Source organism: Acinetobacter towneri (assembly GCF_017498585.1).
Lineage (GTDB): Bacteria > Pseudomonadota > Gammaproteobacteria > Pseudomonadales > Moraxellaceae > Acinetobacter > Acinetobacter towneri.
Genome location: NZ_CP071766.1, coordinates 344,963 through 402,633, shown reverse-complemented (window position 1 = coordinate 402,633; position 57,671 = coordinate 344,963). Strand labels below are relative to the sequence as shown.

Genomic DNA, 57,671 nt, shown 5'->3' with positions numbered 1-57,671 from the left:
CATTTATATTTAAAATAATCACAACCTGTGATGTTTGAATTTGATCGACCAGTTTAAAGTTTAAGGATATAAACGTGTCAAATGCTTCAAAGTTCGGCAAAGTTGCCGTGTTATTGGGTGGAAAATCTGCTGAGCGTGAGGTTTCTCTAGACAGCGGTCAAGCAGTACTCGAAGCACTGCTACGTTCTGGGGTCAATGCAGAAGCATTTGATCCACAAACACGTAGCGTGACCGAATTGGTCAATTATGATCGTGCCTTTATTGTGTTACACGGGCGCGGTGGTGAAGATGGTCAAATTCAAGGTGTTTTGGAATGGTTGAATATTCCATACACGGGTACGGGCGTGCAAGGTTCAGCCATTGGCATGGACAAAGTGAAGACCAAGCAAATTTGGCAAGGTTCTGACTTGCCAACTGCGCCATATCGTATTGTTAGCAAAGATTCCAATATTGAAGACGTGGTTGCCGAATTGGGTTTACCACTCATCATCAAGCCTGTACATGAAGGTTCAAGTATTGGCATGAGCAAAGTCGAAAAAGTAGAAGACTTTGCCGATGCTGTAGCGAAAGCAACTGCACATGACGCTATTGTTATGGCTGAAAAATGGATTACAGGACGTGAATTTACTATCGTGCTGTTAAATGGTCAGGCTTTACCGATTATTCGTTTAGAACCACCGAAAGATGTGGCGTTCTATGATTATGAAGCCAAATATCAACGTAATGATGTGCAATACGGTATTCCGTGTGGTTTAAGCACTGCCGAAGAGCAACAGTTACAAGCTTTGGCATTACGTGCCTTCCAAGCCGTGGGTGCAAGTGGCTGGGGTCGTATTGATGCCATGCAAGATGAGAACGGCAATTTCTGGCTATTGGAAGTGAATACCGTGCCGGGAATGACCAGCCACTCTTTAGTTCCGAAAGCGGCAAATGCAGTCGGCTATAGTTTTGATGAGCTGTGTGTGGCAATTTTGGCACAAACCCTTACAGGTGAAGCACACTAAATATGGCTCAACTTCCTGCATCCTTGCGCCGTAAACGGGCAGCGATTACCTCGATTCATGACAAACCGCCAACAGCCAAAGAAAAGCTGATTCATTTTGGCGGTTGGGTAATGCTGTGCGTTGCGGTGCTCGTGTTGGCAGTGGGTGCGTACGGGCTATACAAAGTCATGACCGATGCACAAATTGCCAAGCTAGATGTAGTGGGTACACGTTCAGATGCGGAACACCGCCAAGTGATGACGCATGTGAACCCTGTAATGACCAAGAACTATTTCACCTCTGACCTAGAGCAAATCCGCGATACCGCTTTGGAGTTGTCTTGGGTAGATCGAGTGGTGGTTTCACGTGCGTGGCCGAATGCTATTCGTGTGCGGGTTATGCCGCGTCATCCAATTGCACGTTGGGGGACAGGTCGTTTGCTCAGTGACAGCGGTGAAGTCTTTACCGAGGTCACGCCACAAAATAATCAACATTTACCGTTATTACACGGGCCAACGCATCAATCTAAAATGATGATGCGTCGTTATAATGAAATTAACCAATTATTCTTACCCGTCAACGATCGTTTAAAAGAACTATATTTAACAGAACGTATGACGTGGTTTATGCAGTTTGATTCAGGTCTACGTGTTATTGTAGATAAAGATCAAACCATGAGTAAGCTGCAGCGCTTGGGGCATCTTGCACAAAGTGATTTGAAACCTGTATGGTCTAAAATATCCGCCATCGATTTGCGTTATCGCAATGGTTTAGCCATTCAATGGAAAAACTCAATTCCGCCAAAAATTGCAAATGGTCACTTTGTTGTAACGATTGATGACACAAGCATTGCAGAGGGAATAAGAGCAAAGCCATAATATTGGGCTTTAAAAAAATAGAGGCATTAAGCCATAAATTAAACATACTGGTAATGGTAGTGAATAAATGAGTGAAGCTGTTCCCTCGGTTGTTGCGATTGACATTGGGACGCACAAAGTTTCAGTTTTGATTGCTAAGGTCCATGCGCCAGACAATATCCAAGTCATTGGTATGGCCACCGCACGTAATCGAGGCATGAGTAAAGGAAAAATTGTCAGTCTCGATAAAGTGATTACTGCAATTAAAAATGCTGTGCAAGAAGCGGAAGATATGGCGGAATGCCGAGTGCATTCGGCATGGATTTCTATTCCTAGTGCAGAGCTAAAAAGCTTTTATGCTTCAGGTCGCACACCTATTGAAAGTAGTGATCACACCATTACCACCAGTGAAGTGGTACGCGCCTTGGACTTGGCCAAAGCCAGTCACCTCACCTCAGACCATTATTTGGTGAGTGCAGTACCACTCGGTTTCGATTTAGATGATTCGGGTGAATGGGTACAAAACCCAATTCGTATGTCAGCACATAGCATGACGGGGCATTATCAATTGATGATGTTGCCTATTAGCACCATGCAGAATTTAGACCGTGCTTTAAAAGGTGCCAATATTGGTGTCGAAAAAATGGTGGTGTCAAATTTAGCCACTGCAGAAGCCAGTCTGCTTAAAGATGAAAAAGAATACGGTGTGTGTCTGGTAGATATTGGCGCAGGTACGACCAGTATTGCAGTTTATTTAGATGGACGTTTGGCCTTGGCACACACTTTGCAGCGTGGTGGTGAGCATGTCACCCGCGATATTGCAGCGGTGTTACAAACCACAACTGAAGAAGCTGAACGGATTAAGCTATTGTATGGCTGTGTAGATATGAAAGTGGTCAAACCTGATCACATGATTCAGATTCAGGGCATTGATGGGCCGCAAACCATTAGCCGTATTGAACTGGCGGAAATTATTATTGCGCGTTATGAAGAAATTTTTGCACAAATTCGTCAGGAACTCGAAAAGAGCGGTGCCATTCATGGTTTATATCATGGTGTGGTTTTGGCGGGTGATGCCTCACAAATTGAAGGCATGATCAGCTTGGTACGTCGTATGTTGGGTGTTTCGGCACACTTGGGGAATCATCCTTCACAAGTTTATGCCGATGAACCGCATCAGGCCGCCTTACGCCGTTCACAATATGCAACAGCTTCAGGCTTATTGCTTTATAGTCAAAACTATACTCAAGACACGATTGTAGAACATGAAGACCCTGAAACCTTATCGGTTTGGGGGCGTGTCGGACGGGCATGGTCTGGCTTGAACGAAAAGTTAAAATCTATTTTTTAGTTGAGTTTTTTGGGAATATTGTTAGGAAGTTGTACGGATCATCACTGGTACTTGACAAGCCAGAAGTTGAACAGCATTCTTAAAAATAATTTTTATGAAGATCAAGGCAGTATACGGGCTTAAGTGACTGCCAATAACGTATTAGGAAATCTAAAGGTCATGGCCTCATTTGAATTTATAGATGATCAAACCGATAGCAACGGTCAAGCCCGTTTCACTGTGTTTGGTGTGGGTGGTGCAGGTGGTAACGCTGTGCAGCACATGCTTGAGTCGGATATTCAGGGTGTAAAATTTGTTTGTGCCAATACGGACAAACAAGCATTGGATCGCATGAATTCGCAATTCAAAATCCAGCTAGGTGAGCAAAGCACACGTGGTTTAGGCGCGGGCGGTGATCCTCAAGTGGGTCAAACTGCAGCGGAAGAAAGCCGCGAGCTGATTTGTCAGCAACTTGAAGGCACAGACATGGTGTTTGTGACTGCAGGGATGGGCGGTGGTACAGGTACAGGTGCTGCGCCAGTTGTGGCTGAAATTGCCAAAGAAATGGGCATTTTGACTGTTGGTGTGGTGACTACGCCATTTAACTTTGAGGGTAAGCGTCGCTTACTTTCTGCGGAAAAAGGGATTGCGGCATTAGAACAGCATGTAGACTCTTTAATCATTATTCCAAACCAGCGTTTAATGAAAGTTTACCGCGACATTTCAATGAAAGATGCGTATAAAAAAGCCGATGACGTTTTGTTGAACGGTGTACGCAGTATTTTTGATTTGGTGGTACGTCCAGGTCACATCAACCTAGACTTTGCTGACTTGAAAACTGCGATGAGTACGCGCGGTTATGCGATGATGGGTGTTGGTTCAGGTCGTGGTGAAAACCGTGCGCGTCAAGCGGCTGAACAAGCGATTCGTAGCCCATTGCTCGATAGCGTAACCATTGCCAATGCCAAAGGCTTGTTGATTAACGTAACGGGTGGTGATGATGTGACCTTCGGTGAAATCGAAGAGATCATGGACGTGATTCATCAACTTTCAGATACCGAACAAACCCAAGTATTCTACGGTACGGTATTTGATCCTGAAGCGCGTGACGAAATTAGCGTGACTGTTATTGCTACTGGTTTAGCGCGTAACACAGGCGATACACCAGAGCCTGCAAAACGCACCGTGACACAAACCACTTCTGCAGCACCAACAGCGGCAGTAGAAGAAGATGATGTGCCTGCAATTCAGCGTCAGCAGGCAGAAACTGCGCCTGCAATTAGTGCGACAACAACATCAGGCTCTGCGCGTCCAACGCCAATGAGTATTCAAGACTATTTGAAAAATCAGCAGCGTAAATAAGCCAAGATCCTCAATTTCATTGTGTGATCGGGAAAAGGCAGTTTTAAACTGCCTTTTTTGTTTTTTATCAATGGCTAAATATGCTAACGTATAGCGGTTTTAAAATTTAGATGAATTGAGAACATGCTGAAACAACGTACCCTACAACGTGTCGTCAAGGCGAGCGGTATTGGTCTGCACAGTGGTCAAAAAGTATTGATCAACTTTGTGCCGCATCATGCCGATGGGGGAATTGTGTTTCGTCGTATCGATTTAAATCCGCCTGTCGATATTCCAGCCGATGCCATGCTGATTCAAGAAGCATTTATGTGCTCGAATTTGGTTCAGGATAATGCCAAAGTTGGCACTATTGAGCATGTTATGAGTGCAATTGCAGGGTTGGGCATTGATAACTTGATTATTGAAGTGTCTGCCTCTGAAGTGCCCATTATGGACGGCAGTGCAGGGCCTTTTATTTATTTGTTGATGCAGGGTGGTTTAAAAGAACAGGATGCTGCGAAAAAGTTCATCAAAATTTTAAAACCTGTAGAAGCTTTAATTGACGATAAACGTGCGGTGTTCAGTCCGCATGAAGGTTTTCAGCTCAATTTCACCATCGACTTTGATCATCCTGCCTTTAAAAAAGAATATCAGTCTGCCACCATCGATTTTTCTACAGAAACCTTTGTCTATGAAGTCAGTGGCGCACGTACTTTTGGCTTTATGAAAGATTTGGACTATTTAAAAGCCAATAATTTGGCTTTGGGTGCGAGTTTAGATAATGCCATTGGGGTAGATGATACAGGCGTGGTCAATGAAGAAGGTTTGCGCTTCTCGGACGAGTTTGTACGGCATAAAATTTTAGATGCTGTGGGGGATTTGTACTTGCTTGGACATCAAATTATTGCCAAGTTTGATGGTTATAAATCAGGACATGCCTTAAATAATCAGTTATTACGCAATGTTCAGAGCGATCCAAGTAGTTATGAAATTGTAACATTTGATGACATAAATTCTTGCCCGATCACTTTTGTGCATGTGACATAAGTCATTGTCTTTTCTTACTACGTTATAATGTAACAACAATAATATGTGAATTTCATCACAAATTTGAGCACGAGTTTTTGGTGTTTTCTGCAAACAATTATTTTTTATTGCTTGCCAAACGTAACAAAGCTTGGCTAAGCTTAGGGTCGCTCACAAAGTCAGCAGCACCTCGTAACATATCTTGAGTTTCTGGACTAAGTGTTCTTAAAGGCTTTTCGCTTTTTGGGGGCGTTTGAGATTCAACTCTTAAACGAACTTGGATTTTTTGTAAGTCTTTCAGTTCATGCAGTTGTGACAGTTGAGTAATGTATTGCTTTTGCAAATAAGCAAGTTGACTGACCATCGCTTGATTCGTTCCAGTAATGGTTAAGACACCTTGTTGATAACAAACCACCTGCCATTGCTCTGGTTGCGGCAGTAAAGGTTGAATAAGTTTGCCAAGTTTCTGCCATGCAGCAACTTGGGTTGAGAGAAACGTTAGGTTTCCTGTTTTTATGTGTTTTCTTGTTTGTTGAAAGAGATTCACAGGTTCGGACATACATCATTCCTTCATGTTTATGCCCTAATCTTATGCGCTCCTTTCAGTAGATATCAAGGAAGAGATCACAAGGAACTTCAAGTAAGAACAGTTAAGAGGTTTTTTTATGCATTCGCGCCGTATTTTATTAGCGTTTTCACTGGCAGCTTCGGCAGCATCTGTCGCATTTGCTGATTTAGTTGAGTTAGATTCTCAAAATTCATCGACTGATCGTATTGAGCAATTAACCCGCACCTTGTCACAAGGTTCTTATACAGAAACACAAGACATTGATGTTCCTGCACAAACGCAGATGACCGTTAAGCTTCGTGAAAAGACTACAGAATTAAACAATGCGTCTTTAGCAAAAAAATACGGTACCAATACCAGCACCCGTTTTACTTCTTCAAATCCTTATGCTTGGTTAGTGTCACATCCATTACCAAATGCACGTATTAGCTCGAACTATGGCGGTCGTGTCATGAGTGGTCGTGCTGAAAACCATTCAGGCTTAGACCTTGCTGCACCAAGCGGTACTCCAATTTATGCGACTGGCCCAGGTATTGTGACCAAGTCAGGCTGGGGCACAGGTTATGGTCAATATGTAGAAATTAACCACGGTAATGGTTATATCACGCGCTACGCACACGCTTCACGTTTAATTGCACGTGTGGGTGACCGTGTAGATGCAGGCGAACATATTGCCAACGTGGGTTGTACAGGTCGTTGTACAGGTCCTCACTTACATTATGAAGTAGTGAAAGATGGTCAACGTAAGAACCCTTCTACCTATTTAGCAATGTTGCCGTAATGTTTTGGCTAGAAATTCATGCTCTAGCCACACTCACTGTAAACTACACGCGAACTACAAATTAAAACATGAAATTAAAGCGGCAAAGGTCGCTTTTCTTTATACTCACGTTTTAGCTTTTAGCAAAATCTAGTGAGACATTTCAGACATCAACTTATCACCTAAAAAAATAATAACACGCAGTATCTGCTTTATTGTATAAAAAACCGCCTAAATTGGCGGTTTTTTGTTATTTGCTGTAAGAATGTGTCAATGACTATTTATTTTCTAAATAGTATGCAGGATATGCATTTAAGATTAGCCATATCTACTAAAGTCTAAATTATGATACATATAAAGCATACGATTAGGCTTAGGAATAGTGAATTATGGCGTTTTACGGTGATACGGACTCACAAGAAACCCAAGAATGGCAAGACGCCTTTGATGCTGTGTTACAACATATGGGTACTGAACGGGCAGCATTTTTACTCGAAAAACTGTACCAACGTGCAATTGCAAAGCATGTACCCATTCAGCGATTAAATACTCCTTACCTCAATACCATTTCAGTGGAAGAACAACCTGCCATGCCGGGCGATCAGGATATGGAGCGTCGTATTCGCGCCCTGATTCGCTGGAATGCGTTGGCAATGGTATTGCGTGCCAATAAAACAGGTGATGATTTAGGTGGTCACCTTGCAAGTTTCGCATCTTCAGCAACATTGTATGATGTTGGTTTTAACCATTTCTTCCGTGCCAATAGTGATCATTTTGGCGGTGATATGATCTACTACCAAGGTCACTGTGCACCCGGTATTTATGCCCGTTCATTTTTAGAAGGGCGTTTAACCGAAGATCAATTGAATAATTTCCGCCGTGAAGTGGGCGGTAACGGTTTACCTAGCTATCCACATCCTTATTTAATGCCTGACTATTGGCAGTTCCCAACGGTGTCGATGGGTCTGGGTCCAATCATGTCAATTTATCAGGCACATATTCAAAAATACTTAATGAACCGCGGTTTAATTAAAGAAGAAGACCGTAAAGTCTGGGCATATCTAGGCGATGGTGAAATGGATGAGCCAGAAAGTTTGGGTGCAATTTCACTGGCAGGTCGTGAAAAGCTAGATAACCTGATTTGGGTGGTGAACTGTAACTTACAGCGTTTAGATGGCCCTGTACGCGGTAACGGTAAAATCATTCAAGAACTTGAGTCGTTATTCCGTGGCGCAGGTTGGCGCGTGATTAAAGTGGTCTGGGGGCGTCATTGGGATGCTTTATTAGACAAAGACGACACAGGTGCATTAAGAGCCATTATGGAAGAAGCGGTGGATGGTGATTATCAGCGCTTGCAAGTGAAAGGTGGTGCATACGCTCGTGAGAAATTCTTTGGTAAATATCCTGAAGCCAAAGAATTGGTCAAAGATTTAAGCGATGAAGATATTGATAACCTGAACCGTGGTGGTCACGATCCGTACAAAGTATTTGCGGCGTATGCTGAAGCATGTAAGGTCAAAGGTCAGCCAACGGTCATTTTAGCCAAAACTGTCAAAGGTTATGGTTTGTCTGATGAAATTGAAGCGGTGAACAAAACCCACCAAATCAAAAAAATGCAGTTGGATTCTTTAAAATATGTACGTGACCGCTTCAACTTGCCATTTAGCGATGAGCAACTTGAAGAAGTGCCGTTCTATCGTCCAAGTGAAAATTCGCCTGAATTGAAATATATGAAAGCGCGTCGCGAAGCGTTGGGTGGTTATTTGCCTGCGCGTCGTAAAGACAGCGAAGCTTTACAAATTCCTGAATTATCAGTTTTCGATTCAGTCTTGGCAGGTTCAGGTGGCAAAGAACAATCGACCACTATGGTGATGGTGCGTTTGATTTCTGCCCTGCTCAAAGAAAAAGCCATTAAAGACCGTGTGGTACCCATTGTACCCGATGAAGCACGTACTTTCGGTTTAGAAGGCATGTTCCGTCAACTGGGTATTTATGCCGCACATGGGCAAAAATACACCCCTGAAGACCAAGAACAATTGATGCATTATCGTGAAGCCAAAGACGGTCACATGCTGCAAGAAGGCATTAACGAAGCAGGTGCAATGAGTGCTTGGGCAGCTTTGGGTACCAGTTATTCGACCAATAACTTACCAATGATCCCAATGTATATGTATTACTCCATGTTTGGTTTCCAACGTATTGGGGATATTGCATGGGCGGCAGGTGATGCACAGGCGCAAGGTTTCTTGTTGGGTGCCACTGCAGGACGTACCACACTCAATGGTGAAGGCTTGCAACACCAAGATGGTCACTCGCATATTTTAGCCAATACTATTCCAAACTGTGTGTCCTATGACCCATGCTTTGGTTATGAGCTTGCCGTGATTGTGCATGATGGTTTGCAACGCATGTATGTCAATCAGGAGCGCGTGTTCTATTACCTCACCGTAATGAATGAAAACTACGAGCATCCTGAAATGCCACAAGGTGTGGAAGAAGGCATTAAGCGCGGCATGTATTTACTGCAGGAAGATGAAAAAGCCACGGTTCAATTGCTAGGTTCAGGTGTGATTTTGCGTGAAGTCATCAAAGCGGCGAAAATCTTGCGTGAAGAGTATCAAATCCACTCGAATGTCTACAGTGTGACCAGTTTTAATGAATTGGCGCGTGATGGTATGGCGTGTGAAGAATACAACCGTTTGCATCCATTGGCTGAAGAAAGCAAAGAGCCGTGGATCTCACAACAGTTACGTGGCAAAGATGGCATTGTCGTGTCTGCTACCGATCACATGCGCGCCTATAGCGAGCAAATTCGCGGTTACTTGCCAGACAATCGTCCATTTGTTGCCTTAGGTACCGATGGTTATGGTCGTTCCGATACCCGCGGTAACTTGCGTAGCTACTTTGGGGTCGATGCTGCACACATTGTGGTAGCCACCTTGAAAAAACTGGCTGATGAAGGCGAAGTCGATGCGCGTTTGGTCAAAGATGCAATCTCGACATTTGAGTTAGATACAGATCGTCCTGTCGCGTGGGCACCGCAAGCGGTTCCTGAAGTACAAGCGGTTGCTGACTACAAAGAGGAGCACTGATCATGCAAATTCAAACGCCTGATATTGGTGTCGATAAAGCCACTGTTGCAGATATTCTTGTCAAAGTTGGCGACACGATTGCAGTTGATGACAGCATTGTCCTATTGGAATCAGACAAAGCCTCTGTTGAAGTACCCAGCACCGTTGCAGGGGTGGTGAAAAGTATTTTGGTACAACAAGGCGATGAAGTGACTGAAGGTGCGGTGCTGATTGAGTTGGAAACTGAAGCTCAAACGGCAGCTGCTACAGAAGTTGCTGCACCGCAAGCCCAAGTAGATGCTGCACCGAAGCAAGATGCTGAACCAGTGGTCGCTGCAGCGCCAAGCTCGGCGACATCAACCACAGCACAAGAAGTAGATGTACAAGTACCTGACATTGGCGTGGAAAAAGCCGTTGTTGGGGAAATTTTAGTACAAGTCGGCGATGCGATTGATGTTGATCAAAGCATTATTGTGGTGGAGTCGGACAAAGCCACAGTAGAAGTGCCGAGTACGGTGTCGGGTACAGTTACCGCTATCCAAATCAATACGGGTGATACCGTAAAAGAAGGTGTGGTGATTCTGAAAGTGAAAACCGCCGCTGCTGCAGTCACACAGGTGGAAACACCTCAAGTGGCATCAGCAGAAGCGGCTGCTGTACCAGTGAACGCAGCAACTGCATCTGCACCACAAACTGCAGCATCAGCTCAGGTTGAAGTCGCAGTGCCTGATTTAGGGGTCGATAAAGCCACAGTGGCAGAAATTTTGGTACAAGTAGGCGATACAGTCGCCGCTGACCAAAGTTTGATTGTGGTGGAATCAGACAAAGCCACGGTTGAGGTGCCAAGTACTACCGCAGGTGTGATTCAAGCCATCCACGTGGAATTAGGACAAAGTGTTGCGCAGGGCAATGCCTTAGTGACGATAGTAACTGCAGGCGCAGCTGCACCAGCAGCAGTTGCGGCAGCGCAAGTTGCCTCTGCACCAAGTGCATCGCCAGCAGTCAGTGCTGCATCTACAGCACAAACCACAACGGTTGCAGCAAGTGCACATACGAATGTAGACAAATTGAGCAAGGCGCAAAATGAAGCCAATGCAAAAGTGTATGCAGGCCCTGCTGTGCGTAAACTGGCGCGTGAGTTAGGTGTTGTTTTAGCAGATGTAAACGCCACTGGCCCACATGCGCGTGTACTCAAAGAAGACTTGAAGGCTTATGTTAAAGCGCGTCTTACTGCGCCGCAGACGGCTCCTGTCGCTGCTACAACACAGCAAGTTACAGGTTTGCCAAAGTTGCCTGATTTTAGTGCATTTGGTGGCGTGGAAGAAAAAGGTTTGACGCGCTTACAACAAGTGTCAATTCCGCAATTGTCCCTGAACAATTACATTCCACAAGTCACGCAATTTGATTTGGCCGATATTACTGAGCTAGAAGCGTGGCGCAGTGAATTGAAAGCTAACTTCAAAAAAGAAGGTGTTAGCTTGACCATTTTGGCGTTCATTGCCAAAGCAGTAGCGCATTTGCTGAAAGATGAGCCATATTTCGCTGCGCATCTGGCAGACGATCAAAAGTCTGTGCTGCTGCGTAAAGAAATCCACATGGGCATTGCGGTGGCAACCCCCGATGGTTTAACCGTGCCTGTACTACGTAATCCAGATCAGAAATCGATTAAACAAATTGCGATTGAACTGGGTGAGTTGAGTCAAAAAGCGCGTGATAAAAAGTTGTCGCCTAAAGATTTACAAGGTGCAAACTTTACCATCACCAGTTTAGGTTCGATTGGCGGTACGGCATTTACGCCGTTGGTGAACTGGCCGCAGGTTGCGATTTTGGGTATTTCACCAGCGACCATGCAGCCTGTCTGGAATGGTGAAGGCTTTGATCCGCGCTTGATGTTGCCATTGTCATTGTCGTATGACCATCGTGTCATCAATGGTGCCGATGCAGCACGTTTTACCCATAAACTGACTCAGTTGTTGGCTGATATTCGGAGTTTACTGCTCTAAATCAAGTCAAAAAAACCAATTAAAACCCTGCTAAGGCAGGGTTTTTTTGTGACTTGTTTTTATTCGTTTTGATGTCAGCACAACATTTGCTTAAGCACACTATTCCGTTTAGAATAGGCTTACTTCATTGGGGAGTAGCCGCTTTTTACTTTCTGGGTTTCAACAACATCAAGTAAAAAGGTGATGGTCAACATATTTGTTCCACAGAACATGGTCATCATAGCAAAGAACCAAGTCTGCTTTTTCAAGCTTTCTTTTGTTGGCAAGACCTTTGATTTATCACTCTGCAGATTTTGGCTAGCAGGAGGGATAGGTCATTGGTATGTGTGCTAGCCAGAGAAAAACATCATGTATGAATTCCTCATCTCGACTGCCATAGTCGCTTTAGCTGAAATGGGTGATAAAACCCAGTTACTGGCGTTATTACTCGCAGCCCGCTTTCGTAAACCTGCCCCTATTTTAGTTGCCATTTTATTGGCAACACTGATTAACCATGGTCTTTCTGCAGTGTTAGGGCAGTGGATTACCACCGTCCTCAGCCCAGAAGTCTTGTTGTGGATTTTATCTTTAGGCTTTATTGCAATGGCTATCTGGATGCTGATTCCCGACCAGTTGGATGATGAAACCGAAAGCATCAACAAATGGCAAAAATATGGTGTGTTTGGTGCAACCTTTGTGCTGTTCTTTTTGGCAGAAATTGGCGACAAAACTCAAATTGCCACGGTGGCTTTAGCCGCACGTTATGACAGTATTTTCTGGGTCATGCTGGGTACGACATTAGGCATGATGCTCGCCAATGCGCCTGCGGTATTTATTGGTAATAAACTGGCGACCCGCTTGCCAATTGCTTTAATTCATAAAATTGGCGCACTGATTTTCTTAATTATTGGTGTATCGACCTTGGCACAGCATTATTTCTTCTAGAGAATCAGTGGATGTGTATAAATCCTGAGCAAAATGCTTGGGATTTATTTTTGTAAGTTGTGATGCAATTCACTGATATTTCAGATAATCCAAGCTATTTTATTTATTGTAACTTTCCATAAATAGCTATATGTTATTCAGTCATAGAAAACGTATTTTTAAAAATGAAAAAATCGGGGTTTGGTTATGGCATTTGACCGTACAACATCGCAGGTCTTGTTTGACAATGGGACACACAAATGTATTAGTTTTACCAGTTTGGTCAAAGGTGAAGGTGTTCAGGCTAACCAATTTCTGATCCTTGATAATAACCGTGCTGCAGTGCTAGACCCAGGTGGTGACCTGACCTATGTACCACTGACCATGGAATTAAACAAATATACCCGTTTGACCAATCTTGACTATGTCATGGCATCGCACCAAGACCCAGACATCATCACTTCAATGCCACGTTGGTTGGTCTATACCGAAGCAAAAATCGTAGCATCAAAATTGTGGGCGCGTTTCTTGCCGCACTTAAGCTCATCTTTTATGAGTGATCGTATGAAAGGCAACTGGCTAGATCGTTTGGTGGAACTGCCAGATGAAGGTCAGGCAATTCCTTTGGGCGAGTCTAAAATTATTGCTGTGCCTGCGCACTTCTTGCACTCTGTTGGTAATTTCCAGTTTTATGATCCTATCGCCAAAATTTTATTTTCTGGTGATATGGGTGCGTCAATGGTGGAAGATGCTTCAATTCCATTGACTGATTTTGCTGCGCATATTCCTGCGATGAAAGGCTTCCATCAGCGCTATATGTGTTCCAATAAAGTGATTCGCCTCTGGGTGAATATGGTACGCACCATGGACGTTGAAATGATTGTGCCGCAACACGGTACGCCATTTGTGGGCAAAGAACAGGTGAATCAATTCTTAGACTGGATTGAAACACTGGAATGTGGCGTCGATTTGATGGACGAACACGTTTTTAGCTGCCCTGAATAAGCGACAAAAAAAGCTGAAAAAACTGTAAAAAAAACTTGAGTGCAAAAACAACTTTTTTTAAGATTTTCGCCCAAAAACGATTTTTTTGATGACGAGAACTTAACGAATGTTGTCTCAAGTACCTACAGCAGATGCCTGCTTAAGCTGCGGCGCGTGTTGCGCTTATTTCCGTGTTTCATTTTATTGGGCTGAAGGCATGAATATGCCTGAGCACTACACGGAACCAGTAACAGCAGTCTATTCATGCATGTGTGGTACCAATCAGAGTCAGCCGCGTTGTGTCGCTTTAGAAGGTGAAGTTGGACAGCAAGTGAGCTGCGGGATTTATGAATTACGCAGCAGCTCTTGTAAAGAAGTGCAAATTGCCGATGATCAATGCAATAAAGCACGTCGTGCGCATAACATGATTCCATTTGTGCAAGTCGATCCAGCCATTTCTGTGAATGATGATGACTTCGATCAAGTGGTTTAATGGTGCTTTAAGTTGTTGATCGCAATCCAGATTGAAAAAGCAAAGCTGCGGCTTTGCTTTTTTTTACGGCTAATTTTGGATAAATAGCCAATCATGGTTCACATTGAAGCGGCTTTATCTGCCTGAAAAATGAAACATCGCAAGTTTTAAACCTGCACGGCTAAAAAGCAAACTAAGGATGAAAACTTCAATTTTTAGATGAAAATTACCGATTTTTTCATGTCGCATCCCCCAGAAGGGCAGAATAAAAAATATTTCTTAGAGAACAAATGAAATTTGTGCCCAGATTTGTTTATAATGGCTCACGGAAATTACCAGTGAGACTGTTATGCTGACCATCGTTCAAGAAGCGTTAACCTTCGATGATGTCTTATTACTCCCTGCCTATTCTACTGTTCTCCCAAAAGATGTCTCCTTAAAGACACGTTTTACGCGCGGCATTGACCTGAATATTCCTTTGGTTTCAGCAGCAATGGATACGGTGACTGAATCTCGTATGGCAATTGCGATGGCGCAAAACGGTGGTATTGGTATTTTGCATAAAAACATGGACATCGTTGCGCAAGCAGCCGAAGTGCGCCGTGTGAAAAAATTTGAAGCGGGTATGGTGAAAGACCCGATTACCGTAACGCCAGAAACTACAGTACGTGAATTGATTGCGCTGACTCAAGCCAATAATATTAGCGGTGTGCCTGTGGTGAAAGATGGCAAAGTAGTGGGTATTGTGACAGGACGTGACACACGTTTTGAAACAAACCTTGAACAACCTGTCAGCAACATCATGACTGGCCAAGATCGTTTAGTGACTGTACGCGAAGACGAATCTAAAGAAAATATTCAAGCTTTATTGCAACAACACCGCATTGAAAAAGTGTTGGTTGTTAATGAAAATCAAGAGCTTAAGGGCTTAATTACGGTGACCGATTTCCGTAAAGCAGAATTGTATCCAAACAGCTGTAAAGATGACTTAGGTCGTTTACGTGTGGGTGCTGCAGTGGGTACAGGCGCAGAAACACCAAGCCGTGTAGAAGCATTGGTTGAAGCAGGTGTCGATGCGATTGTGGTTGATACTGCACACGGTCACTCTGCAGGCGTAATTGAGCGTGTACGTTGGGTAAAAGCCAACTATCCACAAGTTCAAGTGATTGGCGGTAACATTGCAACTGGCGATGCTGCTTTGGCATTGTTAGATGCAGGTGCAGATGCAGTGAAAGTGGGGATTGGCCCGGGTTCAATCTGTACCACACGTATTGTGGCAGGTATTGGTATGCCGCAAATCTCTGCAATTGACGCTGTTGCCAATGCATTGAAAGAACAGATTCCATTAATTGCCGATGGTGGTATTCGCTTCTCTGGTGATATGGCCAAAGCAATTGGTTCAGGTGCAAGTACCATTATGGTCGGTTCATTGCTTGCAGGTACTGAAGAAGCACCGGGCGAAGTTGAATTCTTCCAAGGTCGTTACTACAAAGCATACCGTGGTATGGGTTCATTGGGTGCAATGGCAGGTGCAACAGGTTCTGCAGACCGTTATTTCCAAGACTCGAAAGCAGGTGCAGAAAAACTTGTACCAGAAGGTATTGAAGGTCGTGTACCGTACAAAGGCCCAATGGGCAACATCGTGCATCAAATGATGGGTGGTTTACGTTCATCTATGGGTTATACAGGTTCTTCAACTATTGAAGATCTACGCCAAAATGCTAAATTCGTGAAAATTACTGCAGCAGGTATGCAGGAATCTCACGTGCATGATGTGACGATTACTAAAGAAGCGCCGAACTATCGCGTTGGTTAATATGAACTATCGCGTTGGTTGATATTTAGTAGCATTTTCAAATAAAAGCCGTCATCAATGTGACGGCTTTTTCATTTTTGGTGTAAAGTAACTCGCAGTAAAAAAGTGATGATAAAGATCACCCCTAAGAAGTGAGAACAATATGAGTTATTTTGGTACAGACGGCATTCGAGGGAAGTTTGGAGAGTTACCAATTACACCTGATTTTGCATTAAAACTAGGTTTTGCAGCAGGTAAAGTTTTAAAAAAACACACCAAAAAAAATAAACCTATTGTGGTATTAGGTAAAGATACACGTCTTTCAGGCTATATTTTAGAAGCAGCATTACAAGCGGGTTTAAATGCCGCAGGTGTCTATGTGCATTTGCTCGGCCCATTGCCGACGCCCGCTATTGCGCACTTAACCCGCGCTTTGCATGCCAGTTTAGGCATTGTGATTTCAGCATCGCATAATCCGTATTTTGATAACGGGATTAAATTTTTCTCGGGCGAAGGGAAAAAGCTGCCAGATGCCTTGCAAGAAGAAATTAACCAAGAATTGCAGCAAGAATTAAAAATTGATGATACGGCCAACTTGGGTAAAAGCGTTCGTGTTAAAGATGCCAATGGGCGTTACATCGAGTTTTGTAAATCGACCTTTCCATATCATTTAGATTTAAATGACCTCACCATTGTGGTCGATTGCGCCAATGGTGCTGCCTACAATGTTGGCCCTGCGGTATTCCGTGAATTAGGTGCGAAAGTGATTGCCATTCACAATGAGCCAAATGGTTTAAACATCAACGAAAATTGCGGCTCAACCCATCCTGAAAGTTTGCAAAAAGCAGTGCTTGAGCATCAGGCGGATTTGGGTGTTGCATTTGATGGTGATGCAGACCGTGTGATTTTGGTGGATAGTCAAGGCAAGCAAATTGATGGTGACCACATTTTATATATTCTTGCCACACAAGGCTCGAAAAAACCTGCAGGTATTGTTGGGACGTTAATGAGCAATATGGCGCTGGAATTGGCGTTAGAAAAAGCCCAAGTACCATTACTCCGTGCCAATGTCGGTGACCGTTACGTGCTACAAGGTCTGGAAGAAAATGGCTGGGTTATTGGTGGTGAGCCATCGGGGCATATTTTGACTTTGGACAAGAGCACCACAGGTGATGCAATTATTGCTGCCTTGCAAGTGTTAACGGTGATGGTCGAACAAAATAAAGCCCTACATGAATTGGTGGCAGATTTTAAACTGTTGCCAAATGTGCTGGAAAACGTGCGCTTAGCAAATATGTTTGATCCGTATACCGTTCCTGCCTTGGTGGAAGAGTTTGACCGTGCTACGGAACAGCTGAAAGGTCGTGGACGCTTATTGATTCGTAAATCGGGCACTGAACCTGTGATTCGTGTCATGGTGGAAGGTGATGATTTGGCTGAAGTGAAGGCAATGGCGAAAGATTTAGCAGATGCTGTACGTCGTCATGCCGTCTAAAAGGGGGGTAAATCGTGAGTGATTTAATTAAAGATTTAAGTGAGCTGCGTTTAAGTTACCAAAAAGGTGAATTGCTAGAAGCACAGGTCAGTGCCAATCCGCATATTCAGTTTTTGAATTGGTTTAACCATGCCTTAGAAGCCAAGCTGCATGAACCGTATGCGATGTCATTGGCGACTGCCAATGCGCAAGGTCGTCCGCATGTGCGTACTGTGTTGCTGCGTGGAGCCACCGAAGCAGGCTATGACTTTTATACCAATTATGACAGTCAAAAAGGGTTGGATTTAGCGGCCAATCCTTATGCTGAATTGTTATTTTACTGGCCTGAACTGGAACGTCAGATTCGTGTCAGTGGCTATGTCGAAAAAATTGATGAGCAAGAATCGACTGCGTATTATCACAAACGCCCGCGTGATAATCAGATCGCTGCGCATATTAGCACTCCGCAAAGTGGTGTGATTGCCAGTCGTGAAGAACTACAGGCGCGTTTCCAAGACTTGCATGCCCAAGTGGGTGATCAATCTGAATTGCAAAAACCCGTATTTTGGGGTGGCTACCGCTTGCAGCCTGATTATTACGAATTTTGGCAAGGCCGTCCGAACCGTTTGCATGACCGCTTAGCTTATGAAAAAATTGAAGGTGACTGGAAACTACAACGCTTGATGCCTTAAATGACTGGAAATTATGTCAAAAATTCTAATAAAGCAAAGACCTTTACTTACACGCCCTGAAAACTTTCAGGGCGTCTCTACATTTGTTGCCCAAATTTTAGCGCGCCGTGGCGTTGCGTCTGAGCAGGAGCTGGAACTTAAACTGAAGCACTTGCTTGCTCCAAGCATGAAAGGTCTACCAGAAGCAATTCAGCTGATGGATCAGGCGATTGATCAGCAGAAAAAAATTGTAATTGTGGGCGATTACGATGCCGATGGCGCGACCAGTACCACACTTATGATTTTGGCATTGCGCGAAATGGGCGCACACGTGCAGTATTTAGTACCTGACCGTTTTAAATATGGTTATGGCTTAACCCCCGCCATTGCCGATTTGGCTTTTGAGCGTTATGCACCTGATTTATTAATTACGGTAGATAACGGAATTTCCAGTCATGCAGGTGTGGAGCGTGCGCAAGCTTTGGGGATGCAGGTCATCATCACCGATCACCACCTCACTACAAAAGCCACTCCAAATGCAGAGGCTGTGGTGAATCCGAATCAATTGGGTTGTGATTTCCCAAGTAAAGCTTTGGCAGGTGTGGGCGTGGCATTTTATGTGTTGGCGAACTTATCCAGTCAGCGTAAAAAACAGGGCAAATCTGCTGCAAATTTAACGCAATATTTAGATTTGGTGGCCTTGGGCACCTATGCCGATGTCGCTAGTCTGGATTATAACAACCGTATTTTGGTGGATGCAGGCTTAAAACGGATACAGCAGAATTTATGTCGTCCTGGGATTAGCGCATTGCTGGATTTGGCAGGACGTGAACCCGCACAGCTTAAAGCGCAGGATTTGGGTTTTGTCTTGGGGCCACGCATTAATGCTGCAGGGCGCATGGAAACCATGGACATTGGAATCGAGTGTTTACTGTCGGCGGATATGCAAAGTGCCTATGCTTTGGCGCGTCAGTTAAATAGTTTGAATCAGGAACGCCGTCAGGTTGAAGGGCAAATTAAACAAGATGCGCTGGCAGAGTTGGAAAAGTTGCAGTTAGATCAAAGCGATTTACCGCATGCTTTGATTATGTTTGAAGAACATTGGCATCAAGGCGTGATTGGAATTGTCGCAGGACGTTTAAAAGAGCAGTTCCATCGCCCTGCGATTGTATTTGCTGCCGATGAAGATGGTGAGCATATTAAAGGCTCTGCCCGTTCAATTGAGGGGATTCACATACGTGACACTATAGAATTGGTTGCAGAACAATATCCACATTTGGTTAGTCATTTTGGTGGACATGCGGCTGCGGCAGGTTTGACCATAAAAAAGGTGCACTTTGCAGAATTTAAACAGGTCTTTGAACAGATCATTGCGCAAATGGATGCGGATTTATTTCATGCTGTGCTATGGACAGATGGTGAATTGCCGCAAGAAGCTTTTGATTTACACACGGTAGATTTATTACAGCATTTGGCGCCGTGGGGACAAAAGTTTCCGCAGCCTGTGTTTGAGGGACGGTTTAAAGTGGTTGATTTTAGATGGTTGAAGGACGCTCATTTAAAATTGCGTTTGGCATTGGACAATGGACAAGTGGTTGATGCGATTGCGTTTGGTGCTAAAGATAAATTTGAATTTAACCCGATGCGGGATGATGTGCGTTTGGTTTATGAGTTAGAGCGCAATGTGTTTAATGGCAATGTGAGTTTGCAGTTGCAGATTGTGCATTTGGAGCAGTAATCCAAATAAAAAAATCCGCTCAAATTTGAGCGGATTTTTTTGCTTTTAATGTAAGGGATTAGAAGCGATAAGCAGCACGAAGACCGAAGACATTTGCATTTTCTTCAAAGTCAATAGAGCCTTCTAGGCTGACTTGTTGATTGAAGAATTTTTTAGCACGAATTTGGAAGGTATCATCTTCACCGTCATCGGTATAACCGAGGCCAATGCTAAATGTTTTGTCGAGATATAGATCAGTACCTAGAGTGAACATTTCATCATCAGCAAAAACAACACCACCCTCAAAGTTCATGTCATATGCACCGACTTGAGTAACGTATTTAGCACGTAAAGTTGCATCGGTATTATCAGCTTCATCGTTATCAAAGCCTACGATACCCGCTGCAATGAGTAAACCTGAAACTGGAAGGTAACCTACCTCAGCTGTATAACTTGTTGTGTCAAAATCCTCAGAACCATCTTCTTCAATTGTTGTCTGACCAATACCAGCACTTAAATAAAAATCCGTATTTGGAACAAAATATTCCACACCGATACCAAAAGAAGTACTCTCAGCTACATCAAAATCAATATAACTAATTGCAGCATTAACGTTGCTTGCACGATTTAAAAAGGCAGCTTCATTTAATGGTGAGTTCTTCACTTGAACTGGATTAAAGTAAAAAGTCCCATCAAGCGCAAAACCTGTAGACGTATCTGCATTTTCATAATCAGGATCAATCACTAAAAGTGATCCACCAATTTCAGCTTGATACGCATGAGCAGTACTTAAACCAGCTAGAAGAGCAGTTGCAAGCGCAAGTTTTTAAACATTATTGAGATTCCCTCTGTTGTAGAAATATGACTGTTTTGTTACAGTTGTTGCTGATTGTACGGAAAATAAACATACAGTCAATGCACTATTTCTACCTAACTGCTTTATTTTAGTGCACAAAAAAGCACCCTTCCGAAGAAGAATGCTATTTGAGTGAGGAATTAGACTTAAGTTTAGAAGCGATATTTCGCAGCGACACCAAAGCGGTTATAGTCATTGTTGCCGACTTCACCAAAGCCTACACGACCTTCTAGGCTCACTTGTGGGGTAAAGAATTTACGTGCATTGATACCAAACTCATTGCTATCGCGAAGATCATTGTCGTAGTAATCGACACCAATGCTTAGGGTTTTATCAATGAAGTAATCTGCAGCAAGATTGTATTCATCGAGATCACCAAAAGCAGCACCTGCTTCAAGGTTGATGTCTTTACCATTCGAAAGTGTCGTTACGTATTTGGCACGTAAGGTCGGATCTACGCCATCTTCATTATCATTGTCATAACCTTTTAAACCTGCAGCAATTAATAAACCAGGTGCTGGCAGATAACCTACTTCTGCACCATATACAGTGGTATCAAAATCGCCACCTCTGTCAAATTTAATGTCATCACGTCCGACATTACCGCTCAAGTAAAAGTCCGAATTAGGTACAAAGTACTCTGCACCTACACCATATTGATGACGTTCATCATTACCGAGTTCGTCATATTGGTATTTGGCATTTACGTTGCTAGCACGATCAAGGAACGCTGCTTCTGCCAAAGGTGCATTACGGGTTTGTACAGGGTTAAAGTAATAAGTACCATCTACACCGAATGAACCGCTTGAACTGCCGTTGTCTGGATCAATCAGTCCTGCTGATGCACCAATTTCAGCTTGGTATGCGTTCGCAGTACCAGTGATAGCCAAAGCTGAAAGTAGGGCTGATGCGATTGCTAATTTTTTCATGGAAATTACCCCTCTGAAATTATGGTTAACAGTTAAACTTTTTGTTACAACTTTCAGTCTAGGCTAAAAATGATCAGCGTCAATCACAGGAAGGTTACAGCTTTGTTACAAGCGTAAATTTGTGTAATATTTTTGGTTTAAGTGATTGAAATAAAAATGAAATAATTAAATGTTTTGTTTTATTAAAACTATGTAGATTTTGTGAATTTTACTAAAATTGATCACTAAATCATCAAACTTGTTTCATCCTTGCTTTATTTTGGCGGGTTGAAGCAATTGTGATACACAACTTTTAAGCTTGTATTCAGTTGAATGTGTCAGGCAAAAAATCAGGGAGATAGATCAGCCATTTAGATAAACATCAGTGTTAATCGAGCATGCTGTTTTTTTAGATTGGATATCATCAGGCTTTCGTTTTAAAAAGTTTAAAGCGATCTTTATTTTTAACCACATTTAGCATTCAACCGATAAAAGCTGAAAAGTTATGCTGGAATTTACAGCAGGGTAGAAATGCCAGAACAGGTCTGTGCTACAATTATTGGCTATTGAGCTTCATTGTTAATTGAGAGAATTTACGTGGAAATTAATCCTTATCTAAACCAATTAAAAGACTTGAACGAACGTGGTCAAACACTACGGGGGTATCTTTGACTACGATCTGAAAAAAGAGCGTTTAGAAGAGGTTCTCCGCGAGTTAGAAGATCCTGCAATTTGGAATGATCAAAGTCGTGCGCAAGCTATGGCCAAAGAAAAGGGCGAGCTTGAAAACGTGATTCATGTCCTAGAAGGTTTGGCGACCCAGTTAGAAGATGCCCAAGCCATGCTAGACTTAGCCGTTGAAGCCGATGATGAAGATTTATTGGTGGATGTACAGTCTGAATTGACTTCTGCAGAAGAAGAACTGGCGAAGCTTGAATTCCGCCGTATGTTCAGTAATCCAATGGATCCAAACCCATGCTATGTCGAAATTCAGGCGGGTTCGGGTGGTACAGAAGCGCAAGACTGGGCATCGATGCTGTTGCGTATGTATATGCGCTGGATTGAACGTCACGGCTTTAAAGCAGAATTGATGGAAGAATCGGATGGTGATGTGGCAGGGATTAAATCTGCGACCATTCGCGTTGAAGGCGAATATGCCTATGGTTGGTTGCGTACCGAATCGGGTGTGCATCGTTTAGTGCGTAAATCGCCATTTGACTCAGGTAACCGTCGTCATACGTCATTTTCTGCAGTGTTCGTTTCACCAGAAGTGGATGACAATATTGAAATTGATATTAACCCTGCCGATGTTCGTACCGATACTTACCGTGCTTCAGGTGCGGGTGGTCAGCACATTAACAAAACTGACTCTGCGGTACGTTTAACCCACGCACCTACAGGTATTGTGGTGGCATGTCAGAACCAGCGTTCGCAACACGCCAACCGTGACCATGCGTGGAAACAGTTACGTGCTAAGTTGTATGAACTGGAAATGAGTAAACGTAATGAGGCGGCTCAAGCTTTAGAAGACTCGAAGTCTGATATTGGTTGGGGCAGCCAAATTCGCTCTTATGTATTGGATGATTCACGTATTAAAGACTTGCGTACAGGCGTGGAAACTTCAAATACAGGTGCGGTTTTAGATGGTGATTTAGACAAGTTTATTGAAGCCAGTTTAAAGCAGGGTCTATAAGTTACGGTCTGTAAGATCCTAATGAGCCTGCCCAATTCAGTGAAGTTGCTTAAAAAATTATATAAATCGTAAAAAAACGATATTAATATCGAAAAAATACGATATATTAAAAGCAGCTGCTGAATTGGGCTTATATTTACGAATATGTGTCTGAATGATGGATGTCGATTTAATCTTTAAAGCCTTAGCCAATCCTACCCGTCGGCAAATTTTAGAATGGTTAAAAGCACCAGAACAATTTTTGTCGGTAGATGAGTGTGGCGACTTTAAGCGTGGCGTATGTGCAGGACACATTGAGCGTTTGGGCAACGTGTCGCAATCGACCATGTCAAACCATTTATCGGTACTGCAACAGGCAGGTCTTATTCGTGCAGAAAAATATGGACAATGGTCGTATTTTTCTCGTAATGAAGCACTCATTCAGCAATATGTCGAATATTTAAAACACTCACTTTAACTGTGAGATTAGAGGCAAAAATGGCTGAATTAGACTCTCCTTTAGTTTTGGGTGATCTGCATCTAAAAAACCGTGTGGTGATGGCACCTTTAACCCGTAGCCGCGCCAGCGATGACCGTGTTCCAACGCCAATGATGGCAGAATATTATGCACAGCGTGCCAGTGCAGGTTTGATTCTTTCAGAAGCAACGGTAATTTCTGAAGAAGCCAATGGTTATTTAAATACCCCAGGATTGTTTACCGATGCTCAAGTGCAGGGTTGGAAACTCGTTACCGATGCCGTGCATGCCAAAGGTGGTTTGATTGTGGCGCAACTGTGGCATGTAGGTCGTGTTTCACATCCAGATTTACTCAATGGTGCAACACCAGTATCGGCAAGTGCGGTACAACAAGCAGGTTATGTCAGTTTGTTGCGTCCTAAACGTGAATATGTGTTGCCACGTGCCTTAGAAATTGCAGAAATCCACACCATTACCGAGCAATATAAACAAGCCGCCATCCGTGCCAAAGAAGCAGGATTTGATGGGGTAGAGTTGCATGCAGCCAATGGTTATTTGATTGATCAATTCCTGCAAAGCAAAACCAACCAACGTGACGATGAATACGGTGGTTCGGTTGAAAATCGTGCGCGTTTCTTGTTAGAAGTGATGGACGCCTTAATTGAAGTCTGGGGCGCAGGTCGAGTCGGTGTGCATTTAGCACCACGTGGCGATGAGCACGACATGGGAGATGATGATCCACGTGAAACCTTTGGCTATGTCATGCAGCAATTGGGGCAGCGTAAAATCGCCTTTTTCTTTACCCGCGAATATTTAGCCGAAGACAGCATTTCCCAAGAAATGAAAGTACGTTCAGGCGGTGTGCCATATATCGCGAACATGCGTTTAAGTCGTGCTGATGCCGTGGAATTATTGGCTTCGGGCAAGGCCGATGCGGTGTCATTTGGTAAGGCGTATATTGCCAATCCAGACTTGTATGAGCGTTTATTGGCAGATGTACCTTTAAACGAACTCAAGCTGGAAAACATGATTGGTACAGCCGTTGCAGAAGGCTATATCGATTATCCAACTTTGGCGGAAACACAACACGCTGTAGAATAAAAGCCAGTATAGCGCCACATGCAATTAACATGCGCGTGTGGCTCTGTTATATTTTGCCGATAATCTTTCTTTGGGGCGCATCTTTTGGCTACTCCATTTTGGTATAACGCAGCCTTGGCGCTGTTAAAACCGATTTATCAGTCACGTATTCGTAAACGTGCCGAATATCCTGAGCAATTACAACAAGAACTGCTTGAGCGTTTTGGCCCATTTCAGCCTGCTAAAAATTTACATGCCATTTGGTTTCATGTGGTGTCGGTGGGGGAAACTAATGCCGCACAACCTTTAATTGAACATTATTTAAAAGTGGGACATCCCGTTTTAGTCACCAATACCACCAAAACGGGGCAGGCACGCGCCAAATCATTATTTTTAAAAGCACCGTATTTAGATTTATTTCAAGCCGTGTATTTACCTGCCGATCAGGTGCATTTAATTCGTGAGTTTTATCAGAAATATCAGCCTAAATTATTGGCACTGGTCGAAACAGAATTGTGGCCTAATTTGATTGATCAGGCGCAGCATTTTCAAGTCCCGTGTTTGTTGATTAATGCGCGGCTTTCGGAAAAATCGGCCAAAGGCTATGCCAAAGTTAAAGGATTAACTCGCGGCATGTTGCAAAATTTGCAGCAACTTTTGGCGCAAGACTCTGCCACACAGCAGCGTTTTATCGCATTGGGGATGCCTGCCGAGCGTACAAACGTGGTGGGTAATATTAAATTTGATATTACTGCGCCAGAAGATTTTGTAGAGCAAGCCGCGCAGTTGCAACAGACATGGCAATTGGCACATCGCAAAATTATCACCCTTGCCAGTACCCATGCGCCTGAAGAACAGCAATTATTGACTGCTTTGAAACCTTATTTCGCACAGCATCCTGAACTGTTATGTATTGTTGTGCCGCGCCATCCAGAGCGTTTTGATGAAGTGGCTGTGCAGGTGAAAAAACTGCAACTCAATATGCAGCGCCGTAGTTTGGCTGAAGCGATTCAACCCGAAACACAAGTGTATTTAGCCGATAGCATGGGTGAAATGTGGTTGTGGTACGCCTTAAGTCAGGCCTGTTATGTCGGTGGTTCGCTGAATGAACCTGGCGGTGGGCATAATATTTTAGAGCCTTTGGCCTTAAATGTCGCCACGGTATTGGGCAAAAATTATTTTAACTTTCAAAGTATTGTGGATGAGTTTGTTGCAGCAGAAGCCGTGTATGTGGTCGAAGATGCTGAACAAGCTGTAAATACGTTAACGCAATTGTTGTTTGAACCTGCGTTGCGTGCTCAGCTGAATCAAAATGCTCAAGTGATTATGTATAAAAATCGTGGCTCTTTGACTGAGCATATTCACGTGATGAATCAGTATCTTTAAATATGAATATCGTTTTGCTTGACCCTCGGCAGACCACAAATGAAGTGTGGTCTATTAGCGCCCAGCGCCAAGTGCAGCATTTACACACGCATGTCGGTGTACAAGTCGGTGACAGCTTAAAAGTCGGGATTCGCGGTGGCAAGCGTTATTTGACCGAAGTGGTGGACGTTAGTGAGCAGCGGATTCAAGTCAAAGCCCTGTATGAAGAAGCTGTACCGAAAAAACTGCCTGTGACCCTGATTGTGGCTTTACCACGCCCTAAAGTATTACGTCGTTTAATTATGGATAGCGTGACGCTAGGTGTGGAAAAAATTATTTTACTGCACAGCTATCGAGTCGATAAAAGCTATTGGCAAACGCCTTTTTTACAGCAGTTGGATCAATATGTGACGTTGGGTTTGGAGCAAGCAGGCGATACCATTGCACCAGAGATCCAACTTTATAAACGCTTTAAACCCTTTGTGGAAGATGTTTTACCCAGTTTGATTTCTGCCGATTGTCCTGCTTATGTGGCGCATCCTTATACCGATCAAGTTATGCCACATGCCATTCAACATCCATGCAGTATTGTGATTGGCCCAGAAGGTGGATTTATTCCCTACGAAATTGATTTACTCGAAAAAAACGGCTGCCAAGCGCGACATTTGGGCAACCGTATTATTCGTACCGAAACTGTGATTGCTTATGTTTTAGGGCGTTTGTTTAGCGCGGGCTGAATCATCTTCATTGACTGCTGCATCACCACGATAAACTTTCACTTCCTGCACAGGATAAGGAATCGAAATGTGATGTTCGGCAAACGCGGCAATCACCCGTTCCTGCACTTCACTGATGGATGCTGAGGTGGTGGTTTCGGTGGTATTTACCCACCAACGCACATTTAAATTAATCGAAAAATCAGCCAAAGCAGTGACATTGACGCTAAATGCAGGCTGGCTCAAGATTTTGATGTCACGGTCTAAAATGGCCAAAATAATATCTTTGGCTTTTTGTACGTCATCTTCATAACCAATACCGACCACAAACTCGCAACGACGACGGGTATAAGCCGTATTGACCGTTACGGCACTGGTATACACCGTAGCATTTGGAATCACGATTCGACGCCCATCGGGAGAGCGCAGGAAGGTGGCACGAATCTGAATATCTTCTACCGTACCTTCCATATTATTCACGATGATGTCATCACCAATTTTAAATGGTTCTCCAATCAAAATGAGCACACCCGATAATAAATTCTGGAAAATATCTTTAAAAGCAAAACCAATTGCCACGGAGCCTAGACCTAAAGCACTCATCAGTTGGCTTGGGGTAAAGCCTGGAATTGCAATCACCATCGCAATTAGAAAACCAAAGAAAATAATTGCAGAGCTACCGACCCGATTCAGCACCAAAACCAAATTTTGTCGGGTATAGGAACGATTGTTCAGGGTCTTGCGAATAAACCATTTAAACAGTCGGGCAAGCAGCCAAAACAGAATCAGCACCACGGCTGCAATCATCAAATACGGCACACGTTCCCAAAATCCTTCCATAATTTTGTCGATGGTGGAGTAGGCGTCATTGTACTTGGCCGTATGATTGATCACGGTTTGCGTGGTTTTTTCAGTGGCTTCCTGCAACAGCTGACTGGTGTTTTCAGAAACTTCACTGAGTGAGGGTTTGGATTCTGCCACGATAATTCCGAATTCAAAATGAAGCGACTATTTTGCCTGAAAAACTCAATTTGGTTAATGAGCAATGCTTACTTGCCAGTATTTTAGACAACTTGGATAGAAGTGATGAGCGTACTATTTTGTAGCATTTAAACTGCGAGTTGTATGTGGTTTTATCTGTAAGACAGGGTCGCAGGTATGAATGATTGGCTGCGTAAAAAAATGTTAATACTCACGGTTATTAGACGATATTTTCTTTAAAAATAATGCAATGCGCAGTACAGTGGAATGTAAACCTGAAAGTATGAATGCAAGAATATGGCATTCGTTCAACGCTTTGGCATGCTATTGTTTGTATAAAATTTATGCGACTAAAGCCGAATGGTGAGCCATAAAAAAGAAAGTTCATACTGTGAATATGCAGAAATAATAATCAATAACGTGGCATACATCTCGTGATGAGATGCAAGAACATCAAGGAAGTAGCAGATGAAAGACGTATATCCTGTTCCAGATGAATTTAAAAAGACTGCCCGCACCACTGAGGCAGAATATTTTCAACGCTATCAACAATCTATAGATGACCCTGATACTTATTGGGCAGAGCAAGCCCAACGCTTAGATTGGATTAAACCTTTTACTCAAGTCAAAAATACCAACTTTGACCCCGAGCATTTTAAAATTGAATGGTTTGCCGATGGGCAACTGAATGTCAGTGCCAATTGCTTAGACCGTCATTTAAAAGAACATCCGCATAAACCTGCAATTATTTGGGAAGGAGATCATCCTTCTCGACATAAAGTGGTTTCTTTTGCTTCTTTGCATGATGAAACCTGCCGTTTTGCCAACGTACTGAAAAAGAACGGGGTGCAAAAAGGGGATCGGGTGGTGCTGTACATGCCAATGGTTTCCGAAGCTGCGATTGCCATGCTGGCCTGTGCACGAATTGGTGCAGTGCATTGTGTGGTTTTTGGTGGTTTTTCTCCCGATGCTTTGGCTAGCCGAATTGAAGACTGTCAGGCCAAGCTGATTGTTACTGCAGACTCGACCATGCGTGGTGGCAAGCCAATTTATTTAAAAGCCAATGTTGATGCTGCCTTAAACGTAGCAGGTACCGACTGTGTGCAAAATGTGATTGTGGTGCATCGTACAGGGAATCCGATTGAGATGCTGCCTGAACGCGACTTGTGGTATCACATGGAAATTATGTCGGTCAATGACATCTGCCCACCCGAGCCGATGAATGCCGAAGACCCATTATTCATTTTATATACTTCGGGTTCGACTGGAAAACCCAAAGGCGTTTTGCATACCACAGGCGGTTATTTGACCTATGTGAACAGCACGTTTCGAGAAGTCTTTGACCTGAAACAGGATGATGTGTTTTGGTGTACCGCAGATGTAGGCTGGATTACAGGGCATTCTTATGTCTTATACGGGCCATTGTCGAATGGCACATCTACCGTGATGTTTGAAGGTGTACCGAACTATCCAAGTTGGGCGCGCACAGGGCATATTGTCGATAAACACAACATCACCATTTTATATACCGCGCCGACTGCCATTCGCGCCATGATGCGAGAGGGAGATCGTTTTGTACGTGAAAGTGACCGCAGCAGCTTGCGTTTACTTGGTTCAGTCGGTGAGCCAATTAATCCTGAAGCATGGAACTGGTATTACAACGTAGTAGGTGAAGGACGTTGCCCAATTGTAGATACATGGTGGCAAACCGAAACTGGGGGCATATTAATTTCAGCATTGCCGGGTGCAACGCCACTGAAACCCGGTTCGGCAACCCGCCCATTATTTGGCGTGCAACCTGCTATTGTCGATGCCGAAGGTAATGAACTGGAAGGCGCGACCGAAGGCAATTTAATTATGAAAGATTCATGGCCAGGGCAAATGCGCGGTATTTGGGGCGACCCTGCACGTTTTATTGAAGCGTATTTTTCGACCTATCCGGGTGCGTATTTTACAGGAGATGGTGCACGCCGTGATGAAGATGGCTATTACTGGATTACAGGGCGTGTGGATGATGTCTTGAATATTTCGGGGCACCGTTTAGGTACTGCGGAAATTGAAAGTGCCCTAGTAGCGCATGAAGCTGTGGCTGAAGCGGCAGTGGTGGGTATGCCCCATGAGATTAAAGGACAGGGGATTTGCACCTTTGTAACTTTGCAAGTTGGTACACCCGAGTCAGAGGAATTGCGTGAAGAATTAGTCAATTGGGTTCGCAAAATTTTGGGGCCTGTGGCAACGCCTGATGCGCTGCATTGGGCACCTGCTTTACCTAAAACCCGCTCAGGTAAAATCATGCGCCGTATTTTGCGGAAAATTGCAGCGAATGAATTGGATAGTTTAGGAGATACTTCGACTTTGGCTGAGCCGCAAGTGGTGGAGCATTTGATTGCAACGGTGTATGGGGAGAGGTAGGTTAAGGTTACTGTCACTGTACACAAAGAAGTTAGATGAGGTTTGTTTTTTTATTTTTTTCGATGAAGTAAGGTGATTGTTTATATCATCTTACTTTATGCGACAACTCGTGTCGTCTTGCTTGGTAATTTGCTTGGGTGATTAAAAAATAACTGTAGAATAAATAACCATCATACAGATGATGTGGAATGGCATGAATATTCTAGGGTTACAGGCCAAGTATCGGCGTTTATATCATGAAAACTCAATTTGGAAATTATTAAGAGCAGATAACGCACCACATATTTTAGCGTTCATTGTTGACTTATTTGCAGAACAAAATGAAGTCCCTTATGGCCGTGCAAGAAATGTCTTGGATGAGTTGATTAAATCTAGTCGTGAGCAGGGTATTTGGCAGACAGAAAATAATGCAGCGCATTATTTAAATCATTGGATTCATTCAGGCTGGCTCAGAGAAATAGATGGCAAGCTGAGTAAAACGGATATTAGCGAAACCGTATTACGTTTTTGTCAGGGCTTGGATGAGCGAGCAACCCATACCACAGCATCACATTTAAGAATTGTGCAGGATGCGGTTCGTGATTTTGTGGTCGCATTGAGTGAAAATATTGAAGAACGAGTGGAGTTGCTCGAACAAAAAAAATTAGTGATTCAAAATGAAATAGATGCTTTGTTGGCGGGTGTTGTTACACAATTAGAAGAATCAGAACAAAAAGAAAGAATACGAGAAATTTATCAACTTGCTTCCATTCTTACAGGCGATTTTAGACGGGTCGAAGATGAGATTCGTCTACGAGATAAAGAGTTGCGTCTAGATATGATTAGTGGTGCTTATTCACGTGGAGAAGTATTGCTGAGCTTAATGGAAAAAGAGCAGTTGCTTGCCCAAAGTGATGCAGGCAGTGCTTTTGATGGGTTTTGTCAATTACTTCAGGATCAAGATCGTTCTACTGAGTTTAGAGAGCAGTTACGCAGTATTTTGAATCATCCTATTGCACAACAATTAAGCGAATCTCAACGTAAATATTTAGGTCAGTTAATGCGTGAGTTAGGACGCGAAAGTAGCCGAGTTTTCCAAGTCCGACGTCGTACAGAAGAAGGTTTGAGAGCTTATATTGAAAGTGGTGCAGCATTGGAAAACCGTTTGATTGATCAGTTTCTGTCGGAATTAGAAAAAAATGCAGTGGCGTTGTTGCAATCAGAGTGTGATTTAAAAACAGAAGTACAAGTAGATTTAGCCGTGGGTTCCATTCAGCTGAATTCGCCTGAAAGTCTTGCTTTAAAAAGTCCCACAGAACATATGGATACGCGTAAGGTCGAAGAGCAACAAAACAAGACTGAACCTAGTGATCAGATGCTGAAGTACTTAGACAGTGTACGGGTTCGTGCTGTTGCTGAAAAAGTATATCAAACGCTCGCACAGAAAGGGGTGATGAGTATTGCCCATTTAACACAGGAACATCCTGTACAAGCGGGACTTGAAGAGCTTGTTGCTTACTTGCGTATAGCAAAAGCCATTAAAGCACCACAAATGCAGCATACCGAGCAAGTTGAACTTAAGGATCGTTCAGGTGTGCATTTGCAGGCCAGTATTCCAGTGTATTACTTGAGTACAGATTTATTTCCCAAAAATATAGATGAGTTGGCGCTTTAAGGAGATCGAGATGCAATCAGAAAATAAGATACAACAGCATGACAATTTCTTTGAAATGGTACGCAGACCATCTTCAAATTCAGAAAAAAATATAGATATACACGCTAATCAGCCTGTAGAAAATTTGTCTCCTACAGCTCGAGCAGAGGTACAACATGCAGATAATCAAACAGAGATGGAGCATGCTCAGGATCGTGATACAGATGCGCTTATGCCACATGTAGCCCGACGGGTATTGGTCTATCTCATGCGTCAAGGGGTTATTCTTGCAGCAGAAAACTTAAAACTTTTTGATTTATTGTGCCGATATGAAGCGGAAATTCGTAGACATTTGGCAGAGGTTTATATCCAGTTGGTTTTGGATGCCAAGCAAGGGGTGGCTTATATCATCAATCTCAAAAGTATTCAGGATGAACAGGAAGATGAGAACCAGCCTTTGGATGATTTTCCTGTACTGATACGAAAACGAACTTTGACTGTATATGACACCTTAATTTTACTTATTTTGCGGAAGTATTATCAGGAGCGGGAAACTGCGGGTGAGCAAAAAATTATTATTGATGTTGAGCGAATCCAGAGCAGTTTAATTCCATTTATTCCTTTAACGAATCATGACAGCAAAGATCGTAAAAAGCTAAATGCAGCATTAGAAAAATTTATTGAGAAAAAAGTATTAACGGGACTGCGTGGTGAAGAAGGGCGTTATGAAATTACGCCAATTATCCGCTATGTCGTGAATGCCGAGTTTTTACAAAGTTTATTATCTGAATATCAACAATTAGCAGCAAAGGCCAAGTTGCAGCAATCCGAACAAGAATATGGAGAATCATCATGCAAGAAATGACCCTCTCAACTTTATTTGCACAAGGCCAAATTCGCTTGTCAGAAATTTCAGTATTTAACTGGGGCTCCTTCCATAACTTGCATACCGCACGTATTGATCCTGAAGGGACACTTATTACGGGAGATAATGGTGCAGGTAAATCTACCTTTATTGATGGTTTAATGGCATTGTTACAACCTGCAAGTAAAGCTAGTTTTAACGTAGCAGCTGCGCAGGGCGATCGCTCAGACCGTACATTACTCTCTTATATGCGTGGTAGTTTTGGTTCAGAACATGATGGGGCTGGAACGCGAGTAAAAAATAAGCGTGAAAAAGCAGTGACAACAGCATTAAGAGCGCTATATACCGCTGATGACGGTTCGATGATTACTTTAATTGGATTGTTTTGGGTTGGACAAGGTCAACATTCGCTGAGTGAAGTGAATCGTTTATATATGATTGCAAGTCGTAATGTGCAACTGACTGAAGTGTTAGAAAAATTTGCAGACGGTAATACTCGCCAGCTAAAACAACATTTTAATCCTAAAACAGATGCACGCGTGCATTATTTTGATAGCAAATTTGAAGACTATCAGGAGATGTATCGTAAATATTTATTTATGGATAATAAAAATGCACCTGCGTTGTTATCACGTGCTTTAGGCTTAAAGAAAATTGATGATTTGACTAAATTAATTCGCGAGTTGGTTTTAGAACCAAGCCAGGTTCGTGCTTTGGCACAGACTGCAGTAAATGAGTTTGCTGACTTAGAGGCAAACTATAAGCATTTGGTAGATGCGCGTGAACAAGTCCTACATTTACAGAAATTACCTGAGTTAGCTGTTCAAATAACAGCGTTAACTCTGCAACTGAATAATCTACAGCTCGAAAAACAAGCTTTTCCTGCATATTTAGGTGAATTGTATGTTCAGTTTTGGACTGAAAAAATACATCAGCTGGAGCAAGAGATACAGCGATTACATACGCAGTTTAAGCAATTAGAACAACAAGAACATGATGCGGAAAAACGACAAGAGCGCTGCCATGAAGACTATTTACAAGTAGGCGGTAATCGGATTGAAAACTTACAAAAAGAGCTAGAACTGATACAGAGTCAGTTAAAGCAATTAACCATAGAGGCATCGCGCTATCAGGAAGATGCTCAGCAATTACAATTGCAAGATGATTTAACCGAGCAAAATTTAATTGATAACCAAAAAATAGCCCATGAGCAGCTTCTAAATATTGGGCAAGAGAAAACCCAACGACAAGATGAGTTTGCTCAAGTCAGTAGCAAATACGCACAAACGCAACAGCAACTGAAAGAAACTTAAAGCGATATTCAGGAAATAGAAACCAGACCTAATAGTAATATTCATGATGTACATTTATTGCGTTTAAGAGATGAGCTTAGACAGCACTTAGATTTTGATGAACATGAATTAATGTTTATTGGTGAGCTCATTGATGTAAAAGAGGCTGAAAAAATCTGGCAAGGCGCAATTGAACGAGCATTAGGTGGTTTAAAAACAACGTTATTGGTGCCGAAAGATCGTTATTCGATGGTCACTCAATGGGTGAATGCGCGTCATAATAAAACCCATGTGCGTTTACAGGTGATCCATCTTGATGCTACAGAAAGTGTGTATTTTAAAGAAAATGGTTTTCTGCGGAAATTGGTTTGGCGAGAGCATCCATATCGTGATTGGTTAAAACAACATCTGCTTCGCTTTGATCTGCAATGTGTGGCAGATACAACAATCATGAATACAACGCCTTTTTCTATGACACAACAGGGCTTAATTCATCGTGAGCAAGGTCGTTTTGAGAAAAAAGATCAACAGCGGATTGATGATCGAAAAATTTGGTGTTTGGGATTTTCTAATACTTCACGTTTAAATTTATTAAAGCATGAAGCGAAACAACTTGAGGTACAGTTGGAACAGTATGCCTTGAGTGTTGCACAATCGCGTAAGGTGTTAGATCAGGTAACACAGCATAAGAGTTTGTGGGAGCGAATGTTACGTTACCAATGGGATATGATAAATATTCCTTATTGGACAGAGCGCCAGCAACAGACCAGCAATGACTTGCAACATTTACAGCGGGCAGATACCAATATTGAACAAGCTCGACAACGTTGGGAGCTTGCAAAAGAGGAATTAAAACAACTACAGGAACAGAAAGGACAGTTACAACACACTTGGGGGAAACTCAAACAGAAATTCAGTGATGCAGAAAAACAACAACAACAAGCGCAAAAGGCAGCAAACCAAGGTGTCCCAGAACAAGCCAGAGAACTGTTGCTACAGCGTATAGGAGAAACACCTCGGTTGGAGGATGCTTATCTTACTGCTGTGGAAAAAGAGCTAGAGCGTTTAATTGAACATACCAGCAACCAAAATACCTCAGCAAAAAATAGCGCAACGTACATTATTGGTCAGTTTCGTGGCAAGGATAAATGGTCACATATTGCATTACAACGTGAATGGGCAGTTGGTTTGGCCGCATTGGATGATTGCGTTGCCTATTTTCATGAACTAGAAAAGGAAGGTTTGCCTGCCTTAGTTGAACAGTTTGAACAGCGTCTGCAAAAACATACCATGCAGTCTTTGAGTGTGATTCAGAATCGCCTTGAGGCAGATAGAGAAGAAATTACTGACCGTATTGCCATAATTAATCAGGTTTTACGGCGTACAGAATTTAAGTCTGGCAGCTATCTAAGACTAGGATACAAAAAGGAAAAGTATCCACACGTCATAGATTTTGAGCAAAAACTAAAATGGGTCGTATCTAGTATTAATAGTATTGAATATGAACAACGTTTTAAAAAGTTAGCTGAATTAATTTCTATTTTAGAAAAAGCGAGTAACTCGGTTACAGCGCATACTTTTGAAAGCCAGCGTTTACTTGATCCTCGTCATCAAATGTCTTTCTATGCAGAAGAAGTCGATTTGGCTACAGAAGAAATACGAGATGTTTTGGAGTCATCGAGTGGTAAATCTGGCGGAGAAAAAGAATCATTTGCTGGAACCATTGTGGCAGCGAGTTTGGCTTATGTATTAACACCAGACGGCTATGATTATCCAATCTACAGTACAGTGTTTTTAGATGAAGCTTTTTCAAACACAGCTGAAGCGGTTAGTCGTCGAGTACTCAAAGTATTTAAGGCGTTGAAAATTCATGTCAATTTAATCACACCTTATAAAAACTTGAATTTAGCGCGTGAGTCAGCACGTTCTTTATTAATTGCCGAGCGTGATATTGAGAAACATGAAAGTCATTTATGTGAAATTACTTGGCAGGAAATTGATGAAAAAATGGCGCAAAAACAACAGCAACTGTATAGAGAGGCACAACAGTTTGGGGTGCAGTTAGATGCCTAAAATTGAGAAGTGGGGATTACTTCCAAATACCGTTTTGGGTATTTTGCATAAAAAAGAATGGGAAAATCGTCGAAATTTAAAGCAGCGGTTGTTAAATCAACGTCCTTTTCCAATCGAAATTTCACTGAAAGTGCCCACAGACCAACAAGCTAGAGATAATTTGGGTCATTTTCATGCTTTTTTTAAAGCGTGGACAGATTTTGCTTATCCTGAACTGGTTGAATGGCAAGAACGGCAGTATCGACAACTTTCAGAACAACGTGTTCCAGTAAAGTTACGAATTTTTTCTTTACAGCAGCTTACTGAGCTTTTAGGAACAGAGCAACAACTTGAAAACTGGTTGGATAAAATATCCAGCTTTTTGAAGCAGTCTTTTGTGCATGATCGTCATCAGCACCGTTTATTTCAAACTTTAATTCATCATTTAGAGCAGATAGAACGCTATAGCCAACAAGAATGGCAATGGTTGATTCAGCTGATTGAACAGCTGAAACCGAATATGGGGGCAGGGCTTTATTTAAGGGCCTTGCCATTAAGCGCTGTAAACACGAAGTTTCTTGAGCAGAACTTATTGCTGACGGAGGCAATTTGCAATGTACTTTATGATGATGAGATCGTACTGGCTGGAGGGTTGTTGGCATGGCTAGATTGCTTAGATAGCCCCAAAGGTTGGTTGACGATCAAACCCGTCTGCCCAAATGTGCAGGAAAAATTGGGAGGACTCCCCGTTTTTCAATTGTCCACAGAGGTGCTAGATCAATTTGAGTTACCTGCGGAACGAATAATTGTAGTTGAAAATATTCAGTCAGGTTTAGCGTGCCCTTACTTGGAAAATAGTATTGTGGTTTGTGGTGGGGGTAAAAATATTACATGGATGAAGGCCAAGTGGTTACAGTATAAACAGGTTTTTTATTGGGGAGATATCGACTCTGAAGGTTTAAATATTTTAAGTATGGTTCGGCAAAAAATTCCACACGTGATTGCTTTAATGATGGATGAAGCCACAGTTTTACAGTTCCAAAATCATATGGTGGATGAACCAGACTCTATTTTTAGTGAGCCACAATATCTCACTGCTGACGAGTTAAAATTATTTCATGATTTGCGTGCACAGACATTTAAAAATAGGCGTTTAGAGCAAGAGCGCATTTCGGTTGATTGGGTGCATCGTTATTTAGAGTTACTTTGAAAATTAATTTGATTGATAATAAGGGGTGAACCGTACCGGGTTTGTCGGAGACCAACTTTCTTGAGAGAATGTTCCAATGACAAAACCAAAATATACCCCTGAAATCAGAGAAAGAGCGGTTCAATTATTGATTGAATCTGAAAAAGATTATCCTTCTACTTGGGCTGCAATCACAGCTATTGCACCTAAGATTGGTTGTACTCCTGAAACATTGCGTGTTTGGTATTTAAAGCATATGGATCAACTAAATCCTGCCAAAGTACAACAGATATCTGACCAAGAAAAAATGAAGCAAATGGAACGTGAAATTAAAGAATTAAAACGTGCCAATGAAATTCTACGTAAAGCAGCCGCTTTTTTCGCCCAGGCGGAGCTCGACCGCCCACACAAATAATGGTGGATTTTATCCAGAACAATAAAGATCGATATGGTGTTGAAGCGATTTGTAGAATTTTACCGATTGCAGCTTCGACCTATTATCGGGCTTTAGATCTCGCTGACAATCCAGAACATCGAGCGAAACGTGCTCTGCATGATTTACATCATGCAGAGCAAATCAAACGTATTTGGAAAGAAAGTTTAGGTCGATATGGTGTGCGTAAGGTCTGGCAACAATTGAAACGTGAAGGTTATGTTATCGCACGTTGTACAGTTGCTCGATTGATGCAGAAGCTAGGTATACAAGGTGTTTGGCGTGGTAAGAATAAACAAACCACCCGTAGCCGAGATGATCAAAAACGAGCAGATGACTTAGTAAAACGCAATTTTAATGCAGATCATCCTGACCCTTGCGAAGCAGTGCTTCTCAGGTCGCTGACTTCACGTATATTCAAACTCATTCAGGCTGGGTCTATACCGCCTTTATTATTGATGTGTTCTCGCGAGCAATTGTTGGATGGAAAGTATCAACACGTATGAATACAGATATGGTGCTCGATGCACTGGAGCAAGCATTGCATGATCGAGGCATGCCAAAGAACGTGATTCATCATAGTGACAGAGGCGTGCAATATCTTTCCATTCGTTATACCAATCGTTTAGAAGCAGCAAATTTACGAGCATCAGTCGGTACGACCGGTGATTCATACGATAATGCTTTGGCTGAAACGGTGAATGGCTTATACAAAACAGAGGTGATTGAATATTTAAAAGCGGATTGGCAAGGTTTAGCGGATGTACAACTTGCGACACTAAACTGGGTAGATTGGTTCAATAAAGAGCGTGTACACAGTGCACTGGGTTATGTATCACCTTTTGAGTTTGAAGCAATGTACTATGATAAGATTAACCCGTTAGGTCAGGTGGCCTAACTTAAATAAAAAAGTCTCCGACAAACCCGGTACGGTTCATCCACAATTTAACTATAAATACTGTGCAAATAAAGATAGAACTCAGCCAAAAAAGCAGGCGGTATTTAATCGGCCTGGTTATGAAGGTTATGTGGACACCAAAAAACAATATAAATCGCAAGATTTATCGCAACTTTTGCCTTGGTCTAATAATGAACTGGTGGTTGATGCCAGACTTAGATTCAATGCCAATACCTGCGACTTTACAAAATATGATGATGAACAAATTCAAAAGTTTAATCAGGACTTTTTTGCTTCAGAAGGTGAACAACTCTTTTCTAATATTCAGGTGAATGCAGCTTTGCTAACGGAACAGTTATATAAAGATACATGTCTAAGAGATATGCAAAATCAGGAAGTATATAGCTTTGATGTTGAGGATGATGAATTATCTATTTATCAGCATTTTCCAGATTCCGTAGAACTGAATATTCAGACTGGAAAATATGAGCAAGCTGTTAAAAGTGTCACTTTTAATATTGAACCAGCTCCTGATAATGCTTGGTTGAGTTTATCACCTGCGCAACTCAAGGAGCTAACATTAGAGTATGGGCTTGCAGTGCAAGAGGGATGTAAGTTGTCTTTGTCTGTTTATAATGACCAAAGCCCGCAGTGGATATACCATCTTGGGTTCGGGGTTTATCACTGATCTGTTATTGATTAAATTTTATATGTATTTCCAGATTGCTTTTGATTAAATCGGATGGTTTATATTCAATTCAATAAATGAATATTATGCTCAATCCTATTTTGGATCATTTGGAGAGTTTCAGATCTAATTTGTTCAGGTAATAGATCATGAGCAATCTTCGTAAATCGGCTGGCAACTTCGCAAATTGAGTTAATCATTTCATCAACCTCTTGAATAGAAAGCTCTGCTTCCTGAATGCCCAGTTTGACAATGGCAGACCGAGTAATATCCAGTGCTTCACCCATAATATCCATTTGATGATATCCACCTGGGCCTTCACAGAAAGTAACGTCGTAGGCTGGGGCGAGTTTCCATTGTCCATTTTGAGACATTAAAAACGAAAAGTTTTTGCAATGATCATCTCGATTATTGAACACCACATTGAAAACAGCGCGCTTGAATGCAATCGCTTTTTCGCGAATATCATTGGTACAAAAGTGTGTAGCACGAAGAAAGTTGCTGTAGTCTAAACTCCCAGGTGATTTAAAATCAGCCCCTGTAAAGGCAGCTAAACTTTGCATAGGGATGCGCATGCCATCGCAGCGGTCAAATCTTTTTGAGGCAAATGCAGTTAGGCCATTCGGAAGAGTGAAGTATTGGGTGTCTGGGGTGTCAATATGACAATGACGCAAACATTCTGCATAAACAGTTTCAATTGCACAAACTTCAGGATGCTCTTGCTGAGCGGGAAATTTGATCAGCCAAGCTTCATGTTGATGTGAGTGAACTGTTGAGAATTCATTAGTGACAGGATCACGATAAACAAGTGCTTTTGGCCTTGCACCTTGTGGAGACCCGCCCATAATTAATAAATGCTGTAAAAATTCGGCACCTTCTCCTTTGAGAACTTCCTGAACTTCTTGAGCGAGTCTTAGCAATGGAATATTTTCAGCTAATGTTAACTCGGATGCTGAAGGTTCAAAGGATAATGCCCCCATTGCATGTGTACTAATATACGTGAGGCGTTCTAAAGGCCCAACTCGTGCTGGATTAAGTCCATTTTTTTTAAATAAGCGATCCATCAGGAGCATGCCCCAGCCATCGGGTAAGGCATCGTATATAGGGCCTGGTAATCCCATTTGATGTGCAGGAAAGTTCTTTCTTAATGGGTCACCTTTTAGCGGAAGTAGGTAAGATGAAAGCTCTAAACCTTTACTAATTGCTTCTGCGCTGTATTCAAAAGCAATCAATGGTCGACCTGTGATTGCAGTTGAGGAAACTAGTGTGCCCCAAAGCCAATATTCGCCCCATCCATTGTAGTAAACATCAAGTTTTTTGAGCATGGATTCATTTCCTTTTGATACGTTGGCGAGCCGTATTACTCTCATAGCGGAGCATGTCATCTACACTATTTAAATGTGGTTTGAAAAGTTCCTCTAATTCTTTTAATCGGCCGAGCACCATGGCAACACGTACTAAATTTTCAAATGAAACATTTCGACCAGCTTCTAGATTAGATACAGTATTCACACCAATACCCGCACGCGCAGCAACATCTGCCTGAGTCATTTCCAGATAAAGACGTTCTTTACGAAGCCTCTCACATAATAAAGCAACAACTTCTTCAGGTTTTTTGAATATTAAATCCATAATATTGTGTTTTACATTGTGATATCACCATTAAAACACAAAAAAATGGATTTATGAAATTATGCCAGTTGGTCGATAATGAGATGCTTGATTGGCTGATGAGATTCTATTGGATTAAAGAAATCTAATGATTTTAATGCATTTATTTTTTGCAACTACCTACGAATATGTCGTATTTGGGGCCCGAAACTGTGAAATAAAAGATAATAAAGAAAGTATGATTGGGGATAACATAATATAAAATCAATAAAAAAGCCCCCATCTTTCGATGAGGGTTTTTTTGAATTTGGAGCGGGAAACGAGACTCGAACTCGCGACCCCAACCTTGGCAAGGTTGTGCTCTACCAACTGAGCTATTCCCGCATGCGGTGTATAATACATGATGCAAAAATAGGGTCAATCATTTTTTGCATGTCATTGTACTGACTGAATAAATAAACAACATTTTTGGAAAATAGTGCGGTTAAATGACTTAGGTTGTTTGTTTTATAAAAGTTTTCATTGTCTGCAAAAATATTAATATCACTTACAATGCGCTGCAGCTATGCGAAAAATAAAAGCATCAGACATAAAAAATCCGCAGTACTGAACTTCTAAAAATGAAGCCGACTGCGGATTTTTAGGTGATTTAAAATAATTTTATTAAATTTAAATCATTGAATAATGTTAAAAAAATTATTCAACTGTTACACTTTTCGCCAAGTTTCTAGGTTGATCGACATCAGTACCGCGCAAAACTGCCACATGATAAGACAACAACTGCACAGGAATGCTATACACAATTGGCGCAAGCAATGAACTGACTTGTGGAACATACACGACATGCTGACGCTCTTTGTCTGCAGGAATCCCGCTATGCTCATCTGCAAAGACAAATAATTCACCACCACGTGCCTGTACTTCTTCCATATTGGATTTCAGTTTATCCAGCATGTCATCTTGCGGTGCTAAAATCACCACAGGCATGTCATTGTCTACCAATGCCAATGGGCCGTGCTTTAATTCACCCGCAGCATAACCTTCTGCGTGAATATATGAAATTTCTTTCAGTTTCAAAGCACCTTCCAAGGCAATTGGGAATTGTGTGCCACGACCCAAGAACAAGCAGTGATTTTTCTCTACAAACAATTCAGACAAACGTAAAATTGCCGTATCATTTTGCAAAGTATCTAAAATTACTTTTGGTGTGTGCCACAAGTCTGCAATAATTTCCGCTGTTTCTGTCGCTGCAATTGCATTTTTCACCTGACCAATTTTGAGCACCAACAGCATTAATGCTGCCAACTGTGTCGTAAAGGCTTTGGTCGATGCCACACCAATTTCAGGACCCGCAAGCGTTAACAAACTATGGTTGGTTTCACGTACCATTGACGACGTTGCCACGTTACAAATGGTCATGGTTGTGATATCTAAACCTTTTGCAGCAGCACGTTTTTGTGTATCACGTAACGCAGCTAAAGTATCTGCAGTTTCGCCAGATTGTGAAATGCACACATACAACGTGTTATTCACAATGACTGGGGTACGATAACGGTATTCGCTGGCAATTTCCACATGACATGGCAAGTTAATCAGCTGTTCAAACCAATATTTTGCAATCATCCCTGCATGGTAGCTGGTACCGCAGGCAATAATCTGTACCTGTTGGATGTTGGCAAAATCAAGTTCAGCATCTTTCAGGAAATCTTCACGTAAAGCGTTGCCATTTAATGCTTGTGAAATGGTTTGTTGAATTGCTTCAGGCTGCTCATAAATTTCTTTGAGCATGTAGTGTTTATATTCACCTTTCGATGCATTGCTTACAGTTGCATCCAACTCTTTTACAGGGCGTTCGACCGTTTGACCGTTTACAAAAACTTCAATGCTGTCGCGAGTTAAGCGTGCGATATCACCTTCTTCCAAATACATAAAACGGTTGGTGATCGGCAATAACGCCAATTGGTCTGAACTGATAAAGTTTTCGCCAATACCGACACCAATCACCAAAGGAGAACCTTCACGTACCGTGATCAATTCATCTGGATAATCGGTATGGATAATTCCCAGAGCATAAGCACCTTTCAGTTGAGGCACGACTTGCTGTACCGCAACCAATAAATTCGGTGCAGTTTTAAGAGCATGGTTGACCAAGTGCGCAACCACTTCAGTATCCGTTTGAGAGCTGAACATATAGCCTAAAGCTTCTAGCTCATCTTTCAGTTCTTGATAATTTTCGATAATACCGTTGTGTACGACAGCAACATTGCCAGAAATATGCGGATGTGCATTGTTTTCTGTCGGTTTGCCATGTGTTGCCCAACGTGTATGGGCAATACCGAGTGAACCTGTGACTTGAGAATCTAGTACTGCTTGCTCAAGATTTGCTACTTTACCGACACGACGCTCACGCAAGACCTGACCTTGACTAATCAATGCCAAACCTGCGGAATCATAACCGCGATATTCTAAACGCTTTAAACCTTCAATGAGGATATTGGTAATACTACGTTCTGCAACGCCACCGACAATACCGCACATAGGAACTTCCTCTTATTTTTTCAATTTCTGTGGACGTTGATAATTTTCTTTAGTGAACTGTTTAGAACGTTCCACAGCTAAACACTGTTCTGCAACATCACGGGTAATGGTCGAGCCTGCGCCTACCGTTGCACCATTGGCAATGGTGACAGGTGCAACCAATGAACTATTTGAACCAATAAAGACTTGGTCACCAATAATGGTTTTAAATTTATTGGCACCATCATAATTGCAAGTAATCGTACCTGCACCAATATTGCTGCCTGCACCCACTTCGGCATCACCTAAGTAGGTAAAGTGGTTGGCTTTGGAGCCTAAACCAATTTGACTGTTTTTCACTTCAACAAAGTTGCCAATATGCACTTCATTGGCCAATACCGCGCCCGGACGTAAACGTGAGAATGGACCAATTTGCGCAGCTTCACCTACAACCGCTTGGTCAAATACGCTATACGGCTGAACTTTAGTGCCCGCAGCAATTTTGGTGTTTTTGAGGATACAACCTGCACCAATTTCTACGCCATCACCCAGTTCGCAATCGCCTTCAATAATTACGTTAATATCAATGCGAACGTCTTTACCTGCAGTGAGATTACCACGTAAATCAAAACGGGTTGGGTCAATTAAATGCACACCTTGTTGCATGAGTTGCTTGGCTTGGAAGTTCTGGAACTCGCGTTCTAATGCAGCCAATTGCACACGGTCATTCACGCCTTCTACTTCAAAAGCCAGTTGAGGTTCTACCGATGCAACTTCTAAGCCATCGGCAATTGCCATCGCCACAATATCGGTCAGGTAATATTCACCCTGCGCATTGTTATTGCTCAGTTTTGGCAGCCATTCATGTAATTTGGCATTGCTGACGCAGTAAATACCCGTGTTAATTTCCTGAATTTGACGCTGGGCTTCAGACGCATCTTTATGTTCAACAATCGCTTGAATTTTACCGTTTTCACGTACAATACGACCATAACCCGTGGCATCAGCAAGGGTAAGTGTCACCAAGCCAATTTGGGTTTCACGTGAAACATCGAGTAGCTTTTGTAAAGTTTGCTCTGTAATACAAGGTACATCTCCCGATAAAATCAGTGATACACCTTCACGTGGTAAAACAGGCAAAGTCACTTTGACTGCGTGACCTGTGCCCAACTGTTCAGCTTGTTCGACCCACTGTACCTGTTCATGCGCAAACGCATTTTGCACCAAAGCACCGCCATGACCGTAAATGGTAATTATATGATCTGCTTGTAATTTTTTTGCGGTATTAATCACGTGACCCAAGAGTGGGCGTCCTGCAAGAGGTTGTAATACTTTTGGTAAATTTGAACGCATGCGCGTGCCTTTACCTGCTGCAAGAATAATCACGGTGGTAGACATGTTGAATCCTAGTGATGGCTAAACCAAAGTAAAAGATAAATAAATATAAATACATAATGCGGCCCAAAGACCCGCAATAATATCGTCCAGCATGATGCCAAAACCACCTTCGACCTGACGATCAATGACACGTATTGGCCAAGGTTTCCACACATCAAATAGTCGGAATAGGGCAAAACCCACAATTACCCAGACCCAGCTGATTTGATTGATAAAAATCAGGGGTAAAAAGGTAATCGATTGTCCTGCAAATTCATCCCAAACAATACGACCATCATCATGTACGCCCATAACCTGTGCAGTACGTCCACAGATATATATGCCAACGAGGGACATGATGGCAATGGCAAAAAGGCTTGGAATGAAACCAAGCGCGAACCAAATGGGAATGAACAGTAGGGCAAAGGCCGAACCAAAGGTACCGGGAGCTTTGGGTAGTAGACCTGAACCGAAGCCAACACCACAGCATACAATCAGTCGGTCAGTCCAAGACATGGCTTTGAAATTAATCGCGGGTTTTTGCAAAGTGTTGGTATCCATGAAAATGAAGTGAACGATCTACGCCATTCTGTTCAAAGCTTAAGCGGTTTTGATTGTTAATTTTGCCAATAATATGAATAGGGGTATTCAGCGGTTTTTGCAAAAGCTGCTGATAATTTTGTGGGCTTATTGTAAAGCATAACTCATAGTCATCGCCACCTGCCAAGGCATATTGCCACTGCTTTTGTTGTGGTAATTCGGTTAATGCAGCATCTATAGGCAGTTGGCTGAGTTCAATACAAGCACCGACCTGAGAGGCTTTGAGAATATGCCCTAAATCTTGTGCCAAGCCATCTGAAACATCAATCATGCTTGAAGCCAGACCTTTGAGTTGTTGTCCAAGTTGACAACGTGGTGTTGGGTAGTCGAGACGTTGTTTTAAAGGATGATCGAGATGATCTAAACCAAAAGCGGCATCACCGACTTGTCCGCTGACGCAAATATAATCACCGACTTGCGCGCCTGAACGTGGAATGGCATGTCCTTGTTCAATCCAGCCTAAGGCGGTAACGGAAATGGTGAGATGCGGGCTTTGTGTGGTATCTCCACCAATTAAACTTACCCCAAATTGATCGCAACAATCATGTAAACCCTGACTAAACCCTTTGAGCCAGTCGTGATCAATTTGGGGTAGGCTCAATGCCAATAATATACTGTGTGGGGTGGCACCCATGGCGGCAATGTCAGATAAATTGACCGCAACCGATTTCCAACCAATCGCATGTGGGTTGGTATCGAGGGGGAAATGTCGTCCAGCGACTAAAGTGTCGGCACAAATGACCAATTGTTGTTGCGGCGGAGGGGTGAGCAGAGCTGAGTCATCACCGACACCTAAATCGACTGCATCGGGACGCGGTCTGTTGAAATAGGTCTCAATAATGGAAAACTCAGCCATACAACAATCGACTCAATACTTTGAATTAGTTGCTTTGTTGCTTTTCTGCTGCACGTAAGCTGTTGGCAAGACGGTCTAATACACCATTGATGTATTTGTGGCTGTCTGCACCACCAAAGTGTTTTGCCAATTCAATCGCTTCATCCAATACCACACGGTATGGAATTTCCAGATGTTGTTCTAACTCATAAGCACCTAAACGTAAGGTGGCGAGTTCAACACCATCGAGGGCTTGAATGTCACGATCAAGAACAGGCACCAGTAATGCATCCAATGCTTCATGATTGGCAACCACTTGAGTCAACAATTCATGATAATAGCCGAGATCCACTTTGTGCATGGCATTTTCCACACGGGTACGTGCTTCAATTTCATGTACTGGATTGTGGCTCATCTGCCATTCATAAATACCTTGCACAGCAAAACGACGTGCTTTACGTTTTGCTGCATAAGTTGCTTGAAGTGTTTGCGACATAGCGTTAAATAGCCTTTAACAAGTTAACCATTTCAATTGCAGTTAAGGCAGCTTCACTTCCTTTATTACCTGCTTTTGTTCCAGAGCGTTCAATTGCTTGTTCAATACTATCCGTAGTCAATACACCGTTAATCACAGGTAAGCCAGTATCTAAACCAACCACACCTAAGCCTTTGGCACATTCACCTGCAACAAAGTCAAAGTGTGGAGTGCTACCGCGAATCACTGCGCCGAGTGCAATAATGGCATCATAACCATTCGATGCAGCTAATTTTTTAGCCACAACAGGAAGTTCCCAAGCGCCTGGTGCATGAACAACGGTGATATTATCCTCTGATACGCCATGACGTTTCAATGTGTCAATTGCGCCATCAAGCAAATGCTCAACCACAAAACTATTAAAACGACCGACTAAAATCGCATAACGGCCTTCGCTAGCGAGATGTAATAAACCTTCAATACGGCGAATTGCCATAGCAACCTCGATTATTTCTCTGATGTTGGATCTGCGGTGATATATTCCACCACTTCTAAGTTAAAGCCTGATAAAGCATTGAAACGTAATGGTGAGCTGAGTAGCTTCATTTTTTCAACGCCTAAATCACGTAAAATTTGTGCACCCACGCCAATGGTTTGGTATTGCTGTGACAATGCAGCATTGGCTTTGCCTTGTTTCGGGGATTTAAGGCTGTCTAGGGCAGGGCCCAAGTCTTGCAATTGAGCTTGACCAATCCAGACCAAAACACCACGTTCACTGTTGGCAATTTCTTTTAAAGCACGGTCTAAATTCCAAGTTGCCGAACCATCTGCTTTTTTCAGCTTCAGCAAATCACGGGTTGGATTAAAACCATGCACACGTACTGTGGTAACGCCTTCTTTCGGCTCGCCTTTGACCAATGCCAAGTGAATGTCTGGGTTCCCCAGTTCACGGTAGCGATATAAGTCAAAAGTACCATATTCGGTGTCGATGCTTTGCTGATCCAAACGCTCTACAGTTTGTTCATTGGTCATGCGATAGTGGATTAAATCGGCAATAGTACCAATTTTTAACCCGTGCTTTTCAGCAAAAATTTCTAAATCTGGACGACGCGCCATCGTGCCGTCTTCATTGATGATTTCACAAATTACCGATGCAGGCTCTAAACCTGCCAAACGGGCAAGATCACAACCTGCTTCGGTATGTCCTGCACGGTGCAATACACCACCTGGCTGTGCCATGAGTGGGAAAATATGCCCAGGCTGAACAATATCGGCAGGCTTGGCATGTGCAGCGACAGCGGTTTGAATGGTATGCGCACGTTCTGCGGCAGAAATACCCGTGGTAATGCCTTCAGCAGCTTCAATCGACAAAGTAAAGTTCGTACCGTGTTGTGCACCATTGGCATCAACCATTAACGGTAGGTTTAATTGCTGGCAACGGTCACGACTTAAGGTTAAGCAAACAAGACCACGCGCGTGTGTGATCATGAAGTTGATATCTTCAGGGCGAACGTGGGTTGCGGCAATGACTAAATCACCTTCATTTTCACGATCTTCATCATCCATGAGGATGACCATTTTTCCTGCACGGATATCTGCTACAAGCTCTTCGACAGTATTGAGCGGCATCAACCTTTACCTTCTTATTTGTCTGAAACGACATTGAATGAGAGAGATGCATAGTCTAACGGTTTTTTACCTGTTTTGCCTATGCTTATCATTTTCATTGCGTGACTTATGGTTATACACAGTGTCATCAGGCTTGGAAAGAGGCGGAAATAAGGATTTACTGCGTTGCTGTAGATTGTTTAGGCCATTAAGATGAAATGCAAAATCTGTGAAAAATAAAACTGTAGAGGGCATAGGATATTATCGCCCTCATTCTCGCCTTCATTTGAACCCAATTGGGTTTTGGGAGAAGGCAAGAATCAGGGATGAGATGATTCATTAAATTCAGGTATAAGCGAATTTCTGTTTAGCGCTCACGCAAGGCTTCTTTGGCTTTGTTGAATGGTTTGATCAGATAATCCAACACCGTTTTTTCACCCGTTTTAATATCGACTGTTGCGACCATGCCCGGGGTAATATCAAACGCTTGTCCTGCTTTGTTGCTGAGTTTGTCTGAATCGGTACGGATATAAACCCTTATCTTGGGATATTTTCTATTTCATATTACATCTTGTTTTGAGCGTTTTGGTTGTAAAATAAAACTGATTAAAAAATCCACAAAATGATCAACCTTTTTGACTGAGCGCTGAAAACATAAAAAATAAACACTTTTCTGTGATTAATTGCACAATAAATGCAAAAAAGTCATGTCTTGCATATCCTTAATTGTCTTTGTGTGGTTAGAATATAACAACTGTGCCCAAGATCTCTCACGTCCGTTATGAATATATTAATCGTTGATGATCATCCGCTGTTTCGCCATGCCTTAATTCAGGCGGTTCGTTATAGCTTACCGCAAGCTCAAATTCATGAAACTGCTGCAGTCAATGAATTGTACGAGCGTTTGGAAAATGGACCTGAGCCTGATCTTGTTTTATTGGACTTGAATTTACCAGGGGCATCGGGCTTTTCTGCATTGGTGCATGTGCGTGCGCAATATCCATCTATCCCAATTATTGTGGTGTCCGCTCACGAAGAAGCATCGATTATTCAACGTTCAATTGCGCATGGGGCGATGGGTTATATCCCAAAATCGGCACATCCGAGCCATATTGGTGAAGCAATTCGTCAAGTTTTAGAAGGTGAGATTTGGTTGCCGCCAAATTTGGCTGCGAATGTTAACTTTGACCCTCGCGCTGCAGATGAAACGGCTTTGGCTGAACGTATTCAGTCTTTAACACCACAGCAATTCCGTGTATTGATGATGGTGGCAGAAGGTTTGTTGAATAAACAAATTGCCTATGAATTAGATGTTTCTGAAGCGACGATTAAAGCGCATGTGACCGCAATTTTCCGTAAATTGGGTGTGCAAAATCGTACTCAGGCGGTATTGGCAATCAATGCTTTAAATATTGAAGAAAAGAAAATGTAAGATGTGACTGATCTGTAAAAGATGAGTTTAAAACCGCTATGTTGATCTGGAAGATTGAGCAGTGGTTTTTTATTGGGTGTTTGGTTGATAATGACCTTTTTAGAAAGCTAATTCACTTTAGGATGTGACATTTGGCGTTCAGGTTGTTGATGTGCTTAAAAACCTAAAAGGAATATTGTCTTATGTCTTTAGCTGTATGGCCTGAAACATATTCAGGCTGTCATGTCGATAAAACCGATAAAAATCGACATGAGAGAGTTGTCATGTCGATGACATAAACATATTTAGGTTGTCATGTTGATAAAATGAGTAAAAATCAACATGAGCTGAATAGCATATCAGTTTAATGATAGGCGACATGCCTCTTTTGAGATTCTTAGGCTTTGATTGTATCTGTACCCATAAATCCAATCGTGTGAAGTTGTCCTCAGCGAGAAAACCCGCCACTAATAAGAAATACATAGAAGGACGAATATATTTTAATAGTAATAGATGAATGGTGATTTGAATAAATCATACCTAAGTGAGTAGGGGGCTTCCCCCTATATGGGTTCAACTTTTAGAATTCACGATAACCAAGCCCGCCAGCCGTGATATGTGCTAGATTTCGATCATAGGTAATTATTTGGCTTTCTTTTCCGATGGTTTTATTTTTCTGACTTGAGCATCTGTAAGCATTGCAATGATTCCACAGAATTGGGGGTATAGTTTTGGGGGTAATTTATTATACCCCTAGTTATAACCCCAACTAGATCAAGCTTGCAATAGATAAAGTGGATTGCATTAAACATAAAAAAGGCCTAAACCCTTTAGATTCAAGCCCTTAAAACTACGGGATAATACCGTAAACAACTAATTTGGCGGTGAAAGAGGGATTCGAACCCTCGATACGCTATTAACGTATACACACTTTCCAGGCGTGCTCCTTCAGCCACTCGGACACTTCACCATAGGCGGTGGATAATAACCAAAAAATAGTACAAAGCCAAGTTGAAAAATTTGATTTAGAGAAAAACTTTCAGCGTAGTGCTATGATTCTCAAAAATACCGTCTAAATCGAAGACACCTATGCAAAGTACTGCAAAAAAAGCAGCCTTACCCGTCATTACCTTGGCTGCACTCGGAGTTGTATTTGGGGATATCGGAACCAGTCCTCTGTATGCCTTCAGACAAACTTTTTTAACGGCGCATCTTGCAATTACCCAAGCCAGTGTATTGGGAATTTTATCCCTAATTTTCTGGTGCATGATGCTCACCATCAGCTTCAAATACGTCACCATTATTATGCGTGCCGATAACAATGGCGAAGGCGGGATCATGTCATTATTGGCATTGAACCTGCGCACCACCCGTATTGCCGAAGACAAAAAAATCTTCCTGATCGCACTTGGCTTTATTGGTGCATCCCTGTTCTTTGGCGATGGCATTATCACCCCCGCCATTTCAGTATTGTCTGCCATTGAAGGACTAAGTATTGCCACGCCTATCTTTAATCAATGGCTCGTACCGCTCTCCATTGGTATTTTGGCAGGACTGTTCATTGTGCAGCGTCATGGTACAGGCACTATGGGCAAATTTTTTGGCCCACTGACTTTGCTGTGGTTTTTAGCCATTGGCGGTGCAGGGCTGCTCAGTATCATCCAAACCCCATTTGTATTGGCCATGGTCAGTCCACACTGGGCGTTTAACTTTGTAGTAGAGCAACCCTTTGTTGCATTTCTCACCATGGGTGCGGTGATTTTAACCATGACGGGTGGCGAAGCACTCTATGCCGATATGGGGCATTTTGGGCGGATGCCTATTCGCCTCGCGTGGTTTTTGATTGTCTTACCTTGCTTGTTATTGAATTACGCAGGACAAGGGGCATTATTGCTACGTAACCCTGCAGCGATTGAAAATCCGTTCTATATGTTGGTGCCTGAATGGGGCTTATACCCGATGATTGGTTTAGCCACAGCTGCAGCGGTGATCGCTTCTCAAGCGGTGATCACAGGGGTATTTTCAATGGTCAATCAGGCCATTCAATTGCGTTATTTACCACGCCTGACTGTACGTCACACGTCCGATGTTGAACGTGGTCAAATCTATTTGCCATTCATTAACTGGGCCTTATTTATTTCGGTGCTTATCTTAATTTTATTATTTGAAAATAGTGCCAGACTTGCCAGTGCTTATGGCGTGGCAGTGACCATGACCATGCTGTGTGGCACGATTTTAATTTCAGTGCTGGCCTATGGTTTTTGGCGTTGGCCGATGTGGAAAGTTGCCCTTTTTGCAGTGCCATTTTTAACCCTAGATTTAATTTTTGTGGCTTCGACCTCGCTCAAAATTGTGTCAGGGGGATGGGTGCCAATTTTAATTGGCGCCATCATGTATACCATTTTAATGACGTGGAAAGATGGTCGTGCATTGGTTTTCAATCGTTTGGAAAAAGATGCCTTGCCGATAGACCTATTCATTCACAGTATTAGTATGGGCAATGAAACCAAATTTGTCCCTGGCGATGCGATTTTCTTGACAGGTACGCCTAACATTGTGCCACATGCCATGTTGCATAATATTAAGCACAACAAGGTCTTACATGAACGCAATATCATGGTAACGGTCATCACGCGTGATATTCCATTTGTGGCGCAGCAAGATCGGATTCAAGTCGAAAAACTGGATGATCGTTTTTATCGGATTGCCATGTATTACGGTTTTAAAGATCAGCCAAATATTCCAAATGCCTTGAAACAAGCCTATGAACAGCTTGAGTTTGAATTCGATATGATGCAAATGAGCTTCTTTATTTCGCGTGATCGAATTGTGCATACGGTGGGCGATGGCATGTCACCGTGGCGTGAAAAACTGTTTATTTCAATGCAGCGCAATACCAGTCCTGTGAGTGATTTCTATCAAATTCCAACCAACCGTGTGGTGGAATTGGGTAGTCAAATCGAAATTTAAAAACTGCTCAATAGATTTTAAAAAACCAGCATTATAAAGTGCTGGTTTTTTATTTTTAGCTCAAGATTGGTCTTAAACAGATCTTATTGTTCCGTATCACTTGGTTGTAGATGGCTTAAATCTATATCGTTTACATCTGCGCCCTGTGCCGCAGGTGCTGTGGTTTCAAGCCGTTCAGTCGTGGGCAGATTGACTGCTGCTTGTTCAGATGCAGCAGGGTTTTGTGGTGCAGCATTTAGCGCTTCTGCGGTGACATCCACATCATCGCCAGCATTTACAGGTAAATCGGCTGAAGATGACAATAATGGCGCAGAGGTGGCTTGTATGTGTTGTTCGCTCACTTGCTCTGCCTGCGCTGCGTGTTGCAGTTCGGATTCAGTCCCGACAGGCATCGTCATCGGTACATTGTCTTGAGCCAGATTGGCTTTTTCGGCTGAAATTTGGTTTGCAGGCTGTTGCGCTATATTTTCTGCTGGACTTGTTAAGTTTGTATCTGTACTCGGTACAATGCGTATCTGACCATTGGCGATTAATTCTTGTAGTGAGCCTGCTTGCCCATTAATCGTGGTGCTTATTTTGACTTTAGATAAACTTTCTAAAGTATCACCTGCTTGAATGGGTGGTTCGGCAAAGGCAGAAATGCTGATACTGCTACCAACCAAAGCACAAGCAAAAAGATGAAAACGCATGTATTTCTCCATCAAAAATCGCAAAAATAAAGTTAAAACCAATTTAAATCGTCAATGACATCCAGCTAGAGCAGCGCAATGCGCTTGGGTGTCGCTGAGCGATGTCTTTAAGGTGTATTTAGCTTGGCAGATTCGCTAAAACCGATGCAATCAAATCTACCAAACTTGATCTAGACTGATGTCAAAAGTGCTTAAAACTCAGGCTGTGTATGGCTTTTGTGGTGTTATGGCGCGGGTTTTGTTTAATTGTTAGACGAACAAGAGGTGCTTCATATACAAGCTGTGAGTGGATTGTTAAGCTCGGGCAAACTCTGCGGATTTAGAGCGAAGTCACAGTAACGGTTATGGCAAGAAAACGGCGCAATTCCAACAACATTTGGACTCAAATTTTCAATCAAAACAGCTTGAAAGTGCTACTCGGTGTAGTGGCAACAGGGAGTTTTGTGATTGCTTTTGGTCAAGAAAAAATTAGCCAGTGGACTTCACTGGTGCCGAGTTCAGGAAATAGTGCTTGCCTAACCCAGTTCTATCGAGAAACGCCGCCCTATTTACTGAAAAATAGCCTGCAAAAAGACAGCTATCCGCTGTGTTTTAATGACTTTAATGTGATGTATTCAGGGGTATCCAAAACCCCGTTATGGGTGGCAGAAGCCTTAACACCAGCGCGTTTGAGTCAGCGGATTCCACGTGAAGATAACTTTCACGAAGAACCGCGCGTCAAAGCCGAGCATCGTGCGACTTTGCTGGATTATCGTGGTTCGGGTTATGACCGTGGACACATGGCACCGAATGCCGACATGACCAACTTGGCAGCCCAGTTTGACAGTTTTTCTTTGGCAAATATGGTGCCGCAAGCCCCTAAAAATAATCAGCAGGTCTGGCGTGAACTTGAAGAAGCCACCCGAGCGGTGGTGACTAAGCAAAAGCAAGATGTGTATGTGATTACGGGGCCAAGTTTTAATGCCAAGCGTCTAAAAACCATTGGGCAGGGCGTTATTGTGCCGACTGCGGTGTATAAAGCTGTGTATATGCCCAAAACAGGCGCGATAGGGGCTTATTACGCGCCCAATAACGACTCGTTACAGGTGCAAGTGGTGAGTGTCTGCTATTTAGAAGAACAGTTGGGCATTAATTTATTCCCACAATTAAGTGAAGAACAAAAGCGCAATACCTATAAATTGCCTTTGACTGCAAATGCTGTAAAAGCCAATACACCGATTGCCTACTCACATTGGGATGCAGAAAGCCAGTGCGCAGAAGATGTATCTGCTGAGCAATTACAAGCCTTGCAAACCGAATTTAAACGCTCAGGCAGTAGTCCTGCATCGGGTGCTAGCATTGATGCAGATACCCAAGATGCAATTGTGAAGCAATTGATTGAAGCTTTATTGCAATATATTTTACAGTTGTTGAAATCTTAAACTGGGTTAAGATGATGGATATTGCATCCTTCATGCTAAGGTGAATTCAATGTTTAAACCGTTTCAAAATGGGACTGAATCACATGCGATTCATGACTTAACCTTAGAAAATGATTTAGATTGCATCAATGTGTATGGCAATTTGCAAATCAGCAAAGATCAGGCGGGTTTACAGGCAGCCAAAGCACTACAGGCTTTTTTGAATGAAGTTGTTGCAACTTTGGAGCAGACTCCGAATCTGCCTGAAAAGTTAGATCGTCCCGAAGCGGGTGAAATTGAAAATCCATTTTTATAATGGATGCCATCTCAAGATATTAAATCTACTTTAATCTGCTCATCTAAGCCATTAAAAAGCCCGCTCAAACGCTTGAACGGGCTTTGTTGTTTTGTGTGTTTTTAGATAAATCCCAGACATCTTGAAAAGCTGTGGATTTAAAGTTTTGAAGATCAGTCTTCAGCTTTTGCCATAGCGCGATACAGCACCGCACCAATCACCGCACCTACAATCGGTGCAACCCAGAAAGCCCAAAGCTGGCTGAGTGCTGCAGTTTCAGCAAAGAACGCCACACCTGTACTACGTGCAGGGTTCACGGAAGTATTGGTTACAGGAATACTGATCAGATGGATTAAGGTCAGTGCCAAACCAATTGCAATTGGAGCAAAACCTGCAGGTGCACGTTTGGCGGTTGCACCCATAATCACCATCAAAAAGCCAGCAGTGAGTACCACTTCAATCAATAATACTGAACTGAGGGCATATTTTCCTGGAGATAAATCACCATAACCGTTGGTCGCGAAACCGCCTGTGCCTGCAAAACCTGCCTGACCCTGTACAATCAGATACAACACCAGTGCGGCCAGAGTCGCACCAATAATTTGTGAAATAATATACGGTGCGAGTTCTTTGGCTTCAAAACGTCCACCTGCCCACAAACCAATACTGACTGCAGGGTTAAATTGACCACCTGAAATGTGCCCAAGTGCATAGGCCGCGGTTAATACGGTCAGACCGAACGCGAGGGATACTGTACCGTACCGGATTTGTCGGAGAGTCAATATTCTGAGATGAGAAGCATTGCTTCGCAAGACGTAGCGAAGCGTAGTGTCCCGATGACAAAATTAAAATATACCCCTGAAATCAGAGAAAGAGCGGTTCAATTATTGATTGAATCCGAAAAAGATTATCCATCGTATTGGGCTGCAATCACAGCAATCGCTCCTAAGATTGGCTGTACTCCTGAAACACTACGTGTTTGGTATCAAAAATATTTAGATAAACAAAATCCAGTTAAAGTACAGCAGCTTTCAGACCAAGAACGTATCAAACAACTGGAACGCGAAAATAAAGAACTGCAACGTGCGAATGAAATTCTACGTAAAGCAGCTGCTTTTTTCGCCCAGGCGGAGCTCGACCGCCCACACAAATAATGGTGGATTTTATCCATAACAATAAGGCGTTAAGCGCATGCGGTGATTCCACCTAGAAAATGAGAAAGCATACAAAGATACAAAGAGCAGCTCGCTAGAGCGAGATAAATGACTTCGAACAGTTAATCTCAGGTAGGACACTATGGAAAAATGATCAGGCTATCATCGGCGCAGTTGGGTTGAAACTAAGATGCATGCACTTGTAGCAGTCCTCAACAGATGTAAGCAATTAGGTAGAGCACTTACCCAAGTTACGCCTTAAATTTGGTTCATTTCGGGGTACTTTGTCTTTCAAATCTTTGTGGAACAAAGCCCATTTGGCTATACATTAACTAAAAAAATAGAGAAAAAAACTATAAAAAATATAAAATGTGAAATTTGCGCATTTGGTGGAAATTGGGTATTATTTTGCTGGAATATTGACCAGTATGTTTGGGCTGGCAAAGTTCTAAGTAGAGATAAAATTTTAAAATACAAAATCCAGAGGGCAGAATAGATGAAAAATAGAGCATTTGTAAAAATAATGATGGTCACGGGTGTCTTAGGTTTAACAGCATGTGGCGGTAGTGACAGTGATGAAACAGGAAACGTACCAGTACCATCAGAGCCAGTTGCCGAGGCTATGGTTCAAAAAAGTGTAGAAGAGCTGACGCTGTTGGATGTGAATAACCTTACCTTAAATGCTGCGTCGATTCAGATTTTAAGTGACGAAGAGTGGAAGAAATTACAAGCAAGTAGTTTGAAAACAGCAACAAATGCAAGTACAGCAGATGATTCTGAACAGCTATTTCCACCGATCAATAGTTTACCGACAGCGACTCATTTTAAAGGTCAAAGTTACCTTGCTAATGCTCAAGGCATCGTTAAACTGCCTAAATTGGCTGCAGGCACATATTATGTTTTGGTCACTAAAAATGGACAGTCTGCAGTTTCGGCATTCTTGATCCATCCTAAAAATACCAATAAGAGCATTGTGTTGAATGTTGTCCTCAACTGCTTAGACCAAGACTGTCAGACCTTAAGTGATGCACCTGTCAATGATGCAGTAGTCGGTACGTTGTCTGGTCAGGTCATTTATAAAGGAAAGCCTTTAGCGAATGCGCAAGTCGCATTATCTGGCGGTGCTGCGACCAATGGTGCATTTGTTAGTGCAATTACCGATGCTAATGGTTATTTCACGCTTTCATTTAACGTCTCCAATACTCTGCTTGAAGCATTGAAAAATGCCACGCTCACTATTAGCAGTGCAGGAACTAA

At 42.6% G+C, this 57,671-nt stretch carries 44 protein-coding genes, 2 tRNA genes, 7 pseudogenes, 1 riboswitch and 1 other annotated feature (2 of these 55 running past the window's edge); of the genes and pseudogenes, 35 read left to right on the top strand and 18 right to left on the bottom strand.

The features are described from left to right. The 6 genes from murC to lpxC form a co-directional block, all read left to right on the top strand. A protein-coding gene (gene murC, locus J4G44_RS01935; RefSeq protein ID WP_180043496.1) for a UDP-N-acetylmuramate--L-alanine ligase crosses the window boundary here: on the top strand, positions 1-18 show its final stretch. It extends 1,431 nt beyond the left edge of the window; 18 of the gene's 1,449 nt are visible here — the last part of the coding sequence; the start codon falls outside the window, past its left edge; it ends in the stop codon at positions 16-18. A gap of 56 nt (positions 19-74) precedes the next feature. After that, the gene (locus J4G44_RS01930) at positions 75-1,004 is read left to right on the top strand and encodes a D-alanine--D-alanine ligase (protein WP_004974232.1); all 930 of its coding nucleotides are present in this window, start codon (positions 75-77) and stop codon (positions 1,002-1,004) included. Between the two features lie 2 nt (positions 1,005-1,006). Beyond that, positions 1,007-1,861, top strand: coding sequence for a cell division protein FtsQ/DivIB (locus tag J4G44_RS01925; protein WP_004974235.1), 855 nt, complete (start codon positions 1,007-1,009; stop codon positions 1,859-1,861). Between the two features lie 67 nt (positions 1,862-1,928). After that, complete coding sequence (ftsA, locus tag J4G44_RS01920) at positions 1,929-3,191, top strand: cell division protein FtsA (protein ID WP_004974236.1); 1,263 nt, start codon at positions 1,929-1,931, stop codon at positions 3,189-3,191. 159 nt (positions 3,192-3,350) lie between these two features. Continuing rightward, the gene (gene ftsZ / locus J4G44_RS01915; RefSeq protein ID WP_004974238.1) at positions 3,351-4,532 is read left to right on the top strand and encodes a cell division protein FtsZ; all 1,182 of its coding nucleotides are present in this window, start codon (positions 3,351-3,353) and stop codon (positions 4,530-4,532) included. Positions 4,533-4,655: 123 nt separating this feature from the next. Beyond that, positions 4,656-5,558, top strand: coding sequence for a UDP-3-O-acyl-N-acetylglucosamine deacetylase (lpxC, locus tag J4G44_RS01910; protein WP_004974240.1), 903 nt, complete (start codon positions 4,656-4,658; stop codon positions 5,556-5,558). Between the two features lie 97 nt (positions 5,559-5,655). Here the strand turns inward: lpxC and J4G44_RS01905 are convergent, their stop codons facing one another. After that, complete coding sequence (locus J4G44_RS01905) at positions 5,656-6,096, bottom strand: DUF721 domain-containing protein (protein ID WP_207973795.1); 441 nt, start codon at positions 6,094-6,096, stop codon at positions 5,656-5,658. Positions 6,097-6,202: 106 nt separating this feature from the next. Between J4G44_RS01905 and J4G44_RS01900 the strand changes: the two genes are divergently transcribed. The 10 genes from J4G44_RS01900 (at position 6,203) to recJ (ending at position 19,976) form a co-directional block, all read left to right on the top strand. Next, on the top strand, positions 6,203-6,886 hold the full coding sequence (locus tag J4G44_RS01900) for a M23 family metallopeptidase (protein WP_207973794.1): 684 nt from the start codon (positions 6,203-6,205) through the stop codon (positions 6,884-6,886). A 368-nt stretch (positions 6,887-7,254) separates the two neighbouring features. Further along, positions 7,255-9,957 (top strand): pyruvate dehydrogenase (acetyl-transferring), homodimeric type, encoded by a 2,703-nt coding sequence (aceE, locus tag J4G44_RS01895; RefSeq protein ID WP_207973793.1) that lies wholly within the window; start codon positions 7,255-7,257, stop codon positions 9,955-9,957. Between the two features lie 2 nt (positions 9,958-9,959). Continuing rightward, entirely contained in the window at positions 9,960-11,939 is a 1,980-nt protein-coding gene (locus J4G44_RS01890) for a 2-oxo acid dehydrogenase subunit E2 (protein ID WP_207973792.1), read from the top strand. Positions 11,940-12,056: 117 nt separating this feature from the next. Continuing rightward, positions 12,057-12,216, top strand: a riboswitch (yybP-ykoY riboswitch). Positions 12,217-12,287: 71 nt separating this feature from the next. After that, complete coding sequence (locus J4G44_RS01885) at positions 12,288-12,863, top strand: TMEM165/GDT1 family protein (protein WP_136144497.1); 576 nt, start codon at positions 12,288-12,290, stop codon at positions 12,861-12,863. Positions 12,864-13,049: 186 nt separating this feature from the next. Then, a complete protein-coding gene (locus tag J4G44_RS01880; protein ID WP_178318896.1) occupies positions 13,050-13,847 on the top strand; it encodes an oxygen-binding di-iron domain-containing protein in 798 nt (265 codons plus the stop codon). A 106-nt stretch (positions 13,848-13,953) separates the two neighbouring features. Further along, complete coding sequence (locus tag J4G44_RS01875) at positions 13,954-14,319, top strand: YkgJ family cysteine cluster protein (RefSeq protein ID WP_004974255.1); 366 nt, start codon at positions 13,954-13,956, stop codon at positions 14,317-14,319. A 328-nt stretch (positions 14,320-14,647) separates the two neighbouring features. Next, on the top strand, positions 14,648-16,114 hold the full coding sequence (gene guaB / locus J4G44_RS01870) for an IMP dehydrogenase (RefSeq protein ID WP_180160828.1): 1,467 nt from the start codon (positions 14,648-14,650) through the stop codon (positions 16,112-16,114). Between the two features lie 142 nt (positions 16,115-16,256). Beyond that, complete coding sequence (gene glmM, locus J4G44_RS01865) at positions 16,257-17,588, top strand: phosphoglucosamine mutase (protein ID WP_131261207.1); 1,332 nt, start codon at positions 16,257-16,259, stop codon at positions 17,586-17,588. 14 nt (positions 17,589-17,602) lie between these two features. After that, positions 17,603-18,259: a pyridoxamine 5'-phosphate oxidase gene (gene pdxH, locus J4G44_RS01860; RefSeq protein ID WP_131261206.1), complete on the top strand. Its 657-nt coding sequence runs from the start codon at positions 17,603-17,605 to the stop codon at positions 18,257-18,259. Between the two features lie 13 nt (positions 18,260-18,272). Continuing rightward, positions 18,273-19,976 (top strand): single-stranded-DNA-specific exonuclease RecJ, encoded by a 1,704-nt coding sequence (gene recJ, locus J4G44_RS01855; protein ID WP_154320187.1) that lies wholly within the window; start codon positions 18,273-18,275, stop codon positions 19,974-19,976. A 58-nt stretch (positions 19,977-20,034) separates the two neighbouring features. Here the strand turns inward: recJ and J4G44_RS01850 are convergent. Continuing rightward, positions 20,035-20,781 (bottom strand): annotated as a pseudogene (locus J4G44_RS01850) (putative porin); the annotation flags it as partial. 182 nt (positions 20,782-20,963) lie between these two features. Next, the gene (locus J4G44_RS01845) at positions 20,964-21,740 is read right to left on the bottom strand and encodes a putative porin (protein WP_207973791.1); all 777 of its coding nucleotides are present in this window, start codon (positions 21,738-21,740) and stop codon (positions 20,964-20,966) included. A gap of 576 nt (positions 21,741-22,316) precedes the next feature. Between J4G44_RS01845 and prfB the strand changes: the two genes are divergently transcribed. The 5 genes from prfB (at position 22,317) to J4G44_RS01820 (ending at position 27,050) form a co-directional block, all read left to right on the top strand. Then, a protein-coding gene (prfB, locus tag J4G44_RS01840) for a peptide chain release factor 2 (protein WP_104852716.1) occupies positions 22,317-23,412 on the top strand; the annotation gives its coding sequence in 2 pieces (ribosomal slippage) (positions 22,317-22,388 and positions 22,390-23,412; 1,095 coding nt in all). Between the two features lie 157 nt (positions 23,413-23,569). Continuing rightward, positions 23,570-23,869 carry an ArsR/SmtB family transcription factor gene (locus tag J4G44_RS01835; RefSeq protein WP_019837093.1) on the top strand — a complete coding sequence of 100 codons (300 nt, stop codon included), beginning with the start codon at positions 23,570-23,572 and terminating at the stop codon, positions 23,867-23,869. Positions 23,870-23,889: 20 nt separating this feature from the next. Then, positions 23,890-24,969, top strand: coding sequence for an alkene reductase (locus J4G44_RS01830; RefSeq protein WP_096901672.1), 1,080 nt, complete (start codon positions 23,890-23,892; stop codon positions 24,967-24,969). Positions 24,970-25,053: 84 nt separating this feature from the next. After that, positions 25,054-26,334, top strand: a complete 1,281-nt coding sequence (locus J4G44_RS01825; protein WP_180062248.1) for a 3-deoxy-D-manno-octulosonic acid transferase — start codon at positions 25,054-25,056, stop codon at positions 26,332-26,334. Positions 26,335-26,336: 2 nt separating this feature from the next. Beyond that, positions 26,337-27,050 carry a 16S rRNA (uracil(1498)-N(3))-methyltransferase gene (locus J4G44_RS01820; RefSeq protein WP_180187091.1) on the top strand — a complete coding sequence of 238 codons (714 nt, stop codon included), beginning with the start codon at positions 26,337-26,339 and terminating at the stop codon, positions 27,048-27,050. On the opposite strand, the gene J4G44_RS01815 is transcribed toward J4G44_RS01820, so the two are convergent. Beyond that, on the bottom strand, positions 27,024-28,010 hold the full coding sequence (locus J4G44_RS01815) for a mechanosensitive ion channel family protein (protein ID WP_180187090.1): 987 nt from the start codon (positions 28,008-28,010) through the stop codon (positions 27,024-27,026). The two genes, J4G44_RS01820 and J4G44_RS01815, sit on opposite strands and share 27 nt — an antisense overlap. A gap of 468 nt (positions 28,011-28,478) precedes the next feature. On the opposite strand from J4G44_RS01815, the gene acs reads away from it, so the two are divergent. The 7 genes and pseudogenes from acs (at position 28,479) to J4G44_RS01780 (ending at position 39,472) form a co-directional block, all read left to right on the top strand. Next, on the top strand, positions 28,479-30,422 hold the full coding sequence (acs, locus tag J4G44_RS01810; protein WP_180187089.1) for an acetate--CoA ligase: 1,944 nt from the start codon (positions 28,479-28,481) through the stop codon (positions 30,420-30,422). A 193-nt stretch (positions 30,423-30,615) separates the two neighbouring features. Continuing rightward, complete coding sequence (locus J4G44_RS01805) at positions 30,616-32,076, top strand: DUF3375 domain-containing protein (protein ID WP_131261197.1); 1,461 nt, start codon at positions 30,616-30,618, stop codon at positions 32,074-32,076. 10 nt (positions 32,077-32,086) lie between these two features. Beyond that, positions 32,087-32,920, top strand: coding sequence for a DUF4194 domain-containing protein (locus J4G44_RS01800; RefSeq protein ID WP_179988743.1), 834 nt, complete (start codon positions 32,087-32,089; stop codon positions 32,918-32,920). Then, positions 32,908-36,285: pseudogene (locus J4G44_RS13640) on the top strand (ATP-binding protein). The gene J4G44_RS01800 and the pseudogene J4G44_RS13640 overlap by 13 nt, the downstream one beginning before the upstream one ends. Then, entirely contained in the window at positions 36,278-37,474 is a 1,197-nt protein-coding gene (locus tag J4G44_RS01790) for a Wadjet anti-phage system protein JetD domain-containing protein (protein ID WP_004974289.1), read from the top strand. Before J4G44_RS13640 ends, J4G44_RS01790 begins: the two are co-directional and overlap by 8 nt. Positions 37,475-37,550: 76 nt before the next feature. Further along, a pseudogene (locus tag J4G44_RS01785) lies at positions 37,551-38,784 on the top strand (IS3 family transposase). After that, positions 37,826-37,942: a sequence feature (AL1L pseudoknot), on the top strand. (Overlaps the previous pseudogene by 117 nt.) Before the next feature lie 130 nt (positions 38,785-38,914). Next, complete coding sequence (locus J4G44_RS01780; protein WP_154320192.1) at positions 38,915-39,472, top strand: hypothetical protein; 558 nt, start codon at positions 38,915-38,917, stop codon at positions 39,470-39,472. A gap of 65 nt (positions 39,473-39,537) precedes the next feature. On the opposite strand, the gene J4G44_RS01775 is transcribed toward J4G44_RS01780, so the two are convergent. The 11 genes and pseudogenes from J4G44_RS01775 to J4G44_RS01725 form a co-directional block, all read right to left on the bottom strand. After that, a complete protein-coding gene (locus tag J4G44_RS01775; protein WP_131261189.1) occupies positions 39,538-40,797 on the bottom strand; it encodes a type II toxin-antitoxin system HipA family toxin in 1,260 nt (419 codons plus the stop codon). Positions 40,798-40,801: 4 nt separating this feature from the next. After that, positions 40,802-41,104 (bottom strand): helix-turn-helix transcriptional regulator, encoded by a 303-nt coding sequence (locus J4G44_RS01770; protein ID WP_070153706.1) that lies wholly within the window; start codon positions 41,102-41,104, stop codon positions 40,802-40,804. A 287-nt stretch (positions 41,105-41,391) separates the two neighbouring features. Continuing rightward, positions 41,392-41,467, bottom strand: a tRNA-Gly gene (locus J4G44_RS01765). A 312-nt stretch (positions 41,468-41,779) separates the two neighbouring features. Beyond that, positions 41,780-43,621 (bottom strand): glutamine--fructose-6-phosphate transaminase (isomerizing), encoded by a 1,842-nt coding sequence (glmS, locus tag J4G44_RS01760; protein ID WP_207973790.1) that lies wholly within the window; start codon positions 43,619-43,621, stop codon positions 41,780-41,782. Between the two features lie 12 nt (positions 43,622-43,633). Further along, the gene (gene glmU, locus J4G44_RS01755) at positions 43,634-44,998 is read right to left on the bottom strand and encodes a bifunctional UDP-N-acetylglucosamine diphosphorylase/glucosamine-1-phosphate N-acetyltransferase GlmU (RefSeq protein ID WP_096902632.1); all 1,365 of its coding nucleotides are present in this window, start codon (positions 44,996-44,998) and stop codon (positions 43,634-43,636) included. An 18-nt stretch (positions 44,999-45,016) separates the two neighbouring features. Then, positions 45,017-45,538, bottom strand: a complete 522-nt coding sequence (locus J4G44_RS01750) for a phosphatidylglycerophosphatase A family protein (RefSeq protein WP_131260658.1) — start codon at positions 45,536-45,538, stop codon at positions 45,017-45,019. Further along, complete coding sequence (thiL, locus tag J4G44_RS01745) at positions 45,504-46,433, bottom strand: thiamine-phosphate kinase (RefSeq protein WP_004974348.1); 930 nt, start codon at positions 46,431-46,433, stop codon at positions 45,504-45,506. The genes J4G44_RS01750 and thiL overlap by 35 nt, the downstream gene beginning before the upstream one ends. A 25-nt stretch (positions 46,434-46,458) precedes the next feature. Next, positions 46,459-46,908 (bottom strand): transcription antitermination factor NusB, encoded by a 450-nt coding sequence (gene nusB, locus J4G44_RS01740; protein WP_004974349.1) that lies wholly within the window; start codon positions 46,906-46,908, stop codon positions 46,459-46,461. Between the two features lie 4 nt (positions 46,909-46,912). Then, positions 46,913-47,383, bottom strand: coding sequence for a 6,7-dimethyl-8-ribityllumazine synthase (gene ribH / locus J4G44_RS01735; protein ID WP_004974350.1), 471 nt, complete (start codon positions 47,381-47,383; stop codon positions 46,913-46,915). Positions 47,384-47,394: 11 nt separating this feature from the next. Next, positions 47,395-48,516 (bottom strand): bifunctional 3,4-dihydroxy-2-butanone-4-phosphate synthase/GTP cyclohydrolase II, encoded by a 1,122-nt coding sequence (ribBA, locus tag J4G44_RS01730; RefSeq protein ID WP_096902634.1) that lies wholly within the window; start codon positions 48,514-48,516, stop codon positions 47,395-47,397. Positions 48,517-48,862: 346 nt separating this feature from the next. Next, positions 48,863-49,033: pseudogene (locus J4G44_RS01725) on the bottom strand (secretion protein HlyD); the annotation flags it as partial. A gap of 243 nt (positions 49,034-49,276) precedes the next feature. On the opposite strand from J4G44_RS01725, the gene J4G44_RS01720 reads away from it, so the two are divergent. Beyond that, entirely contained in the window at positions 49,277-49,927 is a 651-nt protein-coding gene (locus tag J4G44_RS01720; RefSeq protein ID WP_004974358.1) for a response regulator, read from the top strand. An 858-nt stretch (positions 49,928-50,785) separates the two neighbouring features. On the opposite strand, the gene J4G44_RS01715 is transcribed toward J4G44_RS01720, so the two are convergent. Then, positions 50,786-50,876: transfer RNA gene (locus J4G44_RS01715), tRNA-Ser, on the bottom strand. 119 nt (positions 50,877-50,995) lie between these two features. Between J4G44_RS01715 and J4G44_RS01710 the strand changes: the two genes are divergently transcribed. Beyond that, positions 50,996-52,876 carry a potassium transporter Kup gene (locus J4G44_RS01710; protein ID WP_004974367.1) on the top strand — a complete coding sequence of 627 codons (1,881 nt, stop codon included), beginning with the start codon at positions 50,996-50,998 and terminating at the stop codon, positions 52,874-52,876. A gap of 83 nt (positions 52,877-52,959) precedes the next feature. Here J4G44_RS01710 and J4G44_RS01705 read toward each other — a convergent pair whose 3' ends face one another. Continuing rightward, positions 52,960-53,565 (bottom strand): hypothetical protein, encoded by a 606-nt coding sequence (locus tag J4G44_RS01705; RefSeq protein WP_207973789.1) that lies wholly within the window; start codon positions 53,563-53,565, stop codon positions 52,960-52,962. A 344-nt stretch (positions 53,566-53,909) separates the two neighbouring features. Here J4G44_RS01705 and J4G44_RS01700 point away from each other — a divergent pair, with 344 nt between their 5' ends. Together J4G44_RS01700 and J4G44_RS01695 are read left to right on the top strand one after the other, a co-directional pair. After that, the gene (locus J4G44_RS01700) at positions 53,910-54,986 is read left to right on the top strand and encodes a DNA/RNA non-specific endonuclease (RefSeq protein ID WP_004974371.1); all 1,077 of its coding nucleotides are present in this window, start codon (positions 53,910-53,912) and stop codon (positions 54,984-54,986) included. 49 nt (positions 54,987-55,035) lie between these two features. Continuing rightward, positions 55,036-55,281: a hypothetical protein gene (locus J4G44_RS01695; RefSeq protein WP_004974374.1), complete on the top strand. Its 246-nt coding sequence runs from the start codon at positions 55,036-55,038 to the stop codon at positions 55,279-55,281. 152 nt (positions 55,282-55,433) lie between these two features. On the opposite strand, the pseudogene aqpZ reads toward J4G44_RS01695, so the two are convergent. Then, positions 55,434-56,012: pseudogene (gene aqpZ, locus J4G44_RS01690) on the bottom strand (aquaporin Z); the annotation flags it as partial. 84 nt (positions 56,013-56,096) lie between these two features. On the opposite strand from aqpZ, the pseudogene J4G44_RS01685 reads away from it, so the two are divergent. From J4G44_RS01685 to J4G44_RS01675, 3 genes and pseudogenes are all read left to right on the top strand, one after another. Beyond that, positions 56,097-56,446 (top strand): annotated as a pseudogene (locus J4G44_RS01685) (transposase); the annotation flags it as partial. 1 nt (position 56,447) lies between these two features. Beyond that, positions 56,448-56,676, top strand: a pseudogene (locus J4G44_RS01680) (IS5/IS1182 family transposase); the annotation flags it as partial. A 234-nt stretch (positions 56,677-56,910) separates the two neighbouring features. Continuing rightward, positions 56,911-57,671 carry the beginning of a carboxypeptidase regulatory-like domain-containing protein gene (locus J4G44_RS01675; protein ID WP_131260656.1) on the top strand. The gene runs 943 nt beyond the window's last position, so 761 of the gene's 1,704 nt are visible here — the first part of the coding sequence; its start codon is at positions 56,911-56,913; its stop codon lies beyond the right edge, outside the window.

Excerpts from the sequence above, each read along its gene's own strand:
- J4G44_RS01775 (WP_131261189.1), bottom strand. The coding sequence starts at position 40,797 with ATGCTCAAAAAACTTGATGTTTACTACAATGGATGGGGCGAATATTGG.
- J4G44_RS01820 (WP_180187091.1), top strand. The coding sequence starts at position 26,337 with ATGAATATCGTTTTGCTTGACCCTCGGCAGACCACAAATGAAGTGTGG.
- J4G44_RS01770 (WP_070153706.1), bottom strand. The coding sequence starts at position 41,104 with ATGGATTTAATATTCAAAAAACCTGAAGAAGTTGTTGCTTTATTATGT.
- lpxC (WP_004974240.1), top strand. The coding sequence starts at position 4,656 with ATGCTGAAACAACGTACCCTACAACGTGTCGTCAAGGCGAGCGGTATT.
- nusB (WP_004974349.1), bottom strand. The coding sequence starts at position 46,908 with ATGTCGCAAACACTTCAAGCAACTTATGCAGCAAAACGTAAAGCACGT.
- ftsZ (WP_004974238.1), top strand. The coding sequence starts at position 3,351 with ATGGCCTCATTTGAATTTATAGATGATCAAACCGATAGCAACGGTCAA.
- J4G44_RS01800 (WP_179988743.1), top strand. The coding sequence starts at position 32,087 with ATGCAATCAGAAAATAAGATACAACAGCATGACAATTTCTTTGAAATG.
- ftsA (WP_004974236.1), top strand. The coding sequence starts at position 1,929 with ATGAGTGAAGCTGTTCCCTCGGTTGTTGCGATTGACATTGGGACGCAC.
- J4G44_RS01890 (WP_207973792.1), top strand. The coding sequence starts at position 9,960 with ATGCAAATTCAAACGCCTGATATTGGTGTCGATAAAGCCACTGTTGCA.
- ribBA (WP_096902634.1), bottom strand. The coding sequence starts at position 48,516 with ATGCCGCTCAATACTGTCGAAGAGCTTGTAGCAGATATCCGTGCAGGA.
- J4G44_RS01925 (WP_004974235.1), top strand. The coding sequence starts at position 1,007 with ATGGCTCAACTTCCTGCATCCTTGCGCCGTAAACGGGCAGCGATTACC.
- acs (WP_180187089.1), top strand. The coding sequence starts at position 28,479 with ATGAAAGACGTATATCCTGTTCCAGATGAATTTAAAAAGACTGCCCGC.
- J4G44_RS01845 (WP_207973791.1), bottom strand. The coding sequence starts at position 21,740 with ATGAAAAAATTAGCAATCGCATCAGCCCTACTTTCAGCTTTGGCTATC.
- J4G44_RS01875 (WP_004974255.1), top strand. The coding sequence starts at position 13,954 with ATGTTGTCTCAAGTACCTACAGCAGATGCCTGCTTAAGCTGCGGCGCG.
- glmM (WP_131261207.1), top strand. The coding sequence starts at position 16,257 with ATGAGTTATTTTGGTACAGACGGCATTCGAGGGAAGTTTGGAGAGTTA.
- J4G44_RS01720 (WP_004974358.1), top strand. The coding sequence starts at position 49,277 with ATGAATATATTAATCGTTGATGATCATCCGCTGTTTCGCCATGCCTTA.
- J4G44_RS01700 (WP_004974371.1), top strand. The coding sequence starts at position 53,910 with ATGGCAAGAAAACGGCGCAATTCCAACAACATTTGGACTCAAATTTTC.
- J4G44_RS01905 (WP_207973795.1), bottom strand. The coding sequence starts at position 6,096 with ATGTCCGAACCTGTGAATCTCTTTCAACAAACAAGAAAACACATAAAA.
- J4G44_RS01835 (WP_019837093.1), top strand. The coding sequence starts at position 23,570 with ATGGATGTCGATTTAATCTTTAAAGCCTTAGCCAATCCTACCCGTCGG.
- J4G44_RS01710 (WP_004974367.1), top strand. The coding sequence starts at position 50,996 with ATGCAAAGTACTGCAAAAAAAGCAGCCTTACCCGTCATTACCTTGGCT.
- aceE (WP_207973793.1), top strand. The coding sequence starts at position 7,255 with ATGGCGTTTTACGGTGATACGGACTCACAAGAAACCCAAGAATGGCAA.
- guaB (WP_180160828.1), top strand. The coding sequence starts at position 14,648 with ATGCTGACCATCGTTCAAGAAGCGTTAACCTTCGATGATGTCTTATTA.
- glmS (WP_207973790.1), bottom strand. The coding sequence starts at position 43,621 with ATGTGCGGTATTGTCGGTGGCGTTGCAGAACGTAGTATTACCAATATC.
- J4G44_RS01790 (WP_004974289.1), top strand. The coding sequence starts at position 36,278 with ATGCCTAAAATTGAGAAGTGGGGATTACTTCCAAATACCGTTTTGGGT.
- recJ (WP_154320187.1), top strand. The coding sequence starts at position 18,273 with ATGTCAAAAATTCTAATAAAGCAAAGACCTTTACTTACACGCCCTGAA.
- J4G44_RS01900 (WP_207973794.1), top strand. The coding sequence starts at position 6,203 with ATGCATTCGCGCCGTATTTTATTAGCGTTTTCACTGGCAGCTTCGGCA.
- J4G44_RS01880 (WP_178318896.1), top strand. The coding sequence starts at position 13,050 with ATGGCATTTGACCGTACAACATCGCAGGTCTTGTTTGACAATGGGACA.
- J4G44_RS01705 (WP_207973789.1), bottom strand. The coding sequence starts at position 53,565 with ATGCGTTTTCATCTTTTTGCTTGTGCTTTGGTTGGTAGCAGTATCAGC.
- J4G44_RS01805 (WP_131261197.1), top strand. The coding sequence starts at position 30,616 with ATGAATATTCTAGGGTTACAGGCCAAGTATCGGCGTTTATATCATGAA.
- thiL (WP_004974348.1), bottom strand. The coding sequence starts at position 46,433 with ATGGCTGAGTTTTCCATTATTGAGACCTATTTCAACAGACCGCGTCCC.
- J4G44_RS01695 (WP_004974374.1), top strand. The coding sequence starts at position 55,036 with ATGTTTAAACCGTTTCAAAATGGGACTGAATCACATGCGATTCATGAC.
- glmU (WP_096902632.1), bottom strand. The coding sequence starts at position 44,998 with ATGTCTACCACCGTGATTATTCTTGCAGCAGGTAAAGGCACGCGCATG.
- ribH (WP_004974350.1), bottom strand. The coding sequence starts at position 47,383 with ATGGCAATTCGCCGTATTGAAGGTTTATTACATCTCGCTAGCGAAGGC.
- J4G44_RS01885 (WP_136144497.1), top strand. The coding sequence starts at position 12,288 with ATGTATGAATTCCTCATCTCGACTGCCATAGTCGCTTTAGCTGAAATG.
- J4G44_RS01830 (WP_096901672.1), top strand. The coding sequence starts at position 23,890 with ATGGCTGAATTAGACTCTCCTTTAGTTTTGGGTGATCTGCATCTAAAA.
- J4G44_RS01750 (WP_131260658.1), bottom strand. The coding sequence starts at position 45,538 with ATGGATACCAACACTTTGCAAAAACCCGCGATTAATTTCAAAGCCATG.